Origin of the sequence: Brevibacterium spongiae, assembly GCF_026168515.1 — a bacterium.
Taxonomy (GTDB): domain Bacteria; phylum Actinomycetota; class Actinomycetes; order Actinomycetales; family Brevibacteriaceae; genus Brevibacterium; species Brevibacterium spongiae.
Genome location: NZ_CP093443.1, coordinates 3,677,686 through 3,735,356, shown reverse-complemented (window position 1 = coordinate 3,735,356; position 57,671 = coordinate 3,677,686). Strand labels below are relative to the sequence as shown.

Sequence of the window (57,671 nt, the reverse complement as noted above, 5' to 3'; positions counted from 1 at the left end):
AGAAGAAGGAGAAGCTCGACGACATCCTCGCCCGCACAACCTCCACCCTGGATGAGAAGAAGCGCACGGCGGATTTCACAGAAGCGGCGAAGATCCTCATCGACGAAGGCTACTCGATTCCGATCGTCGAACTCTCCGGAGTCATCGGCACGGGAAAGAACGTCCGCGACTTCACGTACGAAGCCTCGTCGCGCTTCCAGCTCTACGACACCTGGCTCGGCGGTGAGCAGTGATGAGCCCGCGCTACCTCGCCTCCCGGCTGGCCCAAGGGCTGCTCGTCCTGTGGATCGCGTTCACCTTGAGCTTCTTCCTCCTCTACTGGCTGCCCGGCGATCCGGTCATCACGATGCTCGGCGCCGGGGGAGAGCTGCAGAGCTTCGACCCCGCCGAGGTGGCCAGGCTCCGTGCCGAGTTCAACCTCGACCAGCCGTTGCCCATCCAGTACCTGCTCGCCCTCTTCGCCGTCGTCCGTCTCGACTTCGGCACCTCGATCCAGGCCGGCACCCCCGTAACCGAGGCGATCGCCGCCGCCCTGCCGTCGACGCTCGCTCTCGCCGCGCTGGCCCTGGGCCTCGCCCTGGCAGTCGGAACCGTCATCGCCGTGGCCGCGACCCTGACCCGCCGCCCGTGGCTGCGCGACACCCTCGCCGCCCTGCCGGGACTCGGGGTCGCACTGCCGACCTTCTGGGTCGGGCTCATGCTGCTGCAGGTCTTCTCCTTCCGCCTCCCGCTCTTCCCCGCGGTGGGCACCGGAACCCCGGCCGCCATCGTGCTGCCGGCCGTGACCCTGGCGATCCCGCTGTCGGCGATCATCGCCCAGGTCCTGTTCCGGGCGCTGCAGAACGCGTGGATCGAACCCTTCGTCACGACCTTCCATGCGTCGGGCTACACCCGTCTGCGGCTGCTGCTGCGCCAGGCTCTGCCCGTTGCGCTGCTGCCGACGCTGACGATGGGCGGGGTGCTGTTCGGCCAGGCGCTCGCCGGGTCCGTCGTGGTCGAGAACGTGTTCTCCCGGCAGGGCCTCGGCCGGCTCGCCCAGACCGCCGTGACCGGGCAGGACATCCCGCTCGTCCAGGGCATCGTCCTCTTCGCCGCGGCAGTGTTCGTCCTCGTCAACCTCGTGACCGACCTCAGCTACCCGCTGCTCGATCCGCGGCTGCGCGCCGCACGTCGGAAGGTCGAATCGAAGGACGGGCACACCCTCGCCGAGGTGGCCGTCCGTGACGACGCAACCGCCGATGCGAGCCCGGCTGGCTCGACGGCAGAGCCCGCATCGACCGAGTCCGAATCGACGGAAACCGAAGGAGCGCGCGCATGAGCCTGGCTACCGAACTGCAGAAGAACAATCAGAGCGAGGTCGTCGAGGCAGGCACCCTGCGTCGCCTCACCTCGGGGGTGAGCACCTCCCGGATCGGGACCGTCGAGGTCATCGCGATCATCGTCCTCGGTCTCGCGGCGGTCGCCGCTCTGTGGCCCGGCCTGCTCACCGGTGTCGATCCGCTCACCGGTGACCCGGCCGACCGCCTCCTGCCGCCCGGTGCCGAACATCTCTTCGGCACCGACCAGCTCGGCCGTGACGTCTTCGCCCGCACCGTCCACGGTTCGGCGCAGACCCTGGCGGCCAGCCTCGCCGCCGTGCTCATCGGCGTCGGCGCGGGTGTCCTCATCGGTCTGCTCTCCGGATTCTTCACCGGTGTACTCGATGCGATCTTCATGCGCACTGTCGACGTCCTCCAGGCTGTGCCCGGTCTGCTGCTGTCGATGGCCGTGATCACGGCGCTCGGCTTCGGCACCCTCAATGTCGCCGTGGCTGTCGGTGTCGCGGCCGTGCCGTCGTTCGCTCGTCTCACTCGCGCAGAGGTGATCCGGTGGCGGTCGACCGAGTTCGTCCGCGCCGCCCGCGCCGACGGTCTCTCCGCCGCATCGGTCCTCGCCCGTCACATCCTGCCGCAAGTCAGAGGCCCGATCGGGGCGCTGCTCGCGCTCGAGTTCGGGTCCGCGGTGCTCGCCGTGTCGGCCTTGAGCTTCCTCGGATTCGGTGCCCCGCCGCCGCAGCCCGAATGGGGGCTGCTCGTCTCCGAAGGCCGCGACTTCCTCGCCGCCGCCTGGTGGATGACGACGTTCCCCGGACTCGTCGTCGCAGCGGTGGTGCTGGCCGCCAACCGTCTGTCCCACACCGTCAACTCCGAGAAGGAATTCCGATGATCCACACCGATCTCCTCGCCTGGCCCTCGGCCGGGGCCGGCACCGAACTCCTCGACGATGCCAGCACGCAGACCCACGAACCCGCAACTGCCGACCCCATATCGCCCGAGACCTCGGCCGATAAAACGAAAGTCCCCGTCACCGAGGCGGCCCTCGGCTCATCGTCGACCTCGACCGAGTCGCCGTCAACGGCAACCCCGACCCCCTCACTCCAGGCTGCACCGGTCCTCGAGGTCGCGGGGCTGAGCGTCACCTACCCCGGTGCGATCGCCCCGGCGATCACTGACATCGACTTCAGCCTGGCGCCCGGTGACACGCTTGCGATCGTCGGCGAATCCGGGTCGGGGAAGTCGACGACGGCCGCGGCCCTGACCGGACTCCTTCCGGCTGGGACGAGGGTCGACGCGGACACGCAGAGCCACCTCGGCGAGGATCTCACCTCGGCGAAGCCGCGCACCTGGCAGCGCATCCTCGGCACGGGCATCGCCTATGTGCCGCAGGATGCGGGTGCCGGGCTCAACCCGGTGCGCACGGTGTCCTCGGCGCTTCACGAGACGCTGATGGTCAACGGATATGCGAAACCGCAGATCAGAGCCCGCATTGCCGAGGTGCTCGACGCCGTGGGGCTCGACCCGCAGACCCACGGGCGGCGGTACCCACACGAACTCTCCGGCGGTCAGCGGCAGCGCGTGCTCATCGCCAATGCGATCGCCGCCCGGCCGGCGCTCATCATCGCCGACGAACCCACCTCGGCCCTCGACGCCACGGTCGCCAAGCAGGTCCTCGATGTGCTCAGCGGCCTCGTCGCCGGGTCGCAGACTGCGCTCGTGCTCATCACCCACGACCTCGGGGTCGCGAAGGAACGCGCCGCGAAGCTGCTGGTCATGCAGGCCGGGCACATCGTCGAGACCGGACCCACCGACCGCGTCCTCGCCGACCCCCAGCATGCGTACACGCGGTCGCTGCTCGCCGTGGCCCCGCACCTCGGGTGGGGTCGGCTGCGCCCGAGCATCGACGCCGTCGTCCCGTCGCACCGTCCTCCGACGTCGGTCGCGAACACCGGCGTGAACCCTGCCGGCGCCACCATGACGGATACAGTCCACACCGGCACCGAGGCGGTCCTGTCCGGCCGTGCGATCGTGCGGGACTTCGGCGGGGACCGTCCCGCCGTCGACGGTCTCGACATCACGCTGCGGGCGGGGACGACGGTGGGAATCGTCGGGGAATCCGGGTCGGGGAAGACCACCTCGGCGAGGATCCTGCTCGGCGCCGAACGGACGGACTCCGGCGAGATCACCCTCCACGGAAAGCCCGTCACCGATTACGGGCGGAAGGACCTCGGCCGGCGCATCCGCTACGTCCACCAGGACTCGAGCGCCGCGCTCGACCCGCACTACACGGTCGAGCGGATCCTCACCGAACCGCTGCGCGGACACCGCATCGGCACCCGGAGCGACCGGCCGGCACGGGTGCGGGAGCTGCTCGACTCCGTCGCCCTCGACCACAGCCTGCTCGGGCGCACGCCGCGCGAACTCTCGGGAGGACAGAGACAGCGGCTCGCGATCGCCCGGGCGCTGGCCGTCGATCCCGAGGTGATCATCCTCGACGAACCCGTCTCCGCACTCGACGTCGGTGTGCAGGCGCAGATCCTCCAGCTGCTCGTCGATCTGCAGGCCCGCCTCGGCGTCGCCTACCTCTTCATCTCCCACGACCTCGCCGTCATCGAGCAGATCGCCGACGAGGTGATCGTGATGAAGGACGGTCGCGTCGTCGAATCCGGGCCGACCGCCCGCGTCCTCCACGAGAGTGCGGACGCTTACACGCGGGCACTCATCAACGCGGTGCCGTGCTTCGACGACTCGGCCGTGCGCACGACCGCACCCGGCAGCCCCGACACCGACTCGGCGGTGCGCACGACCCCCACCGACTCCGGCGACGACTCACTCGCCCCGAACCCCACCGAACCGACAGGAGCACACCATGCCTGACTTCGACAGCACCATCCCCGGCGAACCGCGCCAGGTCCACCTCGCCGCCCACTTCCCGGGGGTGAACAATACGACCGTGTGGTCCGACCCCGCTTCGGGCAGCCACATCGAATTCGACTCCTTCGCCCACCTCGCACAGACCGCCGAGGCCGGACTCTTCGACTTCTTCTTCCTCGCCGAAGGCCTGCGGCTGCGCGAACACCAAGGGAAGATCTTCGACCTCGACGTCGTCGGCCGGCCGAACACCACCGCCGTCCTCTCCGCGCTCGCCGCCGTCACTCAGCACATCGGGCTGGCCGGGACACTGAGCGCGACGTTCAACGAACCCTTCGACATCGCCCGCCGGCTCGCGACCATCGACCACCTCTCGAACGGTCGCGCCGCCTGGAACGTCGTGACGACCTCCAACGCCTTCACGGGCGAGAACTTCCGCCGCGGCGGCTACCTCGACTACGCCGACCGCTACCGCCGAGCCGAAGACTTCATCGACGTGGCGCGGAAACTCTGGGACACGGCCGCCGGAGACACAGCCGCCGGCGACGGCACCGCTGCCGGCGTCGACTCCACCACCGCCGCTGACGGCACCTTCACCCACAACAGCGACTTCTTCGACATCGCCGGACGCTTCCCCACCGGCGCCCTGCCCGGAGGGCACCCCGTCGTCTTCCAGGCCGGGGACTCGGACTCCGGCCGCGACTTCGCCGTCGGCTCGGCCGATGTCATCTTCACCCGCCACTCCGACCCCGAATCCGGGCGGAAGTTCTACGCGGACGTGAAGTCCCGCCTTCCCCGCTACGGGCGGACCGAAGACTCCCTGAAGATCTACCCGGGAATCTCCGTCATCCTCGGCGACACCCCCGACGAGGCGGCCGAACGCTCCCGTGAAGTCGCCTCCCAGCAGGTCAGCGAGGCCGGCGCCATCGCATTCCTCGAACGCGTCTGGGACCGCGACCTCTCCGCCTTCGACCCGAACGGGCCCCTGCCCGACGTCCCTCCAGCAGCTGAGTCGATCTCCCAAGGCCGGGTCAAACACATCAAGGACGCGGAGGCGACGATCGCGTCCTGGCGGCAGATTGCCGAGGCCGAGAACCTCACCGCCCGCGAACTCGTCATCCGCGTCTCGACCCGCCACTCCTACGTCGGCACCCCGCACCAGGTCGCGACAGACCTCGCCGAGGCGGTCCGCACGAAAGCCGCCGACGGCTTCATCCTCGTCCCCCACCTCACCCCGGGCGGACTCGACGAGGTGGTGGCGAAGGTCGTGCCCGAACTCCAGGAACTCGGGGTCTACCGCACCGAATACCCGGAGGGGTCCCTCCGGCAGAACATCGGACTGCCCGCGGCCCGTACGGCCGCCGACTGGGCCGATGCCCGCCGCGAAGCCCGCGGTACCGGAACAGCCGAAACCGGCGCAACCGAAACCGGAGCACCCGAAGCAACTACCGCTGGCACCGACGCCCCGGCTCGCGAACTCAAGGAGGTGAGCTGACATGTCACGTGTCGTCCTGCTCTCGGCCAGCCCCTCGGAGGGATCGAAGACCGAGGCGCTGCTCGAATTCATCGCCCGCAGACTCGGCCAATACGGCCACCGCACGGAGTTCATCAAACTCCGCCACCTGCCCGCCGGACCCCTGCTGACCGGCGATGCGAGCGATGACCTCATCGCCTCGGCGCGGGCCACGGTCTCAGCCGCCGATGCTGTGGTCGTCGGATCCCCGGTCTTCAAGGCCACGTACACCGGTCTGCTCAAGGTCTTCATCGACCTGCTGCCGATGGACGCCCTGCACGGCAAACCCGTGCTGCCCGTCCTCACCGGCGGATCCCCCGCCCACGTCCTCGCCCTTGACTACGGCCTCAAACCGCTGCTGGCCACGCTCGGGGCGAGCTCGATCGGCCGCGGCCGCTTCGTCGCATCGAGCAACATCCTCCCGGCCACGGACACGACCCCGCCGAGCATCGACGAATCCGTCGAACGCGACGTCGTCGACGCCATCGACCAGTTCGACTCGGAACTGACCGTCCGTGCCCGGTCCTGCACCCACGCCGAGGCGGCCGCCGCCGAATCCCTCATCACCACTCCGATCACGACCGAGAGGAACCCCTCATGAGCGTCATCATCGCCACCACGCTGACCCCCGATCCGACCACCGGCCCGGCGACCGCGAAGACGCTTGACGGACATGCGGACTTCGCCCTCGTCCCCGACGACTTCACCGGTCTCGACGCGATCGAGTTCGCGTCCTGGCTCGGCCCGCTGACCAGCCGCCTCGGGATCATCCCGGAGGCCCGCGTCACCCACCTCGAACCCTTCCACCTGGCCACCGCCTCGGCGACCCTCGACTACACGGCCCGGGCCCGTTCCGGACTGGCCGTGGGCATCTCCTCCACCCCCACCGAGGCGGCCCTCTTCGGTCGCCGCGACCCCGCCCCTGCCTCCGGTGCCTGGGCCGAGGCCGCCTCCGTCATCGACGTCATCCGCCGCCTCTGGGACTCCTGGGGCGACGACGCGATCATCCGCGACCAGGCCACCGACCGCTACATCGACCGCGACCGGCTCCACTACATCCACGCGACGCTGCAGGACTCGACGGGAGCCGACTACTCCGTGCTCGGCCCCTCGATCACACCCCGCCCGCCGCAGGGCCACCCGCCGATCCTCGTCCGCGCCGAAGACGGCAACGAGGCGGCCCGCGGCGCCGCCGACGTCGTCCTGTTCGACGAAGCGGCCGGCACATTCTCGCTCGAGGATCTGCGCACCGAGCTCGACCCCGCAGTCCCGGTGCTCGCCGTCCTGCCGGCACCGACGACCAGCGCCGAGGTGGCCGAACTCGTCGATTCCGTGCGCATCCTCACCAGACGCGGCGCCTCGGGGGTGCTGCTGAGCGCGTCCGCTGAGAACCAGCTCGAATTCAGCGTCCGCCTCGTCTCCGAGATCCTCCCGGCCCTGCACGCGGCAGGACTGCGCGAGACCCCGGAGGCCGCCGCGGCACTGGGCGGCGGCACCGAGGCGAGCGATCTGCGCACCCTCCTCGGACTCGCCCCGGCAGTGAGCCTCTATGCCGATGCGTAAGACCCCGGAGTCGGCCGATCTCACGACCGGCGCTGATACGTCGACGACACCCGCCGGCGATGCGTTCGCGTCAACGGCGCCCGGCTCGGGCAGGCACCGCGCCGACCTCACGTTCATCGGGGCCGGTCCGAAGACCCTGGGCATCCTGCTCGCGATTGCAGCGAGACCGAACGCCGGGGCGGGTCTGCGCATTCACCTCATCGACCCGTTCCCGGCAGGTGCCGGGCGGATCTGGCGGACCGCGCAGTCGCCGCACCTGTGGATGAACTCGCGCACCGAGGACATCACGATCTTCCCCGATGAGAGCTGCCGCCTCGAGAATCCCGGGATCATGGGACCGACCCTGCACGAGTGGATCCACGGTCCCGGCCGGACCCGACTGATCGAGGCCGGCCTCGGTAACGAGGCGGCTGCGCTTGACTCCCAGTCCTTCGCCAGCCGTCGGGTCCAGGGCCACTACCTGTCCGCGGCCTTCGAGACCGCCCTCGACCGTCTCGAAGCCGAGGTGCACATCCACCGCACCCGCGCCGAGGCGGTGCGCCGTGCCGATGATGACCGCGGTTACGTTGTCGCGACCGCAGACGGTACACAGATCGCCACCGGCGTCCTTGTCTCGGCGCAGGGGCACCTCGATATGCACACCGCAGAGGAGGATGCGGTGCTGGCCGACCGCGCGGCCGCCTCGGCGGGTGAGGCGGGTGATGGTCTGTACTATCAGGGGCCCGGGTACACCGCCGATCTCGACTTCAGCAGCATTCCCGCCGGCGCCGAGGTGCTCACCCGCGGTTTCGGGCTCGCGTTCCTCGACTTCATGGTCATGGTCACCGAAGGTCGCGGCGGTGAATTCGTCGAGGACGGACGCCGGCTGCACTACCATCCCTCGGGGGCCGAACCAGTGCTGTGGGTCGGATCCTCCCGCGGAGTCTCCTATAGTCCGAAACTCGGCTACAGCCGAGCCGACGTCCCCGGCGCCCCACCCGTCGAACTGCGCTATCTGAACCGCCTCGGCGCCGGCACTCAGACCATCGACTTCGCGACGGTGCTCGCACCGTTGTTCGAACTCGAACTCACCCACGCCCACTACGCACATCTGCTGTGGAAACGCGGAATCGACGCCCCCGAACTGCTGGAGAGGATCGATGCAGCTGCCGATCGTGTGCTCGCAGTCTCCGCTGAACACGCGCTCGCAGGCTCCGCTGAACACGTGCTCGCAGGCTCCGCCGAACGTGTCGGAGCTGACAGCGCAGGCGAGGTCCCCCGCGCGGCGATCGGGACGAACCAGCACCGTGCGAACGTCGAAGCAATCGCCGCCGCGGCGCGAACGGTCATCGATGATCCGGACGACCTCTTCGACCTTGCCGGACTCGACCGGCCGCTGGATCACCTGCGCTGCGATGACGCCAAGACCGCCGAAGCCGGGGTGCGCAAGCACATCGAAGACCGCCTGGCCCGCAGCGCCGATGTGCACCACTCGGCCGATCTCGCGGTATTCGAGGCCTTGGTCAAGTCCTATGTGGCGGTGAGGATGCTGGTGCGCGACGGACGAGTCAGCCACAGCGATCGCACGGAGTTCATCGAAGGCAGATTCCATTCTCTGTTCTCGTTCATCGGCAGCGGACCGCCGCCGGTGCGGGTCAAGCAGATCCTCGCCCTCCACGAGGCGGGACTCGTCCGGTTCCTCGGCCCCGGACTGAGCATCGAGGCCGACAACTCCGGGTTCACCGCCCGCTCCACGGCCCATCCCGAGGCGAAGACCTTCACTCATCTCGTCGATGCCCGCCTGGCCCGGCAGTCCGCGGAGAAGGCCGCCGATCCGGTCCTCGCATCGTTGCGCGCGGATGGCCGACTGCTGCTCGAAACCACGGCGCATGCGAAGCTGCGCACCGATGGGGCCGGCCGCGCCCTCGACGCGCACGGTCGGGTGCAGAAGGATCTGTTCCTTCTCGGTCCTGCGGTCTCCGGGTCGACGGCCGAGGCCTTCAGCCGCCCGCACACGGGAGCCCCGGTATTCGCCGACAATGAGCGCATCGCCGCGACGATCCTCGACGCCGTCTCGTTGGGGGCCGATCATCGGGAGCTCTTGGCCGGGTGAACGGCCATGTGGCTGAGGGAACGACCGGTCGTGACGGACGGCCGCCTCGGCGGGGATGGCCGACGATCACGTCGCGTGTGCACGGATCGGAGGGCCGCCTCGGCGAGGGAACGATCGGTCGTGAGGGAGGGCCGCCTCGGCGAGGGATGATGACCTTCCGCGTCGAAAAATGACGACGATCAACGACATATGACATGCAGTGACTTTGCGCGTCACCGGGCGCGCACGCACGGTTGTCGCCGGATCACACTGATGGTCACCGCGGAAGCAGCGGTGACCATCAGTGAAGGAAGGATCCGCCGTGAGTTCACACATCTTCGAACCCACCTCACCCGCCGGAATCTCGACTCGATCGGTGCACTCGGGAGCTATGCCCGAGGCGCACACCGGTTCGGTCGTGGCCCCGATCTTCCAGACTTCGACCTTCATGATGGACACCCCGGGAACGACCCGCGCCGGATTCGACTACGCGCGCACAGGCACCCCGAACCGCAGCGATCTCGAACAGGCCCTGTGCGAGTTGGAGAATGCCTCCTTCGCCGCGGCCCTGAATTCGGGAACCTCCGCCGGGGCCGCTGTCTTCTCCGCACTGCTGCGTCCCGGCGACGAGGTCATCCTGCCGCGCGATGTCTACGGCGGAACCTTCCGCCTGCTGCAGAACGAATACGTGCGGTGGGGCGTGGTCATCCGCACCGTCGACCTCACCGACACATCTGCCTTGGCCGCGGCGATCAATGAGAACACCGCGATCGTCTGGGCGGAGTCCCCGAGCAACCCCGGACTCGACATCATCGACATCGCCGAGGCGGCCCGCCTCGCTCACGCGGCGAATGCGCTGCTGGTCGTCGACTCGACGTTCGCGACCCCGATCTTGCAGCGCCCTTTGGAGCTGGGCGCCGATGTCGTCGTGCACTCGACGACGAAGTTCATCAACGGTCATTCCGACGTCATCGGCGGTGCAGTGCTCGCCGGCGACGGAACCAGCTGTCCCCGTGCCGCCGAGGTGGTTGACCGCTTGGAGAGCCACCTCGCCTCCGTCGGTCTGGGAATCTCTCCGTTCGATGCGTGGCTGACCAGGCGCGGGATCAAGACCCTGCCGGTGCGGATGAAGGCCCACTGCGAAAACGCGCAGGCCGTGGCCGAATGGCTCGAAACCCGCGACGAAGTCACCGAGGTGGTCTACCCGGGACTGCCCTCGCATCCGGGCCATGAGGTGGCGAAGCGGCAGATGAGCGGGTTCGGGGGAGTGGTCTCCCTGCGCACCGACACCGAAGAGCGAGCGCTGGCGCTGGTGGCGAACACTCGGCTGATCACGTTGGCTGAATCGCTTGGGGGAGTCGAGTCGCTCATCGACCACCCGGCGACGATGACGCATCTGGCCGTCGCCGACTGCGAGCTGAGCATCGACGGCGCGTTCATCCGACTGTCGGTCGGCATCGAGGACATCGACGACATCCTCGCCGACCTCGCCCAGGCCTTCGACGCGACGGTCGGCGCTGCCGGTGAGTCCGGGAACGCGGCGGCCAACGACGCAGCAGGCAACGACGCGACAGCAGGTAACGGTACAGCCGGCAACGCAGTGGCCGGCGCTCCGGTCGCCGTGACGGTGCCGGCCTAGCCTCCACCGCGAGCATCCGCCACCGGTAGCGACTCTGCCTCCCGTGAGCGGCTTGTCCTCCCGGTGCTTGGGTACCCGTCACCGTTCGCGCGATAACCACCCGTTGCACCGGGGTGATATCGAGCGAACGGTGACGGATGCTCGCGCTGCGGCGTCGACCGCGCTGGGTTGCGGTGCCGGATGCTCGCGCTGCGGCGCCGGAAGTGGCTGGGAACGGCCGCTCGAGGGCACGGCAGTGGGGGCGGTCACGGTTTGTGGGGAAAACCCGACGCGGGGTCGGAGGTCTTCGTGCTGTCCGCGCGACTTCGACTCCCGTAGCGTATTTGCTATGAGTGAGAAGACCCCCGAGAACCCCGAGGATCAGGAGCCACAGGGCACCGATCCGATGGAGACTCAGACCCCCGAGGCTGATACGTCGTCAGGCGAACCAGCCGAAGCGTCCCCTATCGAAGCATCCCCTGTCGACGAATCCCCGGAGGATTCGGCTCCCGATTCGTCCCCCACCGAATCAGTTCGCGAAGAGTCCATCAGCGCCGAGGCGATCGTCAACGCGCCGCCGACCGCTGAGGTTGAGGCGGCGACTGCCAGCCAGGCCGGAGAGTTCCGGACCAAGCCGCTCGATCTCGAGGTGCCTTTCGCAACCGGATCGACCCGGCAGCACCCGCGGACACCGGAACAGTCCCCGGAGTCATCCGGCTCTGCACCTGGTCAGCCGCCCCGGCAGCATCCGCAGGCCCCGACCCGGCAGTACGCACAGGCTCCGACCCGCGCCTACGATCAGGCCCCGCGCCCCACGCGGGCGCCGAAGGCAACCGCCGGCCCCGCATCCCCGAACAATGCCGCACCTCGCACCTACCCGGCACCCGCTGGCACCTACGGTCCCGCAGGTCAGGCACTCTACGGACCGACCGGTCAGCCGAACCCGCAGCCCCGCTACCCTCAGCACCCGGGCCAAGCCCACCATCCCCAGCCGGGAATGGCGATGCCGCACACTGGTCCCAACCCCGGACCCAACGGCGCCCCGCACCCCAACGCCGGCCCGCACCCCAACGCCGCCCCGTACCCCAACCCCAACCGCGTCCCCAACGCGGGCCCGATCCCGGGCCCACGGCCGCCTCGGCGAAGGAAGCCGCGACCCGAACCGGTCTCCTATGCACCGGTCACCGGATCCCTGCCGCTGGACCGGGACGACGTCACGGAGATCCCCGCCGACGGCCCCATCACCTGGCCCAAGCGACCCACTGGCTTCATCGGCGTCGCGAACCTCGTGCTCTCCGCTGTCCTCGCCGTGATCTGGGCCTGGGTGCCGCTCGGACTGCTGTTCACCGGCATCGGCGGCATCTTCGCGCTCGGCCTCGGCGTGCTCGCCCTCCTCGCCTGGATCCTCGTCCAGCAAGGTGCGAACATCGCCGAACGCTACCGTGCCGAACTCGTCTACGGTGACAAGATCCCGGTCCCGAAGATCGAAAGCAGCACCCGCGAACCCGGCTTCGGCCGCTTCCTCCACAACCGCTGGCTGCAGGTGAAATCCGGCGCCTTCTGGCGCTCGACCGCCCATCATTACATCAAGATGCTGCTCGGAGCGATCATCGTCGGCGGCACCCTCGCCGGCATCTGCGGATCCCTCTACGGCCTCTTCGCCGCCATCAACCCCTACGGCGTCAACGCCTTCTTCGTCAGCTCCACCATCGAAGGATCGGCCCGCCTCGGCGTCGCCATCGGCTCGGTCATCGTGCTCGCCAGCTCCCTGGCCATCCTCTGGTTCGCGCCCTACCTCGACCGTGCCCTCGACCGGGCGCTGCTGGCCCCGGCCCGCACGGTGGCGCTGCAAGCCGAGGTCACCGAACTCGACCGGGCACGCATGGCCGGCATCGAGGCGGCCGCCGCCGAACGGCTGCGCATCGAACGCGACCTCCACGACGGAGCCCAGCCCCGCCTCGTCGCACTGACCATGACCCTGGGAATGGCGAAGACGAAGATCGACTCCGACCCCGAACGTGCCAAGGAGCTCGTCGCCGAAGCCCACACCGAAGCCAAGGGCATCGTCAACGAACTGCGCCAGCTCGCCCGCGGCATCCACCCCGCAGTGCTCACCGACCGCGGACTCGACGCGGCTGTGTCGGCCCTGGCCGGCCGGTCGGCGATCCCCGTCGACGTCGACGTCCGACTCGAAGGCAGGATCGGACGAGAAGCCGAAGCAGTGTCCTACTTCGTTGTCGCCGAATGCCTGACGAACATCGCCAAACACTCCGGAGCCACTCACGCCGGCGTGTTCATCGCCCCGACCGAGGCCGGCGTGCAGATCGTCGTCACCGACAACGGCCACGGCGGAGCACGCGTCGACCGGTCCGGACGGCATACCGGCATCGCCGGTCTCATCGACCGCGTCGAAGCCGCCCGTGGCACACTGAACCTGACCAGCCCCGCAGGTGGGCCAACGACTGTAGTTGTGGAGGTGCCATGCGCATCGTAATCGCTGAAGACTCTGCCGTCCTGCGGGCCGGACTCGAACGACTCCTCGCCGACGCCGGACATGAGGTGATCGCCGCCGTCCCCGACGCGAACGAACTCCTCGCCGTCGTCCACAACGATCCGCCGGACCTCGCCGTCATCGACGTGCGCATGCCCCCGACGTTCACCGACGAAGGCATCCGCGCCGCAGTCCTCATCCGCAAGCAGAACCCGGACGTCAAGGTCCTCGTGTTCAGCCAATACGTCGAAGAGCAGTACGCGTCCGAACTCATCGCCGAGAACACCGGCGGATTCGGCTACCTCCTCAAGGATCGCGTGGCCGATGTCGAAGACTTCCTCGCAGCCGTCGACGAGGTCGCGTCGGGAGGCACCGTCCTCGACCCCGAGGTCGTCTCCCAGATCCTCGTGCGCACCCGGAAGAAAGACGGCCTGTCGACCCTGAGTCCCCGCGAACTCGAAGTCCTCCAGCTCATGGCCGAAGGCAAATCGAATGCCGCGATCGCCCGGACGCTCTACCTCAGCGCCGGCGCCGTCGAGAAGCACATCTCCTCGGTGTTCACGAAGTTCGGCCTCACCGCCGACACCTCGGACAACCGCCGAGTCCTCGCCGTCCTCACATTCCTCGGAGCCTAGAATGCCTGCCACAGTTCGCATCAGCGAATCCGCTCGACTCGGTCTGCGGGTGACCCTGATCATCCTCGCCGCCGTCGTCCTCCTCATCCCCGTCATCGTCACCACCGCGCACGGCGCCTCCCGCCTCAACTACGGCAAGATCGAGGCGAACGAAACCCTGCCCGGCGCGATGCAGGAACTCAAGATCAAGCTCGGCACGGGCGCCTCCGTCGACATCAAGACCGCCAACATCGCCGAGCCCACCGTCGAACTCACCGCCACCGGCCCCCGTGACAGTTCCGCGGACCTCAAGGTCAAGAACAGAGATTCCGTCGCCGAGGTGGTCCTGGCCAACCGTCAGAAGCTCGAAAACGCACGGATGACGGTCACCGTCCCCACCGACATCGCCGGTGACCTCAAGCTCGACCTCGACGGCAACTACGGTCAGTTCGACGTCAACGGCCGCTACTCGGAGATCTTCGCCGACACCGACGGCGGGGCGCTGTCGATCTCCGGCCAAGCCGACCGGCTGCACACCTCGACCGACTGGGGTGCGACATCCCTCGAGGGCACCTTCAAGACCGTGGAGGCGAAGACCGGGGTCGGCGCCATCGACGGCGAGGACCTCACCGTCACCGATCGCCTCGAGGCAGTCACCTCGACGGGAACCATCGACCTCGACTTCGCCGACGAGACGGTGCCGGCAGGGGGCATCACGACGAAGACCGATGAAGGATCGATCGAACTCCTCCTGCCGAACCTCAAGCTGGCCAATGAGCGATCGGACGAGGACTTCCTCTACCGGATCAACGCGAAGTCGAACGACGGTTCGGTGGAGCTGGCCTCGGATCTGAAGAAATTCGATGTCAGCAAGGACCCGAAGGACGCCGAGGGCAAGACCCTCGTGCCGATCTCGGCCACAGCCGACACTGGTATGGTCACGGTCAACCAGAACTGAGACACGACCGGCGCACGGGCGGGCTCGATGAGGGTCCGCCCGTGTGGCGTCTGAGAGGTCGGAACACCATGCAGATCACCGTCTATGGAGCCACCGGAACGTTCGGAACCCGCCTCGTCGAACAGCTGCGCTCACGCGACCACCCGGTCATCTCCGCCCACCGCGGAACGGGAGTCGACACGTACACCGGTCACGGCGTCGCCGAGGCGGCCGAGGGCAGCGATGTCCTCGTCGACTGCGTCAACCGGATGACGATGAACGCGCGCCAGGCCGTCGACTTCTTCTCCCACAGCTCCCGATCGATCGCCCTCGCCGCAGCCGAGAGACCCGAGACGTCCGTGGCGTGCCTGTCGATCGCCTTCCGTCCTGAGGTCGGCGAATCGAAGCTGCTCGGCTACTACCAGGGCAAGGCGGTGCAGGAGCGCATCTATCGCCGGCTCGTCCCAGCCGACAGGCTGCTGATGTTCCGCTCCGCCCAATGGTTCGAACTCGTCGACGCCATGACGACGAGCATCGGGCCGCTGCGATTCGTGCCGAAGATGCGCGTGCAGGCCTTGGCAGCCGCGGAGGCCGCCCGAATGATGGCCGAGGCCATCGATGCCCGCGAACACGACACCGTCGAGGTCGCCGGTCCCGAGATCAGCGACTTCGCCGCGATCGCCCGCCGCCTCGCCGAGGCGCGTGCCCGGTCGACGGGACGAGCAGAGGAACACAGCGAGTCCGCAGGAGAACGGGGTGCGTCCGCGGGAACTGCGAAGCCCCGGAAGGTCATCGGGATTCCCCTGCCCGGCCCGACCGCCGGTGACGGACTCATCCCACCGGCACCGAGGCTGTCCGACGTGAGCCTCGACAATTGGCTGCGTACGGTGTGAGCTCATACCGAAGCGCCGAGTCGCGGTGCGAGCGGTGACCTCGGCTTCGGATTGTGGATCAGCCGAATACTGAGGCGCTCAGCCCAGGCCGAGCACCTTCGCCCCATTGGTCCACAACACCGAGCGCATCCAGTCGTCGCCGAGTCCCAGCCCCGCCAGCCCCGAGATCTGATCGACGTACGGGTACGGGATGTTCGGGAAATCCGAGCCGAGGATGATCTTGCCCTCCAGCGCGGCCAGGCGTTCACGGTAGGCGGGGGCCACCTCGGCGGGGGAGGAGAAGTACCCGGAGGCGAACATCGTCGTGTCGAGGTACACGTTGTCGTACGTCTCGGCCAGGGTCGCGAACTCGTCGTATTCGGGCATGCCCATATGGGCGATGACGAATGTCAGCTGCGGGAAGCGTTCGAGGACGTTCGCCACTGCCTGCGGCCCGGTGTACTTGCCCGGCAGCGGCGCGGATCCGGCGTGGATGACGATGGGTGCCTGCGCCTTCTCCAGTGCGTCCCATGCGGGGTCGAGGACCGGATCGTCGGGGGAGAAGACGCCGACCTGGACGTGCATCTTGAACAGCCTCGCCCCAGCCGCCAGCGCGGCGGGCACATAGTCGGCGGACTCGGGTTCGGCATAGAGGGTGCCGCAGTGGATGACGTCATCATGGGCGGCCGCGAACTCCGCGTTCCATTCGTTGAGCCACGCGGCCATGCCGGGTTTGTGCGGGTAGGTCAGGGCCGGGATCGCGCGAATGCCGAGCTCGCGGACGATGCTCAGCCGGGTGTCGGTGTTGAAGCGGTAGGCGATCGGCCAGTCGCGGCCGTAGTTGTCCGCGGCGTTGTCGAAGTAGTCCCACACCTTGTCGAGCACGTTCTGCGGGAGGAAATGGACGTGGATGTCCGCGAGGCCCGGCAGGCCGAGGGCACGGACGTAGTCGGGGACCTCGGCATCCGTGCGCGGGGGAGGCGTCATCGACTCGGGCACCTCGACGGTGCGGCCGATCGTCGTCGAGAGCGTCTGAGTAGCTGCGTCATCGGAGTCGTTCATGCTCCCACTCTAGGACTTCACCGGGCCGCGGTCGGAGCGTGGGTTCGTCTTCAGCGGCCGTCCATGACCGCGACATAGACTGCCTGCATGAGCCTGATCGACCCGTACCCGATCATCACTCCGCCTGGGCTGCGTCCCGTCGGCCAGGGGCCATTCTGGACGCCCGGGGACACCGTGACCTGGACGTTTCGTCGGTTCGACTTCGACCGTGACCTCGCCGAGGTGGCCCGACCGATGCGTGTCATCGCCGATGGACCCGAGGGTGCCGTCCTGTGGTTGGCCGGCGGGACTCCGACCGGGGAGACCCGGATCGTCGGGTGGGAGGAGGCGAACCCGCACGACGTTCCGTTGACGGCACGATTCCGTCCCCTCGCCGAGGCGCCCACCCGAATCAAGGTCGAGGGAACCTGGCGCGGCCGTGGGGTGCTCAAGATCGTTCCGCCGCAGGTTCCGTTCTCCGTGTGGGTGCTGCTCAAGGACGCTGACGGCGCCGATGATGCAGACGGGACCGATGGTGCGGAGGCCGGCGATATGCGTGTCGAGTGGTACGTCAACCTCGAAGCCACGCACCGGCGCAGCGATGATGCGCTATTCACCAGCGATCACATCCTCGACATCACGTTCCCCGTTCCGTCGTTGCCGCTCCACGCCGAGGACGGACGTCTCGATGCGACCGGTGCCGTATTCAAGGACGTCGACGAACTCGCCGCGGCCGCGAACTACGGGGCATGGCCGGTCGAATGGTCGCAGCGGATCCGGGACAACGGCAGTCACCTGCTCGACCACCTCGGCGATTATTCTTGGGCCTTCGACTCCGCATGGGAAGAGGTGGCCCGCGATCTGGCCGACGAAGCGGGCGATGCCCACGATCTGGCCCGTGAAGTGAGCGATGCGGATGCCCCGACCGGGAGCGGTGTCACGTCGAAAGCGAAACTGGGGGCCGCCTCGGTGTTAGAAAAATCGTTCGATCAGGAACATGCGGAGCGTCCAAATGGTTGTTATGACCGACACCATCGGTGATTGCCGCGGATGGGCCTGTCACCTCAATGAAGCACACATGATCTGCTGCTGAAAGGAACCGTCTCCATGACGACCAACCATCGGATTCGCCTGAACTCGCGCCCCGTGGGCGCCCCCACTGCGGAGAACTACCTGCTCGATGAGGTGCCCGTGCCCACCCCGGGTGAGGGCCAGGTGCTGCTGCGCACCCTCTACCTCTCGCTCGACCCGTACATGCGCGGGCGCATGTCGGACGCGAAGTCCTATGCCAAGCCCGTCGAGGTCGGCGATGTCATGGTCGGTGCCACCGTGTCCGAAGTGGTCGAATCGAATGCTGATGACTTCGCCGTCGGCGACATCGTCCTCGGCTACGGCGGTTGGCAGGAATACTCGGTGGAGTCGACCGGGCACCTGCGCAGGATCGACCCGGAGCTCGCACCGATCTCCACCCACCTCGGAGTGCTCGGCATGCCCGGATTCACCGCGTATGCGGGACTGCTCGAGATCGGTCAGCCGAAGGAAGGCGAAACCGTGGCCGTGGCCGCTGCGACCGGTCCGGTCGGGTCCGTCGTCGGTCAGATCGCGAAGATCAAGGGAGCGACCGCGGTCGGCATCGCCGGTGGTCCTGACAAGGTTGCTCACCTGGAGGAACTCGGCTTCGACGTGGCGCTCGACCACCGCACTGGCAATCTGCGGCAGGAGCTGAAAGAGGCGGTCCCGCAGGGCATCGACGTCTACTACGAAAACGTCGGCGGGGAGGTCTTCGACGCCGTGCTGCCGCGGCTCAATACGTTCGCGCGCGTGCCCGTGTGCGGACTCGTCGCCAACTACAACCTCACCTCGCTGCCTGAAGGCCCAGACCGTTCGGGCGCGCTCATGGGGAACATCCTGACGAAGTCGCTGCTCGTGCGCGGCTTCATTCAGACCGAGTTCGCCGAGCGCCTGACCCCGCAGTTCCTTGAGGACATGAGCGGCTGGCTCAAGGAGGGCAAGGTCCGTTACCGGGAGGACATCCGTCCCGGTCTCGAGAAGGCTCCCGAGTACTTCAACGACCTGCTCACCGGCGGCAACTTCGGCAAGATGGTTGTGGCAGTGGGTGCGGAGAGCTGAATCGGTCGGCACAAGCCCGACCGGACAGGGAAAGGCGGTGTTGATCGGGATCGGTCGACGCCGCCTTTCTCACGCGAAGTGGGCGAACACCTCGGCGGGGTCGAAGCCGAAGCTCAGCGCCAGGGTGAGTACGATGCGGGCCTTGCGGGCATCGAGGATTCCTGCGGGGATGAGCCCGGTCTCGAGCAGACCGATCTCACCGCCGGGGTAGCCGTAGGTCCGGCGCAGGCTCGCACCCGAGCCGGTGCGTGAGGCGAGCACCACCGGCATCGTCTCCGCCAGGCGGGTCACCGCAGGAACAAGCTCCTCGGGGACATGCCCGCCGCCGGCGCCCGCGATCACGGCACCTGTGAATCCGGAACCGGCGAGGAGATCAAGGGTCTCCGGCGGCTCGCCCAGCCCCACCTCGGCGAGGGCGACCTTGCTCAGCTGAGACGGACGGGGCAGACCCCGGAACGGTGACGTCGGTGACTGGGGTGCATGCGGAAGGTGGAGGTCATCCTCGCTCAGCCAGCCGACCGCCCCGAGGACGGGACCGGAGGAGAACGCCGCCGTCGAGGTGGCGTGTGCCTTCGTGGCGAACCTCGGATCGTGAACTTCATCATTGAACACCAGAGACGAGGGCAGATGGCTGACCTGCGCTGACAATGCTGTGAGTGCGGCGGCACGGACGTTGGCCGGGCCATCGGCTCCGGGCAGGGTCGGGTTGCGCATGGCCCCGGTGACGGCGATGTGGATGCCCGAATCATTGAGCAGCCAGAGTCCGAACGCGGACTCCTCGAGGGTGTCGGTGCCCTGGGTGAGCACGATTCCGTCGGCCGCGGAGGTGCGGGCGAGTTCGACGACGTCGAAGAGCATCTCAAGGGTGACATTGGCACTCGAGACCTGAGCGACCTGCGTGAAATCGGCCTGCAGATTCGGCCAGACCTGGTCGAGCCCGGCGGCCGCGGCGATCTCCGCTCCGCTGAGAGCTGGGGCAACTCCCCCTGTGGCATTGGCGGTCGACGCGATGGTCCCGCCGAGAGCGGCCAAGAGCAGGTGAGGGGCAGCAGGCGATGAGGTCTCAGGCATAATTCGAGTCTAACGTCAGTCCTCACCTCAGAGTCGTCGCCGGTTCCTGAGTCAGTGCCGTTTGCTAATCTCCACGCATGGATCCCGACACAGTGCTCCGACTGGCCCACGAGCAGGCCATGCAGTACCCCTCCGTCGAGATCGACCACCCGTTCGGCCCGGACAACACCGTGTACAAGGTGCGCGGGAAGATGTTCATGATGGCCTTTCAGCTGCGCGGAATCCCGAGCATCAACCTCAAGATCGACCCGCTTGACGGTGAAGTGCTGCGTGACGCCTATGCCGAGATCTCACCGGGCTACCACATGAACAAGAAGCACTGGATCACCGTAGCCGGGGCGGAGGTCGAAGCCGACCGTGACGGGACCGGAGACGGGGATGACGATGACGGAGACGGTGACGGAGACGTGGGAGGGGACCATCTGGATGCCGACCTCCTCCACGACCTCGTCCTCGAGTCCTACTGCCTCGTCGTGTCGAAGATGCCGAAGAAAGACCGACCGGTCGACCCAGTGACCTTCGGCGGGAGAAGCGATGACGGCTGACCGGCCGCCCCTGCGCCGCCATCAGGGAGAGGCTCTGACCGCCCTGCGTGAGGGAACCGCCGCTGATGAGCGTCGGTCGTGGATCGTCCTGCCTCCGGGAGCTGGCAAGACGCGCGTCGGCATCGAGTACGCGACCCATCTGCTCGACCGGAATCTGGTCGAACGCATCGTGGTCTTCGGACCGAACACGGCAATCCAGGGGCAGTGGGCGCGCGAATGGAACCGGTGCGGTGGGGACCTGGGGCCGGCGGGAACCCGTCGAGATCTCAGCCAGGTATTCACCGCCCTCACCTACCAGTCCTTGGCCGTCTTCGACACGGATCGGGAGACGGTCGACAGCGATGACGCACACGATGCGGGCCGGAACGTTGCTTCCGACGACCGTGTGACCGAAACCGGAGAGTCTGCGCAGGCCGGCAGTCTGCTCGACGCTCTCGCACCCGGCGGACGCGAGCTCGTCGACACCCTGGTCGCCGGCGGTCCGACGCTGCTCATCCTCGACGAATGTCATCACCTGCTCGAAGTCTGGGGTCGGCTTCTGGCCGACCTGCTGACTCTGCTGCCCGATGTATGGGTGCTCGGACTGACGGCCACCCCACCGTCGACGATGTCGACCAGACAACGCGAACTCGTGTCCGACCTGTTCTCCGCCGTCCGCTATTCCGCCTCCATCCCGGCACTGGTCAAGGAGGGGGACCTCGTCCCGTTCGCCGACCTCGTCTGGGTGACCGAACCGACCCGGGAGGAAGTCGGCTGGCTGTCGGCACAGGCCGAACGCCACACCGAGTTCATCACCGGCATCCTCGACCCGAACCACGGCACGATCGGACTGCTCGAATGGGTGGACCGTCGCTTCCTCGGCGACCGTGCGGAAGCAGTGAGCTGGCAGACGATGAGCAGACAGCGGCCCGAACTCTGCGATGCCGCGCTGCGCCTCCACCACGCAGGTCTGCTGCGACTGCCGCCCGGAGCCCGCCTCGGTGAACAGCACCGCCGCGACCCCGACGTCGACGATTGGGCACGACTCATCGAAGACTGGATGCGCCACCACCTGCTCGTCTCCGAGGCCGCCTCCGATCACGACCTCGCCGAGGCGATCCGCCGACGGCTGCCCGCAATCGGCTGCCGCTGGACCCGCCACGGAATCGCGGCCGGCCGGTCGCCGATCGACCGCGTCCTCTCCCACTCGGCGTCGAAGCCGCGGGCCTGCGTCGACATCGTCTCCGCCGAGGCCGCCACTCTGGGGGACCACCTGCGGATGCTCGTCCTCTGCGACTTCGAATCCGCCACCGCAACCCTCTCAGCCGATGTCCGCACCGTCCTCGACGAACGATCCGGTTCGGCCCTGCTCGTCCTCGAAACCCTGCTCGCCGACGCCGGAACGGCGCCACTCAACCCGCTGCTCGTCTCCGGACGCACGGTTGCCGGACCCCCGTCCGTCCTCGCCGAGCTGTGGGAGCACATCGCGACCGAGGACGAGGAGCTGGCCGCTCGCCTGCACATCACCGATCCGGAATCCGGGGTCAGCCGCCTCGAGGGGAGTTGGACCAGCCGCGAATGGGTGCCGCACGTGACCGCCTTCTTCGCCTCCGGGACCGCGCAGGTGCTCATCGGCACCCGGGCGCTGCTCGGCGAAGGCTGGGACGCGCCTGCCGTGACCGGACTCATCGACCTCACGAGCGCGACCACTCCGACTGCGGTGACGCAGACCCGTGGTCGGGCGCTGCGGGAAGATCCGAACTGGGCGGACAAGGTGGCGGTGAACTGGACCGTCGTGTGCATCAGCGCAGGTCACCCGCGCGGAGCTCAGGATTGGGGTCGACTCGTGCGCAAACACGACGGTTTCTTCGGCACCGATGCTGACGGTGAGATCGTCGACGGCGTCGCCCATATCGATCCCGCGTTCTCCGCTTTCCAACCGCCCGCGGACGTCGCCGACGCCATCAATGCGCGGATGACCTTGCGGTCCCAATCCCGCGCCGAGGTGGCCCGCCGGTGGAATGTCGGCGCCGACTATCGCGACGAGGAGATCCGATCGGTGCGCATCGTCGCCGCCGATTCCGATCCTGCCGAGATCGACTCCGACCCTGCCGTTGCCGGCTCCGATCGTGCCGAGGTCGCCTCCTCTCGTGGAGGGGGAGACTCCGATTCCAACCGGGCAGGGGGCGCTGCCGACTCCGATGGCATCGTTCCGATGCCGCGTCACCGCGACGGCGACCCCGGCAGGATTCTGCCCTTCACCCTCCGGGCACCGGTCGTCATCGTCTGGGCGACGGTGGGTCTGCTCATGCTCGTGGTCGCCATGCTGAGCACGTCAGCCGCGGCCTGGATCTGCGGTCTCATCGCCGCCGGACTGCTGCTGGGCCTGCCGGTTCTCCTCAGTGTTGCGGGTCGACGGAGGCAGAGTGTCTACGGCACAACTCCGACCGTCGCGCAGATCGCCGGCGCCATTGCCGAGGCGCTGCACACCCTCGGGCTGAGCAGCGCCGGTGCCGACGCTGTGCGGATGACGATCGACGCACACGGGGACCTGCGATGCCACCTCGACGCGGATCCCGCCTCGGCGGAGGCCTTCGCCCTCGCTCTCGACGAAGCGGTGTCACCGATCGGCGACCCCAGATACCTGCTGCCATGCTGGCGACTGCTGACTCGCGCTGACGGACTGCGCGGATGGTGGACGCAGATGCGGTGGGGGATCGGTGCCGCCCAGGAAGCCGATCCGATCTGGGTGGGCGTGCCCACAGTGCTGGGGACGAAGAAGGAACGCGCAGTCGCCTTCGCCCGAGCATGGGACATCTGGATCGGCGGAGGTGACCCCGTCTACACTCGCAATCCCGACGGGGCAGGCATCCTCGCTGCGGTGCGCGGAGGCAACCCATGGCGGCTGACATCCGTGCTGCGGACGCGCTGGCGTTAGGCGACGAACCGGCCGCCGTCGGGCCGGCGAATTGGCGCGGGCCCGCCCCGGCGTTGAGAATAGTCCCTATGTCTGCCCTGTCATCTGCGCTCGCCTATCGGCGACTGCTCGAATCCGATGCCACCTTGCGCATGCTCCGGGCCGACAACCTCGCCGTCATGGCTGGAACCCTCGACGCTCACCTGGGCCGACCCGGCACCCGGATGAACACCGAGGACCTGCACGAGAGCATCGACGCCGACCTCGAGGAACTGCGCGACCACTTCGATCTCTCCCTGCGGACTGCGAAGGCGTACTGCGACGACTGGCGTCGCGCCGAGATCCTCGTCCGCCGGCCCGCCACCGGGGCAAGGGGCGAGACCTATGAACTCTCCGCCGCCGGCTTCGACGCCATCCGCATGCTCGAACAGCTGCGCACCCCACCGCAGACCGCCACCGAGTCCCGACTCGTCAGCCTCGCCCAATCCGTGCGCCAGCTGGCCATCGACACCGACCCCGACAGCTCCCGCAGACTTGCCGCCCTGCGCGCCGAACGCGACCGCATCGACGCCGAGATCGCCCGGGTCCGCCGCGGCGACCCCCGCTCCGTCGTCCTCGACCGCAGGCGAGCGAACGAACGCGTGAGCGACATCCTCCAACAGGCCCAAGGGCTGCCCGCCGACTTCGCCCGTGTGCGCGCCCGCTTCGAAGAGCTCAACCAAGAGCTGCGAATCTCGATCCTCGCCGCCGAGGAGTCCCAGTCCCAGGTCCTCGACGAAGTCTTCCGCGGCGTCGACCTCATCGAATCCTCCGACGAAGGCCGCACCTTCTCGGCGTTCTCCGCCCTCGTCCGCGACCCCGAACAGTCCACGGCCTTCGACGATGACATCGCCGCCATCCTCGACCGTGACTTCTCCGCCACCCTCTCGCTTGTCACCCGCCGGTCCCTGCGCACCCTGATGCGACAGATGAAGGACGGCTCCCACGAGGTCTCGGACATCCTCACCGAATTCGCTCGCGGCCTGCGCCGCTACGTCCACTCCCACGAATTCCAACGCGACCGCGTGATGCGCACCCTCATCCAGGAGGGCCTGGCCGCAGCCGCGCCCGTGTCGCAGGAACTCAAGCCCTACGACGAGATCGGCATCGACCTCGAACTCTCAAGCGTGTCGCTCGGCAGCGTCGGCGAGGTCATCCTCCACGACCCCGAAGAGTTCAACGCCGGCGCGGAACTCGGCGAAGCCACGGACTCCGAGGTCGACTTCGCCGCGCTCATCGCTGTCGCCCGCGAATCCGAGATCGACTTCGCCGAACTCACTGAGAACATCAATTCCGTCGTCACCTCCACCCGCGAGGCCTCCGTCGCCGAGGTGCTCGACCGATTCCCCGCCACCCAGGGACTGGCCAGCGTCGTCGGCCTGCTGTCCCTGGCCAGCACGTACGGGCACGTCGATGACGACAACCGCGAAATCCTCACCTGGACCGGCGTCGACGGCACCTCCCGCACCGCCGCCATCCTCCGCCACTACTTCACCGAAGGCATCACCCTATGAGCCCCACCGACCACGACAACGACACAGCCCCCGCCGAGGTGGAGGCCGCCTCGGCGAGGGATGCGAACGAATCCGCGGACGGTTTCGAGCACAACCCCAGCGCGCTCTGGTCCGGGGACACCGGGACCCTGGGGGAGCGGACCCGGCGGGTGCTGCTCGAACTGCTCAAAGGCCCCTACGTCTCCGGGGTGCAGAGCCCGCAGCTGTGGGCGGCGCTCGTCGCCGACGAAAACCTCGTCCGCTCGCGCCTGCATGATCTGTTCCTCGACCTCGTTCTCGACCGGGTCGACGAATTCGCGTTCACCCGCAAGATCGTCACCGACGAGATCGACGCTCCCGCCGCAGTGCGCAGCGAACGACTGACCTTCCTCGACACGGCGATGCTCCTCGTCCTCCGCCAGCTGCTGCTCGCAGCCCCTGGGGAGAAACGTGTCATCGTCGACCGTGAAGAGGTCTACGAGCGGCTCGCGATCTACCGCACCGGCGACGAATCGACGTTCCAACGCAACCTCAACGGAGCCTGGTCGCGGATGAGCAACCGGCTGCGCGTGCTCCACAAGGCAGGCGAGGACCGGTTCGAGATCTCCCCGATGGTGAAATTCCTCATCGACGAGGACCGGGTGCGCGAACTCATCGCCGTCTACGAACGCATCGCCTCAGGCGAGACGGATGTCCCGGAGGATGGTGCCGTCCCCGAGGACGCCGCCGACACCGATTCCGCCACCGAGGCAGGGGCGGGCGAGGAACCCGACGCCGAGACGGGGGCGGGCGAGGAACCCGACGCCGATGCCGAATCCGACACCGATGCCGAATCCAACACCGACGCCGAGGAGGACGACGCGTGACCGAAGCACTCTTCCCTCTCGACGCGGCCTTCGTCGCCGATCAGGCGCGCGCCCGCGGAGCGAACCGTCCCGACGTCGGCAGCCAGTGGCGGCTGAGCGAGATCCAGATCGCGAACTGGGGGACCTTCGACGCCGACATCCACCGCATCCCCGTCTCCCACAAGGGCCACCTCATCACCGGCCCCTCCGGCTCGGGCAAGTCCTCGCTGCTCGACGGCATCGCCGCGGTGCTCACCCCGGACAAATGGCTGCGCTTCAACGTCGCCGCCCAGACCGCCGGTGCGCGCCTCGATCAGCGCAGCCTCGTCAGCTACGTCCGCGGTGCCTGGACTCGGACCGCCGACACCGAGGAGGACCGCGTCGTCAGCAAATACCTGCGACCGCGGGCCACCTGGAGCGGCATCATCCTCCGCTACGACAACGGCACCGATCGGCCGCTGTCCCTGGCCCGGCTCTTCTTCATCAAGGGCTCGGGCACGAAGACGACCGACCTCTCCGACGCCTGCATCCTTGAGCGCAGCGACCTCGACCTCGCCGAACTCCAGCACTATGCCCGTTCCGGCCTAGAGACCCGCAAGCTCAAAGCCGACCGTCCCGATGCCGTCATCACCTCGAACGGACACCACGGGAAGTTCTACGCACGCATGCGCAAGACCTTCGGCATGGCCGATGAGTCCGCCCTGCAGCTTCTGCACAAGACGCAATCGGCCAAGAGCCTTGACAGCCTCGACCGTCTCTTCCGCGACCACATGCTCGAGACCCCGGTGACCTTCGACCTCGCCGAGACCGCCGTCGCTCAGTTCGGTGACCTCAAGGATGCCCACGACCATGTCGTGCAGCTGCGCCGTCAGCGCGACCACCTGCTTCAGCTGCGCGAAGCCGCGGCACGGTTCGACTCGGCCAATGACGTCGCCGCGAAATCGATCGCGCTCAGCGAAGCCATGCTGCCGTACCAGAAGCGTCGCGAACTCGACATCCTCCGGACCGATCTGTCGGCTCTGACCCGCCAGATCGTCGAACTCGAGGTCACCGCCGACCGCGCGAAACGCGATTTCGATGCCGCCGTCGACGAATACGACCTGGCCAGGCGAGCCGCACTCGAACTCGGCGGCTCCGAGGCCGAGCACCTCCAACAGCGCATCGACACCGCCGAGACCGAACGCCGCGCCATCGCCGAACGCTGGTCCGGACTGGCCCGCCAGCTCGAACAGGCCGGCATCGCACACGCACCGACCACAGCCGCGGAATTCGCCGAACTCCAAGCCCAGATCGCCGCCAGCCTCGACGACGACACCCAAGTCGCCGGGCCCAGCCACGCCGACCATGACCGGTTCTCCCAGGCTCGCGCCCGAGTGCGTGACCTCGAAGGCGAGATCGAATCCCTGCGCCGCTCCGGCTCCACCGTGCCGAACAATCTGCTGGCGATTCGCTCCGAACTCGCCGCCGGCACCGGACTGAGTGAGAAGGCACTGCCTTTCGCAGCCGAACTCATCGAAGTCGACCCCACCGAGGCCCGGTGGACCGGTGCGATCGAACGTGTGCTCCGACCCATGGCGCTGACGGTCCTCGTCCGGTCGGAGAACCTCTCCGCCGTGCGCACCTGGGTCGATTCCCACCGCATCCGCGGGCGTCTCGTCTTCGAGGAGATCCCGCATTCGGTGCCCGGCCCGCGACCAGTCGGCAGTGAGAAGTCCCTGGTCAACAAGGTGCACGTGGCCGACACCGGCTTCGGTGACTGGGTGCGCTCCACCCTGTCCGAACGCTTCGACTTCGCCTGCGTCGACCAGCCGGACGAACTCGACGACCACCCGCGCGCCGTCACCGTGAAGGGCCAGATCAAGACCTCACGCACCCGGTATGAGAAAGACGACCGCCGCCGCATCGACGACCGCAGCCAGTGGGTGCTCGGTGATCGAGAGGCCAAACTCGAAGCGCTTATCGCATCACTCAAGGAAGCACAGTCCGAACTGGCCGCAGCCGAACAGGTCGTCGCCGCCGCCGATGCCGAAACCGCACAGGCCCACAGGCGTCGCGGCATCCTCGCCGGCATCCGCGAACAGTCCTGGCGCGATGTCGACCGCGACAGTGCCGCCGAAAAGGTCGCCACACTGGAACGCCAGCTCGCCGAACTCGAAGACGCCGACGGCGACCTGCAGCAGGCGATCGGTGCCGAACGCGAAGCGAAGACGGTCAAAGACGAGGCCGAGAAGGCGAAGTCCGAGGCCGACTATGCGCTGCGCCGGGCGAACGAGGAGTCAACGGGACTGCGCTCGAACATCACCCGGATCGAGGACGATGTCAACGCCGGTCGCATCGCGGAAGTCGAGGGCCACCTCGGCGAGCAATTGGATGACCGGTTCCGGAAGATCCAACGCGGCATCAGGCGGGAGAACCTCGCCGAGGTGGGGCAGCAGGTTTCGCAGATTCTGCAGGAAGAGAAGGACCGGGCGCAGGCGGTCGCGAGGGACGCCAGCAATGCCGTGACCCGTTTGGCCGCCGAGTTCAAGGCCGCATGGCCCTCGGTATCGTCCCAGCTCACGGCCGAGGTCGATGATCGGCGGGCGTATCTGTCGATGCTCGACGAGATCGAGGCGCATGGTCTGCCCGATCATGAGAATCGGTTCCGTGAGCTGCTGCAGCAGCGTTCCCGCGACCTCATCGGCGAACTTCTCAACGAGATCCATGCGGCTCCGCGCGAGATCGAGGACCGGGTCGCCCCGATCAACTCGTCTCTGCTGCGTTCGCAGTTCGACGAGGATCGGTACCTGCGCCTGAAGGTCAAGACCCGCCGGTCGGAGACCGTCAACGCATTCATCGCCGATCTGCGGCTCGTCGCGTCCGGCAGTTGGGGCGAGGACGATATGGAGACGGCGGAGAAGAAGTACGACACCCTCGCCGAGGTGATGCGCCGATTCGCTTCGAGTGAGCACGTTGACAAGGTGTGGAAGACCCAGTGCTTGGACACGCGCCTGCATGTGTCATTCCTCGCCGAGGAGATCGACGATCACGGGCGGGCGCATGCGACCTATGATTCGGGGGCCGCGATGTCCGGCGGTCAGCAGCAGAAGCTCGTGATCTTCTGCCTGGCCGCAGCGCTGCGCTACCAGTTGGCGGACCCGGACGAGGCGATCTCGAAGTACGGCACGATCATCCTCGACGAGGCCTTCGACAAGGCCGACACCCGGTACACGCGGATGGCGCTCGACATCTTCATCGAGTTCGGCTTCCACATGGTGCTCGCGACTCCGCAGAAGCTGCTGCAGACGATCGAACCGTACGTGGGTGCAGCGACGTCGATCGAGAACCCGAGCCGACAGAAGACCCTGACCTCGACGATGGTGTGGGACGAGACCGATGGGGCCAGCGCTGCGGCTGACGGGGCCGGTGACGCTGCGGGTGCTGGTGACGCTGCCGGGCTCGACGACGTCGAGTCAGGTGAGGCCGAAGCCGAGCGTGAGGCTGACGTCGTCGAATCGGATCGGCCGACGTGGGTTGCCGGGGAGGTCGAGCTCGAATTCGGGGATGAGCCGAGCGCCGAGGCGGACCGAGGACAGGCAGATCGTGGAGCGGCGGAGCAGGCCGGGGAGTCCGACGGCCGATGACCATGCTCTCCGTCGCCGAGGCCCGAGTGAAGGCGCGCAAGCGTCTCACTTCGTCCATGGCCGCGTGGGCGGCGGAGCCCGTGCACGAGGTGCGCGTCGAGATCGCACTCCACCCGCCGACGGAGAAGCAGGTGCTCACGGATCAGTCTGCCGCCGTCGACTGGGCCGGTGACTGGCGGGCCGTCGAGGACAAGGCGGGAGCCGCCTCGGGGCTGGAGATCGACTGGGAAGACCGCAGCTGGGCTCGGGTCGGTCGCCAGCGGGTGCCCATCCGACTGCGCCTGACCACCTCCGATGAGGTGGCCGCCTTCGTCGGCGGGGACACCGCACGTGACTGGCGGAAGCTGCGCGATCGGGCCCGCCAGATCCGCGATCGGCTCGGGCCCGTGGCGAGCGAATCGGCATCGACCGGCGACGTCGACGCGAACGGTTGCGACGGCGACTCTCTTGCTGCGGCGGTGCGATCCCAGGCGAAGCGGATCCTCTCCCTGACAGACGATGCTTTCGTTGTCGTCATCGCCGTCGTCGACTGGTTGCGCACGCACCCGGTCGGTTCGATGCGGCCACGGCAGCTGCCGATCCGCGGAGTCGACTCGAAATGGTTCGAAACTCACCGCAGTCTCGTCACCGCGCTTCTCGGCGGAATCGGGCACGCCGATGCCGTGAGTGTCCTCGACGCGGAACCCCGACTGCGCCTGCGCATCCTCGACCCGGCACTGATCTCCACGGCGAATTCCCGAACAGCTGGGGCTCCTGCTTTAAAAAGCGTTCCCGTCCTCGACGACATCACCGCACCGATCTCTCAGCTCAGCAGCCTGCCCCTGGCGCCGAGGATCGTCTTCGTCTTCGAAAACCTCGAATCCGTTCTCGCCATGCCTTCGTGGACCGGAGCTGTCGCCGTGCACGGATCCGGATACGCCGTCGACGGGGTGGCACGCCTGCAGTGGGTTCGGGATGCCCTCGTGATCTATTGGGGCGACCTCGACTCGCATGGTTTCGCGATCCTCAACCGACTGCGCAGTCACCTGCCGGAAGTCGAATCCGTGCTCATGGACGAAGCGACGCTGCTCGAGCACCGCGACCTCTGGGTCGACGAACCGAAACCGAGCACCGGTGCCTTCGCGCACCTCGCGGGCACTGAAATGCGCGCTCTCGACCGGATCCGCGCTGAAGGAAACGTCCGTCTCGAACAGGAGCGCATCCCCTGGGATGCGGCACTGAACCGGTTGCGCACCGCGGTCGGTGAAGCCACGGAGACCCGCCTCGGTGAAGGATCCGGCGCCGGGACTGCACGTTCCACGGAAGGACAGAGCCGCCTCGGCGAGGGGAACGATGACGACCGATAAACCGCGCGGAGGATTGGTCGCCCTGTGCGTCGCCGAACTCGTCTGCTGGGGATTGCTCTACTACTCGCTGCCGGTGGCTGTCACCCCGATCTCGGCGGACATGGGGTGGAGCCATACGACGGTGACGGCGGCGCTGACGGTCGGACTCATCGTCTCCGCGCTCATGGGGCCGAGCGTCGGGCGGATGCTCGACGTCCGCGGACCGAAGCTGATCATGGGCGCGGGCACAGCCATCGGGGTGGTCGCTCTTGGGTTGGTCGCGGTCGCCCCGAACCTCGTCGTGTTCTTCCTGGCATGGATCCTCGCCGGATTCGCTCAGGCCGCGACCCTCTACCCGCCGGCATTCGCCGTCGTCACCCGCTGGTACGGGGCCGAGCGGACGAAGCCGCTGACGACGATCACACTCGTCGGCGGGCTCGCCTCGACGGTGTTCGCCCCGATCATCGCCGGGCTCATCGACGAAGTCGGGTGGCGGGGGACCTACGGGGTGCTCGCCGGCCTGCTCGCGGTCCTGGCGCTGCCGATGCACCTGTTCTTCCTCAACCGGACATGGACCGACGAGGCGGCCGCGTCCACGGTGAAGCCGAGCCGGGCCGAGCTGCGCACAGTCACCCGCGACCCGCGCTTCATCACCTTGCAGATCGCGGTTGCGATCGCCACATTCACTCTCTTCGCGGTGACGATCAACATCATCCCGCTCATTATCGAACGCGGTGCCGCCTACAGTCTGGCCGCGGTCGCGCTCGGACTCGTCGGCTTCGGTCAGGTGGCCGGACGGTTCGGATATCCGTGGTTGGAACGGCACACCACGGCTCGGGCGCGCACCGTCATCCTCTTCGGCTCAGGAGCCGTCGGGCTGTGGCTGCTCGCGTTCGTGCCGGGCCCGATCTGGCTGCTCATCGGCATCGCCATGATCACCGGCGGCGTCCGTGGATGCATGACATTGTTCCAGGCCACGGCTGTCTCCGACCGGTGGGGGACGAAGAACTTCGGTGCGATCAACGGGGTCTTCGTCGCCCCGGTCACCGCCGGCACCGCCCTGGCACCAGTCGCCGGGCCCGCCCTGGCCGGGGTGCTCGGCGGATACCCGATGATGGCGGTGGCCATGGCCGGGCTGCTCAGCCTGGCGACCGTGCTGTCCGCGCGGACGTGAGGGAGCACAGGTATCGCGCCGCCTCGACGTGGGAGTCTGCACATTCGCGCATTCCCTCAGAGCCGCCTCGGCGAGGAAATCTCTGTCACAGAGGGTGAGGAATCGGACAGCCGCAGCGGGAGAGACCGGGGCTAGACTGAAAGCGCGGTCAAGGCCCCACCTGTGGGGCAGCCCTGCCGGGGTTCGCGACAGCGCCCCGGCGCCATGTTTCAACGGAAGGAACTCAATGCCCACCGTCGCCAGAAACATCGTCGATACCCTCGTAGCCAGCGGAGTCAAGCGCGTCTACGGCATCCCGGGTGACTCGCTCAACGGTTTCACCGATGCGCTGCGCGTCAACCCGCAGCTCGAATGGGTTCACGTCCGCCACGAGGAAGCCGCCTCCTTCGCCGCCAGCGGCGAGGCCGCCCTGACCGGTGAGCTCGCGGTCTGCGCGGGCAGCTGCGGACCCGGCAACCTCCACCTCATCAACGGGCTCTTCGATGCCCAGCGTTCGCGGGTTCCCGTGCTGGCCATCGCCGCACAGATCCCCAGCGACGAGATCGGCTCGAACTACTTCCAGGAGACCCATCCGACCGAGTTGTTCCGCGATTGCAGCGTCTACGTCGAGAACGTCTCCTCGGCCGAGCAGATGCCCCGCCTGCTGCGCATCGCCATGCGCGAAGCCATCGAGAAGCGCGGCGTGGCCGTCCTCGTCATTCCCGGCGACGTCGGCCTGGCCGACATCGATGCCGCCGCCGAGGAGGTCAGGTCCTACCCGTCGCACACGATTCCCGCCGCTTCCCAGATCGAAGCTGCTGCCAAGGCCCTCAACAAGGGCAAGAAGACGACGATCCTCGCCGGTGCCGGCACCGAAGGTGCGCACGACGAGCTGCTCGCCATCGCCGAGAAGCTTCAGGCTCCGATCGTCCATTCGCTGCGCGGCAAGGAGTTCGTCGAATACGACAACCCCTATGACGTGGGTATGACCGGTCTGCTCGGGTTCTCCTCCGGCTACGCGGCGCTGAAGGACTGCGATTCCCTGCTCATGCTCGGCACAGACCTTCCCTACCAGCAGTTCTACCCAGAAGACGCGACCGTCATCCAGGTCGATGTGCGCGGCTCCCAGATCGGGCGACGCACGAAGGTCGACATTCCGCTGGTCGGAACGGTCGCCGACACCATCGAGGCGCTGCTGCCGCACATCAAACCCAACCGCAGCAGCACGCATCTCAAGGCGCTGACCAAGCACTATCAGAAGACCCGCAAGGACCTCGACGAGCTTGCCACACCGTCGAAGCGGACGATCCACCCGCAGTACCTCACCCGGCTCATCGACGAGATGGCCGATGACGATGCGGTCTTCGTCCCCGACGTCGGCTCACCGGTGGTGTGGGCAGCCCGCTACCTGACGATGAACGGCAAGCGCCGCCTCATCGGCTCCTTCAGCCACGGGTCCATGGCCAATGCCCTGTCCCAGAGCGTCGGCGTGCAGGCGGCGTACGAGGACCGGCAGACCATCGCGCTCGCCGGCGACGGCGGACTGACCATGCTGCTGGGCGAGCTCATCACGCTCACCCAGAACAAGCTGCCGGTGAAGACGGTCGTGTACAACAACTCCTCGCTCAACTTCGTCGAACTCGAGATGAAGGCCGCCGGCTTCGTCACCTTCGGCACGGAGCTCGAGAATCCGAACTTCTCCACCATCGCCGAGGCGGTCGGAATCAAGGGCTTCCGCGTCGAGAAGTCCAAGGAGCTGCCGAAGGTCGTCAAGGAGTTCCTGGCCTACGACGGGCCCGCGGTTCTCGACGTCGTCACCGAACGCCAGGAGCTGTCGATGCCGCCGTCGATCACCGTCGAGCAGGCGAAGGGCTTCGCGCTCTACGCCATCCGCACGGTCCTCTCGGGCAAGGGCGACGAACTCATCGACCTCGCCAGGACGAACCTCCGCCAGCTGTTCTGAGGCTGGTTCCCAGGTCGGGAGCGCATCAGGATCCAAATAATGGTCGCTATCGGACATTTCCCCTCTGCTGTGAGTCGCAGCGGTAAATGGCATGGTTTTCACAGCGTTTAGTGACCGATGAGGAGAGCCTGCCGAGCTGCCTCGACAACCTCGGGCGTCAACTCGTTGAGGTCGTTCACGGTCTGCACGCGCTCGATCTGGGTGAGTAAACGGTCGACGAGGCGGAAGTTGCCTGCGGTGATCCGGACGATAGTCGCGATCGCGGTTGCGTGGGCGACGCCACCATCGGTTGCCTCGCCCTCAGCTGGAAGTCGTCTGGCCAGGACTGCGGTGAGTTCGTCCGCGCTCAACTGGCGGTACTCGTGAGCGAAGCCGATACGGCTGTAGAGCTGCGGGTAGCGGGCGAGGCGTTTCTCGATGCCCGGCATACCAATGAGGATGACGCCCATATGGTGATGGTCGAAGTAGTCACGGACTTGCTCAAAGCCGGTGGCCTTAAGACGGTCGGCTTCGTCAATGATGAGCAGCTCGGTGCGTCCGCTGGAACGGGACTCGGTATGGACGTAGGGGTCGACGATGCCGTGCTCGGCGAAATCGACGGCGTAGGAGATGCGTTGACATGCTCGGGGCAGGCCCTGGTCTATTTGTTTCGGGGTGGCCACGACCGTGGGAGTGAAAAACGCAGTGCGGGCCTCGAGAACACGTTCCGGCACAGGGCCGAGGGTGTCGGAGAAAAAGGATTCCCATTGTTCCCAGTCATCGACTCCGGAATAGTGCCGGGCGGAGAGTGTCTTGCCGACCCCGGTGGCCCCCAGCACAGGCCAATATAGCGATGAGTGCGCACCGCGTCAGCGAACTCTGCGAAGCGGCGATGCTCATGAGTCGTCTGGAACGGTGGCAAATCGGGCCGTGGCGGGGCGCTGGAATTGATCTCCCCGAAATCGCCGAAAAGAAATCGGCTTCCATCATCGTCCTTGCTGAGGAGACTGTGTTTCGGGTCAGTCGGTGGCATAGAGACGCAATCCGTGTCGTGGTGGGACTTCGTCGACGCCGACCGGTTCCGCTTCGGTTGGTTCAGGCGGGACATAACGGTTGTCAATCGGCAGCGCGTCGGCGAGGCTGCGGCGGTGGCGCAGCTGTCGCTTGAGGTCACGGCGACGTTGTGACCGGGCAACCTGCAGCTCTCGTAGCGAGACCGACTCGGCGGCGAGCTCGGGAGCGATCGCGCGGCAAAGGTAATCATCATTGAAATAGACGCGGATCTCGCCGACATCGCGCGGGTCGAACCGGAGAGTTACCTGTTCACCGACGTAGGCGGCCAGTACCGGGGACACATACCGGGTGGAGGAGAACTGAATCCCGTCGCGTTGGACCTTCCTTGTAGTCGCCGCAGTCAGCAGAAGTAGGTCCAAATCCTCCGGCCGTACTGGGGCTCGCGGGATGAAGCCGGAAGCTGCCCAGCGGTGGACGGGGGCTTGGTGGGTTTCGGAGTGAGGGCGCTGGTTGTATTCGGTGACAATGAATCTTTCCAGGATCGCGTCGAGTTGCTCAAGACTGAGCGCCGGGTCCGTGAGAGGTTCTCCGTTCGTTCCGTGCGGGATATACCCGGGTAGGTGCGGCAAGAGCTCGGTGGTGATGGAACCATAGAACCGCTCGATCTTCCCTCGCCCCTGCGGAGCGCCGATCCGTGAGTGGATGAGCTGTATCTGCGTGTCCAGGCAAACCCGTTCGAGGCGGACGGAGGTGAAGTCCGAGCCGTGATCGGAATAGAGCACACTTGGCAGGCCGCAGACCGGCCAGGCAGGATTCGTCTTCTGATTGACCGCTTGGTGTAGTGCCAGCGCAGCCTGTTCGGCTGATGGGGCACCCAGGAAAAGGGTGTAGCCGGCGACTGCGCGGGAGTAGTCATCCAGCACCACCGTCAACCACGGCCGAACCGGCACGCCAGCCTGGTCGAGTACTGCAACGTCTAAGAGCGTGTGGTCGGCTTGCCACTGTTCGTTCGGGGTCAATGTGGTGCGGCGGAAAACCAATTCGAACTGGTCCCGGTAGGCGGCATCGCCGTGCTGGGCGAGTGTGCGCAGGCCCGGGTCGATGGCACCAATGATCCCCCGGACGCTGGAGTAGCTCGGGACGGGCAATCCCCGATCGGCAGCTATGCCGCTGACTCGGCGATGAACAAACGCGACTGTGGGCTCGGGGCGGCGAAGCGCCAGAGCTTCGATCATCTCCACAATCTCGGGCAGTATTCGCCTCGTGCCGTAGTCAGCTCGCCGGAGGCGTTGCAGGCCATTGGACGTCGGGAAAGCACCATACTTCGCGGCCCAGCGTGACAACGTTCGCACTGGCACTCCTGATTCGGCCGCGATCCGTGTCCAAGGGACACCGTCATCGTGCTGGCGCAGCACAGCGAGCCTCACCTCTGGGGCCCTCTGCGCCATGACGATCACCAGTCCAGGATCAGGTCTCGGGACCGGGATCGGCGGCAGTCTCCGGCGCGACTGTCACCGCTTCGGGAGGACGCGGTGGCAGGTGCCGATACAGGCTGGTACGGGTAATCCCGGTTTTGGCCACGATCTCGGCGATAGTGTGTCCGGTCGTGCGCAGGTGCTCGGCGTAGGCCAGTTTGTCCGGATCCACCACTGATGGCCGTCCGATGCGTCGGCCCTTCGCGGTCGCTACCGCTCGAGCGTGGGCGGCACGCTCCAGGGTGTATGTGCGTTCCATCTGTCCGAACAACGCCAGTAGCACGACCGATAGCTGCGCCATCGGATCATCCGGGTTCGACGAGTCCACTCTGATCGGGTCGGCGAGGTTGCGCACACCGATGTTGCGTTCGGAGAGGTCATGAATCAGGTTCAGAGTATCGCGCACCGTTCGCCCAAGCCGATCGAGAGTGTGGACGACGATGACGTCACCGTCGCGGGCATATTCCATGACTGCACGCAGCCCGGGGCGGTCGACCGTGGACCCGGACTTTTTGTCCACATAGATCCGTTCGGCCGCGATTCCGGTCTGGGTCAGAGCATCGATCTGTCGATCCAAGTCTTGTTTGACCGTCGAAACCCGCGCGTACCCCAATTCCATGCGCCCAGCGTACCAATCTTCGTGTCTGTACGGAATGTATGGGACGTTGTTCTGGGCCTTACTTATGGGATGGAAAATCAGGTTCTGGCCCGATCGATGAGGTTGCTCGTCTTCGGTGTCCCACTACCAAGGAACTGGGACGACCGGAAAGTGGGCAAGGATTGACGGTGGTTCAGCCACCACTGTATAGTTCACTAAGTGCTGACTATTACTTCTCGCTTAGACGTGATGAACCGGTTGGGCCGGGCGATGGCCGACCCAACCAGGTCACGACTTATCCTGACGCTGCTAGATCGACCGGCCTACCCGGCAGAATTAGCCAGCGATCTGGAGCTGACCCGCTCGAACGTATCCAACCATTTGGCATGCTTGCGCGACTGCGGCATCGTGGTCGCCGAGCCCGAGGGGCGCAAGACGCGCTATAAGATCGCCGATCCGCACCTGGCGCGGGCGCTCACCGCACTGGTCGACGTCACTCTCGCGGTGGACGAGAACGCCCCGTGCATTGATCCCGCCTGCTCGGTTCCCGGATGCGGTATAGCAAAGGTGGGCACGTGATCCTGACCTCGGCCCTACAGGCGATCGGCCTGTTCATCGCCACGAATATTGACGACATCATCGTGCTCTCCCTGTTCTTCGCCCGCGGCGCCGGGCAGCGCGGAACCACCGCACGAATTCTTGCCGGCCAGTACCTGGGGTTCGTGGGCATCCTGGGTGCGGCCGTGCTCGTCTCCTTGGGGGCCGGAGTATTCCTGCCTCCAGCGGTCATCCCGTACTTCGGCCTCATCCCCCTGGGGCTGGGGCTGTGGGCTGCCTGGCAGGCCTGGTGCGGAGGCGATGACGATGACGCCGAGATCGAAGGCAAGAACGTCGCAGTCTGGACTGTGGCCGGGGTCACGTTCGCCAACGGCGGAGACAACATCGGCGTCTACGTCCCGGTCTTCCTCAACGTGGGCCCGGCCGGGGTGGTGGCCTACTGCATCGTGTTCCTCGCGCTGGTCGCGGTGCTGGTAATGCTGGCCAAGTTCGTCGCTACCCGCCCACCGATCGCCGAAGTCCTTGAACGCTGGGAACACATCCTGTTCCCCATTGTCCTCATCGGCCTCGGTATCTTCATCCTGATCAGCGGCGGAGCATTCGGACTCTGAGGGCCCCGTCACCCGCTCACACGGATGTAACTGGTTCGCCACTAAAGCGCAAACGACGTAGCCGACAATTACCGACGCGAGAACCACGCCACTTACCGCTGCGACTCACAGGACGGGCGGATCGCGCCGCCCGTCCCTGTGCCGAAATGTGTGTCCCGATTGACCTGTGCCGAATTCCCGTCTGCGGTCCCATTTTCGGGACATGAGGCGTAGAGTTGTGAGCTTCAGCGATGAATGGCGGTTGTTTTACAGACTGAGATGGCGGCTCAAGTCGAGAAGGATTAATAGGCGAGTCTCTTCCGGTCCATATCGTGGTCGTCGAGACTACCTAGAGCGGTGACGACTCATCGCGTTGAGGATCACACGAGAGTGGACCAGTAGTCCCAGAAGCGGTTGGCGATCAAAACGATGATGAGGAGGTACCAGCCGGTCAGGATCGCTCCCCGGTATTCGTTGAGCGCAGTGATCCATTTCGTTTCCTTGCTCAGTGATCTGAGGTTTCGGGTAGAGGCGTACCAAAAGATGGGGATCGTCACTGCCCACACTGCCATGCAGTAAGGACATAGAGCCCCGATGACGTAGAGGCTCTGATAGATCAACCAGTGCACGAATATGACCGCGAACGTTACACCGATCTGAATGGTGGCCCAGTACCAGGCTGTGTATCGCCCTCCAGCGAGAAGACCTACGCCGATAGCCGCGACGATGGCGAAGCCTGCGACGCCGATGATCGGGTTCGGAACACCAAATGCCGCGGCTTGCGGAGTCGCCATTACCGAGCCACAGGAGAGAACTGGGTTGACGTTGCAGCTGGGGATATAGTCCGGATTGGCTGCCAGTGTCATTTTCTCCACCAGCAACACCACAGCCGCTATCAACCCGATGAGCCCGCCTACGACGAACAACGCTGCCAGGCCATGGGGCGAGGTGACCGGGGCTTCTTGTGTCTCCGTCTCGTTGCCGGTCTCAGTCTTGGAGGGCAGCATCGAAGGCTTCCTCCAGGTCAGTGACGCTTTCGGGTTGGAGCTTCTCGCCGTCGAGGAAGAACGTTGGCGTGCCGGTGACACCGAGGGCCTGCCCGTCCTTCTGGCTCTGCTCAACGCGCTCGAGAGTGGCCGGATCATCATAGGATGCGGTGAACTGGTCCATGTCCAGGCCGAGTTCCTTAGCGTAACCAGAGAACTTCTCGCGTTGTGATGTCTCCTGGTGGCCCCATTCGTCTACCGTTTCGAACAAACGTTGATACATCGCCTCGAACTCGCCCTGTTCAGCAGCCGCCTCGGCGGCCAGGGCTGCGTTGACGGAGTTGTTATGTAAGGGCATATGTCGCACGACGAATGTGACACGGTCCCCGTATTCCTTTCGCAGGTCCTCGATGACCGGGTAAAGAGACAGGCAGCCTTCGCACTCGAAATCAAGGAACTCCACGAACACTGCTTCGCCACCCTTAGACAAGCGGGGGCTGTCATCGCGGACCAGTAAGTCGGCGGTGTCTGCACTGGTGGGAGCAGTTTCCGGTTCTGGTTCGTTGCTGTCGTCATTGAACACCAGCAGACCGGCGAGGACGAGGGCGGCGACGCCGATCATTGCTAGGGAGATTTTCACGCTGCGGCTCAACGGTCGCTCACTTTCACGTAGGTCTTCGAGGATGGCATCATGCTGGCATCACTCACATCGGATGGGTGGAAAAACTGCGGTTCGTGTAAACGGATCTGCGCTCAATGACAATGACAACCGCCCTTGCAATCTCATGCACCAGTCTGGAAGCCACAATATTGAGAACAGCGATGGAGAACGGAAGGCATCATGATGCTATCCAGAACCCAAAAGACATATCCAGTCACTACTGGTCGCCCAGTCTTGGCTGGATCCAGGCTTAGGGCATCGTTCTCACGATTGTGATTGTAAATTCGACCGCGGCTGACTTCACTGTAAATGCTGATCCGCCTGCCGGAACTCTCGATGCTCAGTTGCTCGCGTTGGTGCGCACGTACAGTGCTTCGGCGATCCTGCGGTCGAGCACCTCCCAGTACGAGCGGCCGTCGAGATACTGCAGCCTGATCTCGATTGGTCATCATTTCAATTCTGGTCGTCGCGGATCATGAAGAGCGTTCCTGCAACCGCTACTATGACGATCACGATGTCAGCGATGTTGCCGATGAACCAGTTGCCGTAGGCGAGGAAGTCCACGACGTGCCCCTGCGCGAATCCTGGTTGGCGGAAGAGTCTGTCTCCGGCGTGCGAGGCGGCGGCCCCGCCGAGCGCACCGATCCCCACCGCCCACCCGGGCCGTCGGACACGAAACGCGAAGACAAGCGCGGCAATGGCGACGGCCACGGCCACCAGAGCAAACACCCAGGTGAACCCCTCGCCGAAGGAGAACGCCGCGCCGGGATTGTAGGCGAGCTGCAAGCCCAGCAGGTCACCGACCAGCGGGATTCGCTCACCCTCGATGAGCGTGGCCTGGGCCCACGCTTTCGTTCCCTGATCGATTAGGACGACGACCAGGGCCAGCAGGAGCGACGCTGCGGTGAGCCGCCAGCGCCCCCTCTGCGGCGGCTCTACCGACGCCGGCTCAATGTCGGAGGTCGCGTCCGGGGTCATGCGAGGGCCTCGATGAGGCGGATGATGACGCCGGACTCGACCAGGATGAACAGGCCCAGTCCGATGAACACGACCGGGACGAGCCAGTGCTCGACGCGTTCGAGCGTTTCGGTGACGGCCTTGTGAGTTCCGATTAGGCGTCCGGCCGCGCACCACACGGCGACGAGTATCAGGAATACGACGATCATGATCGTGACGTCGCCGGGCGAGCTGGTGCGGAAAATGGGCGTGTAGAGCGAGATATTGTCGGCCCCGTTGGCGATCGTGATCCCGGCGACGCCCCACAGCCCGACCGCGGCGATCTTGTCATCGTCATCGCCGTTGCGGCGCAAGCCGCGCACGAGGGCCCAGATACCGATGCCGAGCGGGATCAAGCCGAGGAATCCCACCCACTCATCCGGGATGATCGTGAGACCGAGCGCAGCGACCACGCTGATCACGACGAGGGTGATGAACCCGAGGTACTGGCCCACGACGATCTGCCATGGACGAAGCTGGCCTCGGCGAGAGGCGAGGAACAGCACTGTGAGCACGACGATGTCGTCGATGTTGGTCGCAGCGAACAGTCCGATCGCTGATCCGATGGTCGTGAGCATCAGCTCTCCAATCGTGATCTGCGGGTGCGGGCAGCACGCAGACCGTTGAGGATCACGACGACCTCCGCGACCTCATGGACCAGGACGACAGTGGCGAGCCCCAGGACCCCAAACAGGGCCAGAGGGAGCAGTACGGCGATAATCAGCAGCGACAGAATGATGTTCTGATTAATGATCCGCCGACCACGGCGGGCGTGATCGAACGCACGCGGGATCAGGCGGAGGTCGTGGCCGGTGAAGGCGACGTCGGCGGACTCGATCGCTGCGTCGGAGCCGGTAGCTCCCATCGCGATGCCAATATCCGCGGCCGCGAGAGCCGGGGCGTCGTTGATGCCGTCTCCGATCATCGCGACTGACCCCACCTTCGACAGATCACCGATCGCAGCAGACTTGTCCTCGGGACGCAGCTCCGCGCGCACGTCATTGATGCCCGCCTGGCCAGCCAGCGCACCAGCGGTCCGGGCGTTGTCTCCGGTGAGCATCGTCATCCCAATGCCCTGATCCGCGAGCGTGCCGACGACCTCGGAGACTTCAGGGCGCAGCTCATCACGGACACCAACCGCCGCGGCCGGGAAGCCGTCGCGGTGGACGATCACGACGGTCATGCCTTGCTCTTCCAGGGTTGAGACCTGGCCACCGAGCTCGCCGGCGTCGAGCCAGCGGGGGCTGCCGACGGTGATACGAGCGCCGTCGACAATGCCTTCGACGCCGTATCCGGTCTGCTCGGTCACGTTCGCAGCTGCGGGCACACCGGGTGCAGATGCCGTGATCGCTGCCGCGAGGGGATGCGTGCTGTGCTGCTCCAGCGCCGCCGCCCAGGCCAGCGCCTGCGTCTCAGCAACGCCGTCCACGGTCAGGACGGCGGTGACCGCGGGCTCGTTGCGGGTCAGGGTGCCGGTCTTGTCGACGGCGACGTGCCGGATCGTGCCGAAGCGCTCGAAGACGGCACCGGACTTGATGATCACGCCGAACTTGCTCGCCGCACCGATCGCGGCGACGACCGTCAACGGCACCGAGATCGCCAACGCACATGGAGAGGCGGCGACCAGCACGACGAGCGCACGCGTGATCCACACATCCGGGTCACTCAACAGCGACCCAAGGATCGCGACCACCGCAGCGAGGATCAGAACGCCGGGCACCAGTGGACGGGCGATCCTGTCCGCGAGACGAGCACGCTCGCCCTTCTCCGTCTGTGCCTGCTCCACCAGCTCGACGATCGTGGTCAGCGAGTTATCGGTGCCCGCCGCAGTCGTCTCGACCTCCAGCGCGCCCGAGCTGTTGATCGCGCCCGCCGACACCTCATCACCCGGATCGACCTCGACCGGAATCGACTCCCCAGTGATCGCCGACGTATCCAGGCTGGAGCGCCCCGAGCGGACGATCCCATCGGTCGCGATCCGCTCGCCTGGGCGGACGAGCAAGATTTGCCCGGCAACCAGCTCCTTCGCGGGGACCTCGACGGAGACGCCGTCGCGCAACACGATCGCCGTCTCCGGCACGAGCTTCAGCAACGCCCGCAACCCGCCCCGGGCGCGGTCCATCGCCTTATCCTCCAGCGCCTCAGCGATCGAATACAGGAACGCCAGAGCCGCAGCCTCCTCGACATACCCGAGGATGACAGCGCCGATCGCACTGATCGACATCAACAGCCCGATACCGAGCTTGCCCTTGAAAAGCTTCCGGATCGCTCCCGGAGTGAACGTCGACGCGCCCAGCAACAGACCGATCCAGAACAGCACAAGCCCCAGGATCTCGAGGGCGGACCAATCGAAGATCAGCCCGGTCAGGAACGCAACGCCGGAGAACACCGGCACCATGATTCCGCGATCCTTCCACCAGGGCCTCTCTACTTCTTCGATTTCCTCTCCCGCCGTGGCAGCAGGCTCGTGCTCGCAGCCGCACGCCGCGCTCACGCGTCGGCCCCCGCTCCGCAGCACCCCGGCACTATGCACGCCGAATCCACGCACGGCGCGTGCTCATCCACGGCCAGCGTCACGTCCACCAGCGCGACGAGCGCAGCAGCGAGGTGCGGATCGGCGATCTCGTATCGCGTCTGTCGGCCCTCCGGCTCAGCGACCACGATCCCGCAATCGCGCAGGCAGGTCAGATGGTTCGACACGTTCGAACGCGTCAATTCCAACTCTCGAGAGAGCACAGCCGGGTAACTCGGAGCGTCGAGCAGCGTCATCAGAATCTTGGAGCGCGTCGGATCCGCCATAGCCCGGCCGAGCCGGTTCATGACGTCGAGGCGTGAAGCAATAGTCAGCATGTACTAAACTATACAGTGCCAGCTGACCTATGTGTAATCTAGAGTCGCATGCTTGATCACCGATACCGTGAAGCCGTTTTTGACCCACAGTGGTACACAAAGAGGCTCAACGGTAAGCGCTGCGGCGCGGAAGCGGATATGCCCAATAAGGAATGGCCATCACCCTCCTGCCTGCTCGGCGGTGAGCTTAGACAGCTGTGATCCATATCCCCGCTGGCAGGCCATGTGATTCGAGTCTGAATTCTACGAATTGTAGAATTATCTTAAGAATTCATACTGCCCAAGGAGCCAACGTGCAAAACACCTATGCGCAGCGATCGCGACTTCGATCCTTTTCCCGCCTGGCCTACGGGAGCGCTTTGCTCGCGGTCACGCTGGGTGCGATCACCGGATGCGCACCCTCCGACAAGAACGCTGGGGACTCTTCGGGATCAAATGATCAGGGGTACGTGGCAGGCACGGGAGTGATCACCCAGATTCCCGAATCGCAACGCTCAACACCCGTACAGCTGGCCGGAAAAACGACGAACGGGGACGCCTTCGACCTACAAGAATGGCAGGGCAGCCCAGTGGTATTGAACTTGTGGTACGCAGCGTGCCCACCGTGTCGAGAAGAGGCACCAGACCTTCAGGAAAGCTACGAATCGTTTAGCGAGGAGGGAGTGGCCTTCCTGGGAATCAATGTCCGAGATGAAGCTGCCGCGGCAAACGCATTTGCTCGACAATTCGGCATCACCTACCCCTCCATGCTCGACAAAGAAGGGCGGGCAGTGGCGGCCTTGAGCGGTCTTCTTCCACCGCAGGCCGTACCGTCGACGGTGATTCTCGATTCCAAGGGCCGTCCTGCTGCTCGCGTCGTCGGGATCGTCGATCGCTCGACTCTCGACGGCCTTATTTCCGATGTAATCACCAAGGACACGTGATCGCTGTGGCAACGATCGGTGAACAGTTCTCACAGATAGCAAGCTCGGGCCCGATGCTGCTGGCAATCCCGATTGCAGTGATCGCCGGGATCATCTCGTTCCTGTCGCCATGCGTGCTACCCCTGGTGCCTGGCTATCTTGGCTATGTCACTGGACTTGCCGGGAAGTCACTCGAAGATCAGAAGACACTCCGCGTGGTCATCGGTGTGTTCTTGTTCATGCTCGGCTTTTCGGCAGTCTTCGTCTCAATTGGACTCGTCTTTTCTCTCACAGGGATACTTCTCAGCGCCTGGGCGGACGTGATCAATCGCATCATGGGTGCGATCGTCATCGTGGCAGGGATCATCTTCATGGGCGGGTTGAGTCTCCTCCAGCGGGAGTGGCGTATCAAGAGCCGCCCTCAGGCGGGACTGTGGGGAGCACCGCTTCTCGGCGGAACGTTCGCGTTCAGCTGGGCCCCGTGCATGGGGCCGACATTAGCGGCAGTACTTGCCTTGACGACCAGTTTCGGGCCGACAGGATCCGGTGCCTTGCTCCGCGGGACCATATTGACCCTCAGCTATTGCCTGGGTCTTGGCATTCCCTTCCTGCTTGTCTCTTTGCTACTCATCAGAGGCGGCGGTCGCATGAGGTGGGTCAAAGATCACCACGTCGCGATTACCCGTGCTGGAGGGGCCGTTCTCATCGGAATCGGAATACTGCTGATCACTGGAGTCTGGACTCAATGGGTCAACGGACTGCAGGGACTTATTGGTGGATTTTCCACCGTGGTCTGAAACGACCATTCACGTCTGAAGGGAAATGAATAGGCAGCACAGATGCGTCTCGCTCAACCATCGGTTGTTCGCATTCATCGGCCGTGTCAGGCGGTACCGTGTGTGGCAACGACGGCGTTTGCCATGAGGGCCACACACTCGACTATTTCTTCAGGAAAGTACTTCCCTTTCGTCACCGTACACCGTTCCATCTAATCAGCGGGAGACATCGGGTAAGGACCGATTGGTGTCTGTCGCATCGCTGGAAGTTGGGCGGGATTTGTACGAAAGGAACGTGGCGAGCACTCCTGCCAGAGGGGCAACCCCGATCAGGAGAACTGACGTGCCTGCATTTTGCTGGTCGACGGCGATTGACGGCCCCCATGTTCGGTCGAGGCTGCTGAACCAGTCCACCTCGAGGACCGGACTCACACCGAATGCGAGCATATTGGCCCAGAGCAGGAGGATACCACCGACTCCAGCAATGGTAAGGATCTGCCGGCGACGAGTTCGCGACTTCGATTGAGTGCAGATGACCGTGGTCATGAACCAGAATCCGATGATCAGGAAGTACAGATTGGTTACTTGGTGGGCGATCCAGAAATCTAATGCCAGTCGCAACAACGGAGTGTAGTAAAACAATGCGAACGAAAGGATTAAGACTGTACCGCTGAGCAGCGGATCCCTGACCACGGTGCTGACTGTCGGGTTGCTTGCCTCGATCCATTCCCGCGGTCCTCGGCTGCCGTCGGTACGCCGGGGCACGCTCAGGCGCAACAAGTCCAGGGGTGCTCCGATCGCCAGGAGAAGTGGAATGAGGACTGCGATGGCCAGGAGCATGACGGTGTGGGCGCTGATGAGGACCATGCCGTAGATCGTCGGGGCACCACACGTGACATAAACAAGCAGGACAATGCCGGTGAACCAGCTGACGGTGCGTTTCCGTGGCCATTTGTCTCCAGTCATGCGAGCCTTGCGCACTCCGAGGAGATAGACGGCGGCAGCAGTGAGGATGAACGCTAACCAGAGCCAGTCCCACCGCCATTCGCTGAGCCACCGGTACCAGGTCAGGGCCGGTGGCATGGGATAGTCGGTGAGGACTTCGGCGGGGGTGATCGCTGGCTCGAGTTCAAGCGGGACAGGAGGGGCTGTTCGTCCCAGTGCCGCGGTGACGCCGATGACTGCGCCCATGATAAGGACTTCGGCAATGACCAATCGCCAGGCAAGTAGTGTGCCGGATCTGCTTCGGACTTGGGTCATGGCCCATTGGCGATGGGCGAATCCGATGGCTCCGAGCAGCAGGGTTGCCGAGAACTTGATGAGGATCAGCTGACCGTAGCGGCTCAGCAGCCCGTCCCATTCGCCGAGGCGGAGGGCAGCGTTGATCACACCGGAGCTAAGGACGAGGAAGAACGCCACGCCGGCCAGTGCAGAGAAGCGGGCGATCACCGATTTTGTCACGAGCGTGGTACTCGTTGAGGCCAGCACGGGGATGGTCACGGCAAGTGCTGCCACGCCACCCACCCAGACAAGGACTCCGAGCCAGTGCACAGCCAGTGCACCGACACCGGCGTAATGGTCGTCGCTGCCTGCAGCATGACCGATGAGTGAAATGGGGACGATGGCAGTCAGCGCGAGCAGGGCTGTGCATGCTAGGCCGGTTGTGGAGCGAAAGAAGAAGGCTAAGTTGCACACGAGGAAGGCAATGACGGTGATTGCACCCCAGGCTTGGCCGACGATGAGGTCAGTGAGGAAGTAGGTCAGCTGACTTAGGAATGAATCGCCCCGGGGATAATAGAGGCAGGGAGATTGGAAGAAGGAGATTCTCTCTTGCCAGTGAAATACACCGACGAACTCAAGGCTCGTGCCGTCGAGCTCGTCTTGCATGCCCAGGCCGACCCAGACACCGCGAACGGAGCGGTCACCCGCGTCGCGAACGAACTCGGCCTGAGCAAAGAGACCCTGCGAGTCTGGGTACGTAAGCACAAAGACTCCGGCAAAGCCACACCGACTGAGTCAGTCGATCTTGAGGCCGAAAACCGCCGACTGCGGGCTGAGTTGGCTGAAGCGAAGCGGGCCAACGAGATTCTGAAGAGGGCATCGGCTTTCTTCGCGGCGGAGCTCGACCGCCCATCGAAGTGATCGTCGCCTTCATCGACGACAATCGCGACGAGTTCGGAGTCGAGCCAATCGTGCGCGCCCTGAAAGGGACTGCCGCGCGGATTGCTGTGAGCTCGTATTACGCCTACAAGAAGCGTCAACCATCAGCCCGGGCCCGCCGGGACCAGGCACTGATGGTGGTCATCCAGGATGTGTATGAGGCGAACTACTCCTGCTACGGGGTGCGGAAGATGTGGAAGGCGATCAACCGCGACTACGCTGACCAGTTCGGTCCGGTGGCCCGCTGCACGGTGGAACGGTTGATGCGCCAGCTAGGCATCGACGGAATCCGGCGGAAGCGGAAACGGCCGAAGACGGACTCAGCCCGTGCCGAGGAGTGTCCGGATGATCTCGTTGAACGTCAGTTCGCAGCACCGGCCCCGAATTGTTTGTGGGTCGCGGATATTACGTATGTTCCGACGTCTGCTGGATGGGTGTACACGACGTTCATCCTTGATGTCTTCCACCGCGAGATCGTCGGCTGGCAGGTGACGAACCATATGCGGGAGTCACTGGCCAGGGACGCACTGACAATGGCTCTCGCTGCGAAATACCGGGCCGGCGAAGACGTCTCGGGGCTCGTCCACCACAGCGACCGCGGCGTGCAATTCCGATCGATTCGCTATGGCGAAACCCTGGCGGAGTCAGAGGTCGTGGCATCTGTGGGATCGCGTGGGGACTCATACGATAACGCTATGGCCGAGGCGCTGAACTCGGTCTACAAGGCAGAACTTATCGACCGGAAAGTGTGGTCGGGGTTGATCGAGGTGATGGCGGAGACGTCGAAGTGGGTGGCCTGGTACAACCAGGAACGACTGCATTCAGCGATTGACTACCGCCCGCCGCTCGAGGTCCGTTCCGAATGGATCAACCAGTCCGCGACAGAGTCTGCGGCTGCTTAGGAAACCAAGAAAAGGAGCCTCTACGAAACCCGGGGCTTGACAGCTGGCTCTGCTGCGCCAGCACGATGACGGTGTCCCTTGGACACGGATCGCGGCCGAATCAGGAGTACCGGTGCGAACGTTGTCACGCTGGGCCGCGAAGTATGGTGCTTTCCCGACGTCCAATGGCCTGCAGCGCCTCCGGCGAGCTGACAACGGCACGAGGCGAATACTGCCCGAGATTGTGGAGATGATCGAAGCTCTGGCGCTTCGTTGCCCCGAGCCCTCAGTCGCGTTTGTTCATCGCCGAGTCAGCGGCATAGCTGCCGATCGGGGACTGCCCGCGCCAAGCTACTCCAGCGTCCGGGGGATCATTGGTGCCATCGACCCGGGCCTGCGCACACTCGCCCAGCACGGCGATGCCGCCTACCGGGACCAGTTCGAATTGGTTTTCCGCCGCACCACATTGAACCCGAACGAACAGTGGCAAGCCGACCACACGCTCTTAGACGTTGCAGTACTCGACCAAGCTGGCGTGCCGGTTCGGCCGTGGTTGACGGTGCTGCTGGATGACTACTCCCGCGCAGTCGCCGGCTACACCCTCTTCCTGGGTGCCCCATCAGCCGAACAGACTGCGCTGGCACTACACCAAGCGGTCAATCAGAAGACGAATCCTGCCTGGCCGGTCTGCGGCCTGCCAGATGTGCTCTATTCCGATCACGGCTCGGACTTCACCTCCGTCCGCCTCGAACGGGTTTGCCTGGACACGCAGATACAGCTCATCCACTCACGCATCGGCGTTCCGCAGGGGCGAGGGAAGATCGAGCGGTTCTATGGCTCCATCACCACCGAGCTCTTGCCGCACCTACCCGGGTATATCCCGCACGGAACGAACGGAGAACCTCTCACGGACCCGGCGCTCAGTCTTGAGCAACTCGACGCGATCCTGGAAAGATTCATTGTCACCGAATACAACCAGCGCCCACACTCCGAAACCCACCAAGCCCCCGTCCACCGCTGGGCAGCTTCCGGCTTCATACCGCGAGCCCCAGTACGGCCGGAGGATTTGGACCTACTTCTGCTGACTGCGGCGACTACAAGGAAGGTCCAACGCGACGGGATTCAGTTCTCCTCCACCCGGTATGTGTCCCCGGTGCTGGCCGCCTACGTCGGTGAACAGGTAACTATCCGGTTCGACCCGCGCGATGTCGGCGAGATCCGCGTCTATTTCAATGATGATTACCTTTGCCGCGCGATCGCTCCCGAGCTCGCCGCCGAGTCCGTCTCGCTACGAGAGCTGCAGGCTGCCCGGTCGCAACGTCGCCGTGACCTCAAGCGACAGCTGCGCCACCGCCGCAGCCTCGCCGACGCGCTGCCGATTGACAGCCGTTATGTCGCGCCTGAACCACCCGAAGCGGAACCGGTCGGCGTCGACGAAGTCCCGCCACGACACGGATTGCGTCTCTATGCCACCGACTGACCCGAAACACAGTCTCCTCAGCAAGGACGATGATGGAAGCCGATTTCTTTTCGGCGATTTCGGGGAGATCAATTCCAGCGCCCCGCCACGGCCCGATTTGCCACCGTTCCAGACGACTCATGAGCATCGCCGCTTCGCAGAGTTCGCTGACGCGGTGCGCACTCATCGCTATATTGGCCTGTGCTGGGGGCCACCGGGGTCGGCAAGACACTCTCCGCCCGGCACTATTCCGGAGTCGATGACTGGGAACAATGGGAATCCTTTTTCTCCGACACCCTCGGCCCTGTGCCGGAACGTGTTCTCGAGGCCCGCACTGCGTTTTTCACTCCCACGGTCGTGGCCACCCCGAAACAAATAGACCAGGGCCTGCCCCGAGCATGTCAACGCATCTCCTACGCCGTCGATTTCGCCGAGCACGGCATCGTCGACCCCTACGTCCATACCGAGTCCCGTTCCAGCGGACGCACCGAGCTGCTCATCATTGACGAAGCCGACCGTCTTAAGGCCACCGGCTTTGAGCAAGTCCGTGACTACTTCGACCATCACCATATGGGCGTCATCCTCATTGGTATGCCGGGCATCGAGAAACGCCTCGCCCGCTACCCGCAGCTCTACAGCCGTATCGGCTTCGCTCACGAGTACCGCCAGTTGAGCGCGGACGAACTCACCGCAGTCCTGGCCAGACGACTTCCAGCTGAGGGCGAGGCAACCGATGGTGGCGTCGCCCACGCAACCGCGATCGCGACTATCGTCCGGATCACCGCAGGCAACTTCCGCCTCGTCGACCGTTTACTCACCCAGATCGAGCGCGTGCAGACCGTGAACGACCTCAACGAGTTGACGCCCGAGGTTGTCGAGGCAGCTCGGCAGGCTCTCCTCATCGGTCACTAAACGCTGTGAAAACCATGCCATTTACCGCTGCGACTCACACCCCTCTGCCGCGCAGAAGTGTCCGATAGCGACCTATGTTTTGGTGCAAATGTCCGTTTGCGACCATCTTTTTCCGAGGAGCGCGTGGTCAGCGTGGTTTTCAGACGCGCATTGCGATAACTGGGTTGAGATTGTCACTTTGGTCGCTCAAAATGACAATCTGAACCCACTTATCTCTGGGGAGGCGGGGGCCGGCAGAGGCTGGCCGGTCGGCCCGACCTCTCAGCCGGCCAGACCGCTCAGCCCGCCGGCCCGCCGGACCGATCGGCCCGAGGAGGCTGGGCCCTCAGCCCAGGGAGTACGGCGCCAGAGCCTGGGTGGTGACGAGGGCTGCGGTCATCGCCTCGTGTCCCTTGTCCTCCTGCGAGCCCTCGAGTCCGGCGCGGTCAAGCCCCTGCTGTTCGGTGTCACAGGTGAGCACGCCGAAGCCCACAGGTTTGCCGGAGTCGATGGCCACGCGGTTCAGGCCGTCGGTGGCGGCCTGGCAGACATAGTCGAAGTGCGGTGTGCCGCCGCGGATGACCACGCCGAGAGCGACGACCGCATCGAAATGCGGGGCCAGTCGGGCCGCGGCGACGGGCAGTTCGAAGCTGCCGGGCACGCGGATGAGCGTGGCCTCGGCACCGGCCTCGGTCGCGGCGCGTTGGGCCCCGTCGACGAGTCCGTCCATGATCTGGGTGTGCCACGAGGCAGCGACGATCGCCACGCGCAGCTCGGCGGCGTCGACGGTGAGTTCAGGTGCTCCGGAATGAGCCATGGGTATGTCCTTTGGTCAGGGCTCCGAAGAGCCGAAACGAATTCTGGTGCGAATGCTGTGGTGGGGTGCTAGGGCTAGGGCCCGGAGTCGCCGGTTCAGCTGGCGACTGCCCCGGTGGAACCGGCTCCGTCATGAGCGGTTCCGGTGACCTCGGGCAGCGTGAGCGCATGGTGCATCCGCTGCCGCTTCGTGGCCAGGTAGTGGGTGTTCTCCGGACGCGCGGCGATCTCGAGCGGCACGACGGACTCGACCGTGACGCCCAGTTCCTCCAGCGCTGCGGTCTTCGCCGGGTTGTTCGTCAGCAGCCGGATGCGGGTGAGCCCGAGCGAGCGCAGAATCAGCGCCGCGGCACGATAGTCGCGTGCGTCATCGGTGAATCCGAGCTCCCGGTTCGCATCCACGGTGTCCCACCCCTGATCCTGCAGCGCGTACGCGCGAAGCTTGTTGCTCAGCCCGATCCCGCGCCCTTCGTGCCCGGTCAGGTAGAGCACCGCCCCGCCCTGTTCGCCGATGAGGTCGAGTGCCCGATCGAGCTGCTCCCCGCAGTCACACCGATGCGAGCCGAAGACATCCCCGGTCAGGCACTCGGAATGCACCCGCACGAGCGGAGCCGGACCCTCGCCGGCAGCGTCGATCGACCCCGCGAACACGCCGAGGTGGTCGTGCCCGTCGATGGTGAATGCGCGGGCCCGCAGGCTCCCGTGCTCCGACGGCAGCGGTACCTCCGCGGTCGACTGCACGGACGATTCGCCCACATCCCGTTCATCGAGGTAGGCGATGAGCTGTTCGATCGAGACCATGACGAGGTCATGGGCGTCCGCGAAGTCACGGACCGCGTCGAAACGCATCATCGATCCGTCGTCATGGACCACCTCGGCGATCATCGCCACCGGCTGCGCCCCGGCCAGCTGCGCGAATTCTACGCCCGCCTCGGTGTGGCCCGGGCGCTCGCGGACTCCGCCGCCCTTCGCAATCAGCGGGAAGACGTGGCCGGGTCGCGAGATCGCCGCTGGGTTGGGGTCGGCGGCGGCGAGGACTCGTCCGGTCTCAGCACGTTCGGCGGCACTGATTCCCGTGGTCACCCCCACGGCATCGCAGCTGATCGTGTAGGCGGTGCCCTTCGGGTCTTCGTTGTCAGTGACCATCGGCGGCAGCTGGAGGGCCGCGGCACGCTCGGCGGTCATCGGCGCGCAGATCACGCCCGAGGTGTGTCGGACGAAGAAGCCCATCGTCGCGGCATCAGCGTATTCGGCTGCCATGATGAGGTCGCCTTCGTTCTCCCGGTCCTCGTCGTCGACGACGAGGACCGGGCGGCCGGCGGCGACAGCGGCGATGGCGTCCGCGATCGAATCGAGGCGGCTTTCGTGAGCGACTGATTCAGTCATGATCGACTCCTTGCTGAGTGCTGTTGTGCGTCTGAGATGGTGAGAAGGACAGGAGGCGGGCGGTGTACTTCGCGAGCACGTCGACCTCGATGTTCACCGCCGCGCCGACCTCGAGTTCGCCGAAGGTCGTGTGCGAGAGGGTGGCCGGGATGAGTCCGACCTCGACCCAGGAGGCAGGATCGGTCGGCTCCGAGACGGCGGTCAGCGTCAGCGACACCCCGTTGAGCGCGATGGACCCCTTCACCGCGGTCAGCGGAGCGAGGTCGGCGGGAATCGCGATGCGCAGGGTCGACCAGTCTGGCCTGTCGGTGCGGTCGATGAGTTCGCCGCGGCCGTCGACGTGACCTTGCACGACGTGGCCGTCGAAACGCCCCGAGGCGGGAGTGCAGCGTTCCAGGTTGACCCGGTCGCCGGTGCCCAGGGTGCCGAGACCTGTCAGGCGCAGAGTCTCGCCCATCACCTCGGCGGTGAAGAGTCCCGGCGCCTGCTCGGCAGAACGCCTCGTCGACGTCAGGCAGACTCCGTTGACGGCCAGAGAGCCGCCGAGATCGAGATCGGCGACGAGTGCCCCGGCGTCGATGGTGATCGTGGCCGAATCGTTCGTGTAGTCGATGGTCTCGACGGTGCCGAGTGCTTCGATGATTCCGGTGAACATGTGCCTCCAAAGTGCTGATTCGCTGGTGCTGAGTCGGTGATGGCTGAGTGTGTGGGTTTGAGCGATGCCCCCGAGGTGGGCGAACGTGCGGTGCGCGCTCGGCTAGGTCGCGGTGACGAAGTGGAGCAGGACGTCGGGGCCCAGCCGGGAGACGGCAGGCACCTCGGTGTCGTCGAGGCTCAGGTGCAGTGCGTCGGTCAAGGTGCCGATGTCGAGTCCGTCCACGCTGTCCCGGCCCTGCCCGAGGAGCAGCGGAGCCTGATAGCAGAAGACCTCGTCGACGATCCCGGCGGTGAAGAAGGCGGCGAGGATCCGTGGGCCACCCTCGACGAGGAGGTGGCGGACCCCCTCGGTGTACAGTCGGTCCACGGCCTCGCCGACGTCATGGGTGCGCAGCTGCAGGGTGTCGGGATTGAGCGCGAGGAACGATTCGGCCGGCAACTCTGTGGTGCCGAGCACGACGGGGCGCGGCTGGTGCTCAAGCTCCATCCCATCAGACCCGCGGGCGTTGAGCCGCGGATCGTCGGACAGTGCCGTGCCGGTGCCGACGAGGATGGCGTCGACGCGGGAGCGGATCTCATGCGCGTGCGACCGTGACTCCTGCGAGGTGATCCATTGGCTGGTCCCATCGGCGGCGGCGACGGCTCCATCGAGGCTCTGCGCGATCTTCACTGTGACGAAGGGGCGGGCATCGTTCATCGCGCGCAACCACCGGGCGTTCAATGCGCGGGAGTCCTCCAAATGCAGTCCCGAGCGCACGGTGAGACCCGCCTCGGCGAGGATCTCACCCCCACCGGAGGCCAGCGGATTCGGATCCGGGGAGGCGAAGATGACGGACGGGATACCGGCGGCGCGGATCGCTTCGGTGCACGGTCCGGTCCTTCCCTGGTGGGAGCAGGGTTCGAGGGTGACCAGCAGGGTCGCGGTGCTCAGGTCGATGCCGAGATCATGGGCGGTGGTGATGACGTCGACCTCGGCGTGGGGCGTGCCGGCACCGCCGTGATGACCGGTGACGATCGTGCCGTCGTCGGTCAGGATCGCGGCGCCCACCAGCGGATTCGCTCCGCGGAACCCTTCGCGGGCAGCGTTGAGGGCGGCGGTCATCGCCGCGGATTCGAGTTCGGTGAACTCCGCTGGGTCCGTGAGCTGCGCGCCCATGAAAAAACCTCCCGAGCCATAGCCGGGAGGGAGGATATTGCGGGTGCAACCATCAGGGCGGTCGGATGCCGATCTCGGTGTACGCGGGTACACCATGACACAGCGGCCGAGGCCACCATGCTCCTCCCATCCAGACTCTGACTGTCGGTTTCGGAATTTCACCGAATCAACCGCCTGCACGAATGCGAGCGGGTCGCGGACTGTAACCGCCGGTACGGAATTTCACCGTCCCCGGAACATGTGAGGCCAGGTTAGCATGACCCTCGCCGAGGCGGGAGTGGCGTCCGTCACGGAGCGACCCATTCCGGGTGGGGCGGGGGAGTAGGGACAGGGGCCGGTTTGTCGATATGCATAACCTGGGTATATAAATAAGTTATGGATGATGTGGATTCAGGTGAGCTCGTATCGCGTCTTGTCGTCGTTTCGTCGCGACTGACCAGGGCCTTCCGGCGAGTGATCGGCAACGAGAACTCATTGGCGGCCCTGCGCGCGCTTGCGGTCGTCGAACAGTATCAGCCTGTGCGGGTCGGACATTTCGCGCAAGGGTATCTGAGTTCGCAGCCTGCCGCGACGAAGCTCCTCGCCAAACTCGAAGAGGCCGGACTCGTCGTCCGTGAGGCGAGCCCCACTGATGGGCGCGCCTCGCAGTTCTCGCTCACCGATGCCGGACGGGCGCGCCTGGCCGAGAACCGTTCGATCATGATCGACCAGATGCAGCCGTACTTCGAATCACTGTCGCCGGAAGAGCGGCTGAGCGTCGATCGTGCGCTCGGTCTGGTCTCGGACTTCCTCAAGGACCGGCATCCCGTCGACTGTGTCGACGAGCCTGCGGACGAGTCGGTCGAGGCGCCCGCGGATGGGCCTCCCGCCGAGTCCGAGGGGCCGGATGCGGCCTCTGGCACGCCTGCGAGCTAGCCGGCGAACTCACCGCGGTCTTCACCTGCGTCGTCAGCAGGTGTCGGACCAGAACAGATTTCAAAACAGAACGCACCACACGAAGAACGCACCACACGAAAGGGGACGCGACCAGCAGATGCGAGCGTCAGCAGACAACGAAAACACAGGGGACGAAACACCCGGCGACACCGGGGCGGGAGCGTCCATTCTCCATCAGCCGCGAGCCGTCTGGGCAGTCGCCTTCGCCGCCGTCATCGCCTTTATGGGCATCGGCCTTGTCGACCCGATCCTGCCGGCGATCTCGGCTGAACTCGACGCCACTCCCGCCCAGTCGATGCTGCTGTTCACCAGCTACCTGTTCATCACCGGCGGCATGATGTTCTTCACGAGCTTCCTGTCCTCGCGCATCGGCGCGAAGACCACGCTGCTCATCGGCCTCGTCCTCATCGTCGCGTTCGCCGCTCTTGCCGGAATCTCCGGTTCCGTCGACCAGATCATCGGTTTCCGTGCCGGTTGGGGGCTCGGCAACGCGCTCTTCATCTCGACCGCATTGTCGACGATCGTCGGTGCTGCTTCCGGCGGCGCGGAGAAGGCGATCATCCTCTACGAGGCGGCTCTGGGCGTCGGCATCGCCACCGGGCCTCTGCTCGGCGGACTGCTCGGCGGCATTTTGTGGCGCGGGCCGTTCTTCGGCACCGCCGTGCTCATGGCGATCGGTTTCATCGCCATCATCGTTCTGCTGCCCGGGAAGAACTCCGGCAGCGGACTGCATACTTCGCCTGAGCCGATCAGGCTCAGCGCAACCTTCCGCGCGCTCGCGCGCCCCGGCGTCCTCGTCCTCGGCGTGGCCGCCCTGCTGTACAACTTCGGATTCTTCATCCTGCTGGCCTACAGCCCGTTCCCGGTCGAAGCCGCCGCAGCGAAGATGGGCATCGAGGACTTCGGAGCGATGGGACTCGGCTGGGTCTTCTTCGGCTGGGGACTCTGCGTCGCCATCACCTCGGTCTTCGTCGCCCCGCTGCTGACGAAGCGCCTGGGACGCCGCCGCAGCCTCGTCGTCACTCTCATCGCGTTGGCCGTTCTGCTGTTCGTGATGGCCTTCCTCGTCGAATCCTTCGTCGGAATCATCGTCTGCATCGTCGTGGCCGGAATGCTCCTCGGCGTGCTCAACACCGTCTTCACCGAATCGGCCATGGAGGTCAGCGATCTGCCTCGCCCCGTCGCCTCGGGCACGTACTCGGGTGTCCGTTTCATCGGCGGAGCCGTTGCTCCGATCGTCGCCGGATCTGTCTCCGAATCGATCAGCGCGGGTGCGCCCTACTTCTTCGGTGCGGGTGTCGTCGTCCTGGCCGTCATCGTCATCGCGATCGGCTGGAAGGCCATTCGTCGGGTCGACGGACACATCGACGAGTCACCGGTAGACGAGGCCTACGCGCTCACCGGAGGCGATGCCTGACCAGGGGAGATGCTTGACCGGGAGAGACGCCTGACCAGGGACGGGATGCCTGACCTGCGAAGACGGCTGACCGGAGCGGTGTCGGATCGGTGCCTGAGGAACCATTTCTCGGGCGCCGTTTCTGTTCCCCGCGGTGCCTGACCGGGGAGCCGAGGAGTCCAGGAGCCTATGGCGATTCGCACCTCGTGATTCGTGTCGGATCGATGACGGAGAGGTGAATGATGGGGGTGTGTTGCAGATCTGGAACCGCGAGAATACGGGACATGGGCGGATTCTGGTGCACAATTGTTCTTGCGAATCCTGTTAGTCAGATGAGAAATCACTGACGAGCAGTGAGCATTCTGTACCACTCCCTTTCACGAAGGCCATCATGTCCTACGACGCGAACGCAGCATACAACTCAGGTTCCGGGGCTCCCGGCCAAGGAGCACCGGGTGCCGGAATGCCCGGTGGTCAGGGCTACGGCGGGCAGGGCTTCGGTGGCGCACCTCGCGGTGCCGCCACCCCCGATGACCTCTCGCTCCCGCTCTACGGTGC

General features: G+C 65.7%; 50 protein-coding genes, 1 riboswitch and 1 other annotated feature (2 of these 52 only partly in view). Of the genes, 34 read left to right on the top strand and 16 right to left on the bottom strand.

Annotated elements, in window-relative coordinates; genetic code table 11:
* The 13 genes from L1F31_RS16800 to L1F31_RS16740 all read left to right on the top strand — a co-directional run.
* On the top strand, positions 1–233 hold the final stretch of the coding sequence (locus tag L1F31_RS16800) for an ABC transporter substrate-binding protein (protein WP_265418363.1). 1,468 nt of this gene lie to the left of the window's left edge; the window shows 233 of its 1,701 coding nt (coding positions 1,469–1,701); its start codon lies off the left edge, out of view; the stop codon is at positions 231–233.
* Positions 233–1,318, top strand: coding sequence for an ABC transporter permease (locus tag L1F31_RS16795; protein WP_265418362.1), 1,086 nt, complete (start codon positions 233–235; stop codon positions 1,316–1,318). The genes L1F31_RS16800 and L1F31_RS16795 overlap by 1 nt, the downstream gene beginning before the upstream one ends.
* Positions 1,315–2,205, top strand: a complete 891-nt coding sequence (locus tag L1F31_RS16790; protein ID WP_265418361.1) for an ABC transporter permease — start codon at positions 1,315–1,317, stop codon at positions 2,203–2,205. The genes L1F31_RS16795 and L1F31_RS16790 overlap by 4 nt, the downstream gene beginning before the upstream one ends.
* A complete protein-coding gene (locus L1F31_RS16785) occupies positions 2,202–4,193 on the top strand; it encodes a dipeptide ABC transporter ATP-binding protein (protein ID WP_265418360.1) in 1,992 nt (663 codons plus the stop codon). The genes L1F31_RS16790 and L1F31_RS16785 overlap by 4 nt, the downstream gene beginning before the upstream one ends.
* Complete coding sequence (locus L1F31_RS16780) at positions 4,186–5,682, top strand: NtaA/DmoA family FMN-dependent monooxygenase (RefSeq protein WP_265418359.1); 1,497 nt, start codon at positions 4,186–4,188, stop codon at positions 5,680–5,682. Before L1F31_RS16785 ends, L1F31_RS16780 begins: the two co-directional genes overlap by 8 nt.
* Before the next feature lies 1 nt (position 5,683).
* A complete protein-coding gene (gene ssuE / locus L1F31_RS16775) occupies positions 5,684–6,301 on the top strand; it encodes an NADPH-dependent FMN reductase (protein ID WP_265418358.1) in 618 nt (205 codons plus the stop codon).
* Complete coding sequence (locus L1F31_RS16770; RefSeq protein ID WP_265418357.1) at positions 6,298–7,263, top strand: LLM class flavin-dependent oxidoreductase; 966 nt, start codon at positions 6,298–6,300, stop codon at positions 7,261–7,263. Before ssuE ends, L1F31_RS16770 begins: the two co-directional genes overlap by 4 nt.
* On the top strand, positions 7,256–9,355 hold the full coding sequence (locus L1F31_RS16765) for an FAD/NAD(P)-binding protein (protein ID WP_265418356.1): 2,100 nt from the start codon (positions 7,256–7,258) through the stop codon (positions 9,353–9,355). Before L1F31_RS16770 ends, L1F31_RS16765 begins: the two co-directional genes overlap by 8 nt.
* A gap of 301 nt (positions 9,356–9,656) precedes the next feature.
* Positions 9,657–10,973: a trans-sulfuration enzyme family protein gene (locus L1F31_RS16760; RefSeq protein ID WP_265418355.1), complete on the top strand. Its 1,317-nt coding sequence runs from the start codon at positions 9,657–9,659 to the stop codon at positions 10,971–10,973.
* A gap of 328 nt (positions 10,974–11,301) precedes the next feature.
* The gene (locus tag L1F31_RS16755; protein WP_265418354.1) at positions 11,302–13,446 is read left to right on the top strand and encodes a histidine kinase; all 2,145 of its coding nucleotides are present in this window, start codon (positions 11,302–11,304) and stop codon (positions 13,444–13,446) included.
* Entirely contained in the window at positions 13,434–14,078 is a 645-nt protein-coding gene (locus L1F31_RS16750) for a response regulator transcription factor (protein WP_265418353.1), read from the top strand. The genes L1F31_RS16755 and L1F31_RS16750 overlap by 13 nt, the downstream gene beginning before the upstream one ends.
* A 1-nt stretch (position 14,079) precedes the next feature.
* The gene (locus tag L1F31_RS16745) at positions 14,080–15,015 is read left to right on the top strand and encodes a DUF4097 family beta strand repeat-containing protein (RefSeq protein ID WP_265418352.1); all 936 of its coding nucleotides are present in this window, start codon (positions 14,080–14,082) and stop codon (positions 15,013–15,015) included.
* A gap of 68 nt (positions 15,016–15,083) precedes the next feature.
* Positions 15,084–15,887 (top strand): SDR family oxidoreductase, encoded by an 804-nt coding sequence (locus L1F31_RS16740; RefSeq protein WP_265418351.1) that lies wholly within the window; start codon positions 15,084–15,086, stop codon positions 15,885–15,887.
* Between the two features lie 78 nt (positions 15,888–15,965).
* Here the strand turns inward: L1F31_RS16740 and L1F31_RS16735 are convergent, their stop codons facing one another.
* Complete coding sequence (locus L1F31_RS16735; protein WP_346732469.1) at positions 15,966–16,928, bottom strand: amidohydrolase family protein; 963 nt, start codon at positions 16,926–16,928, stop codon at positions 15,966–15,968.
* A gap of 87 nt (positions 16,929–17,015) precedes the next feature.
* Here L1F31_RS16735 and L1F31_RS16730 point away from each other — a divergent pair, with 87 nt between their 5' ends.
* Together L1F31_RS16730 and L1F31_RS16725 are read left to right on the top strand one after the other, a co-directional pair.
* A complete protein-coding gene (locus tag L1F31_RS16730) occupies positions 17,016–17,948 on the top strand; it encodes a DUF402 domain-containing protein (RefSeq protein WP_265418350.1) in 933 nt (310 codons plus the stop codon).
* Positions 17,949–18,014: 66 nt separating this feature from the next.
* Positions 18,015–19,037, top strand: a complete 1,023-nt coding sequence (locus L1F31_RS16725) for an NADP-dependent oxidoreductase (protein ID WP_265418349.1) — start codon at positions 18,015–18,017, stop codon at positions 19,035–19,037.
* 69 nt (positions 19,038–19,106) lie between these two features.
* On the opposite strand, the gene L1F31_RS16720 is transcribed toward L1F31_RS16725, so the two are convergent.
* Positions 19,107–20,108, bottom strand: a complete 1,002-nt coding sequence (locus L1F31_RS16720; RefSeq protein ID WP_265418348.1) for an asparaginase domain-containing protein — start codon at positions 20,106–20,108, stop codon at positions 19,107–19,109.
* 77 nt (positions 20,109–20,185) lie between these two features.
* Between L1F31_RS16720 and L1F31_RS16715 the strand changes: the two genes are divergently transcribed.
* The 8 genes from L1F31_RS16715 to poxB all read left to right on the top strand — a co-directional run bounded on the left by L1F31_RS16715 (position 20,186) and on the right by poxB (position 33,990).
* Positions 20,186–20,653 carry an MmcQ/YjbR family DNA-binding protein gene (locus L1F31_RS16715; RefSeq protein WP_265418347.1) on the top strand — a complete coding sequence of 156 codons (468 nt, stop codon included), beginning with the start codon at positions 20,186–20,188 and terminating at the stop codon, positions 20,651–20,653.
* Entirely contained in the window at positions 20,643–23,570 is a 2,928-nt protein-coding gene (locus L1F31_RS16710; protein WP_265418346.1) for a DEAD/DEAH box helicase family protein, read from the top strand. The genes L1F31_RS16715 and L1F31_RS16710 overlap by 11 nt, the downstream gene beginning before the upstream one ends.
* Before the next feature lie 68 nt (positions 23,571–23,638).
* Positions 23,639–25,102, top strand: coding sequence for a DUF3375 domain-containing protein (locus tag L1F31_RS16705; protein ID WP_265418345.1), 1,464 nt, complete (start codon positions 23,639–23,641; stop codon positions 25,100–25,102).
* Positions 25,099–25,947, top strand: coding sequence for a DUF4194 domain-containing protein (locus L1F31_RS16700; RefSeq protein ID WP_265418344.1), 849 nt, complete (start codon positions 25,099–25,101; stop codon positions 25,945–25,947). The genes L1F31_RS16705 and L1F31_RS16700 overlap by 4 nt, the downstream gene beginning before the upstream one ends.
* Entirely contained in the window at positions 25,944–29,549 is a 3,606-nt protein-coding gene (locus L1F31_RS16695) for an ATP-binding protein (protein ID WP_265418343.1), read from the top strand. Before L1F31_RS16700 ends, L1F31_RS16695 begins: the two co-directional genes overlap by 4 nt.
* Entirely contained in the window at positions 29,546–30,895 is a 1,350-nt protein-coding gene (locus tag L1F31_RS16690) for a Wadjet anti-phage system protein JetD domain-containing protein (protein WP_265418342.1), read from the top strand. Before L1F31_RS16695 ends, L1F31_RS16690 begins: the two co-directional genes overlap by 4 nt.
* Positions 30,882–32,048: an MFS transporter gene (locus L1F31_RS16685; protein ID WP_265418341.1), complete on the top strand. Its 1,167-nt coding sequence runs from the start codon at positions 30,882–30,884 to the stop codon at positions 32,046–32,048. Before L1F31_RS16690 ends, L1F31_RS16685 begins: the two co-directional genes overlap by 14 nt.
* Before the next feature lie 226 nt (positions 32,049–32,274).
* Positions 32,275–33,990, top strand: coding sequence for a ubiquinone-dependent pyruvate dehydrogenase (poxB, locus tag L1F31_RS16680; protein WP_265418340.1), 1,716 nt, complete (start codon positions 32,275–32,277; stop codon positions 33,988–33,990).
* Positions 33,991–34,097: 107 nt separating this feature from the next.
* Here the strand turns inward: poxB and L1F31_RS16675 are convergent, their stop codons facing one another.
* From L1F31_RS16675 to L1F31_RS16665, 3 genes are all read right to left on the bottom strand, one after another.
* Positions 34,098–34,808: an AAA family ATPase gene (locus tag L1F31_RS16675; RefSeq protein WP_265418335.1), complete on the bottom strand. Its 711-nt coding sequence runs from the start codon at positions 34,806–34,808 to the stop codon at positions 34,098–34,100.
* A gap of 180 nt (positions 34,809–34,988) precedes the next feature.
* Positions 34,989–36,431 carry a Mu transposase C-terminal domain-containing protein gene (locus tag L1F31_RS16670; RefSeq protein ID WP_265420459.1) on the bottom strand — a complete coding sequence of 481 codons (1,443 nt, stop codon included), beginning with the start codon at positions 36,429–36,431 and terminating at the stop codon, positions 34,989–34,991.
* A 19-nt stretch (positions 36,432–36,450) separates the two neighbouring features.
* Positions 36,451–37,077, bottom strand: coding sequence for a recombinase family protein (locus L1F31_RS16665; protein WP_009883804.1), 627 nt, complete (start codon positions 37,075–37,077; stop codon positions 36,451–36,453).
* A gap of 198 nt (positions 37,078–37,275) precedes the next feature.
* On the opposite strand from L1F31_RS16665, the gene cmtR (L1F31_RS16660) reads away from it, so the two are divergent.
* Together cmtR (L1F31_RS16660) and L1F31_RS16655 are read left to right on the top strand one after the other, a co-directional pair.
* Positions 37,276–37,635, top strand: a complete 360-nt coding sequence (gene cmtR, locus L1F31_RS16660; RefSeq protein ID WP_062862470.1) for a Cd(II)/Pb(II)-sensing metalloregulatory transcriptional regulator CmtR — start codon at positions 37,276–37,278, stop codon at positions 37,633–37,635.
* Positions 37,632–38,225: a cadmium resistance transporter gene (locus L1F31_RS16655; RefSeq protein WP_062862469.1), complete on the top strand. Its 594-nt coding sequence runs from the start codon at positions 37,632–37,634 to the stop codon at positions 38,223–38,225. The genes cmtR (L1F31_RS16660) and L1F31_RS16655 overlap by 4 nt, the downstream gene beginning before the upstream one ends.
* A gap of 359 nt (positions 38,226–38,584) precedes the next feature.
* Here the strand turns inward: L1F31_RS16655 and L1F31_RS16650 are convergent, their stop codons facing one another.
* From L1F31_RS16650 to cmtR (L1F31_RS16625), 6 genes are all read right to left on the bottom strand, one after another.
* Positions 38,585–39,211 (bottom strand): vitamin K epoxide reductase family protein, encoded by a 627-nt coding sequence (locus L1F31_RS16650; RefSeq protein ID WP_062862468.1) that lies wholly within the window; start codon positions 39,209–39,211, stop codon positions 38,585–38,587.
* Positions 39,192–39,812, bottom strand: a complete 621-nt coding sequence (locus L1F31_RS16645; protein WP_009885363.1) for a DsbA family protein — start codon at positions 39,810–39,812, stop codon at positions 39,192–39,194. Before L1F31_RS16645 ends, L1F31_RS16650 begins: the two co-directional genes overlap by 20 nt.
* Before the next feature lie 492 nt (positions 39,813–40,304).
* Positions 40,305–40,829: a signal peptidase II gene (locus tag L1F31_RS16640; RefSeq protein WP_009885364.1), complete on the bottom strand. Its 525-nt coding sequence runs from the start codon at positions 40,827–40,829 to the stop codon at positions 40,305–40,307.
* Complete coding sequence (locus L1F31_RS16635; protein ID WP_009885365.1) at positions 40,826–41,425, bottom strand: cadmium resistance transporter; 600 nt, start codon at positions 41,423–41,425, stop codon at positions 40,826–40,828. Before L1F31_RS16635 ends, L1F31_RS16640 begins: the two co-directional genes overlap by 4 nt.
* Complete coding sequence (locus tag L1F31_RS16630) at positions 41,425–43,341, bottom strand: heavy metal translocating P-type ATPase (protein WP_062862466.1); 1,917 nt, start codon at positions 43,339–43,341, stop codon at positions 41,425–41,427. Before L1F31_RS16630 ends, L1F31_RS16635 begins: the two co-directional genes overlap by 1 nt.
* Positions 43,338–43,697, bottom strand: coding sequence for a Cd(II)/Pb(II)-sensing metalloregulatory transcriptional regulator CmtR (cmtR, locus tag L1F31_RS16625; RefSeq protein ID WP_009885367.1), 360 nt, complete (start codon positions 43,695–43,697; stop codon positions 43,338–43,340). Before cmtR (L1F31_RS16625) ends, L1F31_RS16630 begins: the two co-directional genes overlap by 4 nt.
* A gap of 293 nt (positions 43,698–43,990) precedes the next feature.
* Here cmtR (L1F31_RS16625) and L1F31_RS16620 point away from each other — a divergent pair, with 293 nt between their 5' ends.
* Both L1F31_RS16620 and L1F31_RS16615 read left to right on the top strand, forming a co-directional pair.
* A complete protein-coding gene (locus L1F31_RS16620; protein WP_082819470.1) occupies positions 43,991–44,620 on the top strand; it encodes a TlpA family protein disulfide reductase in 630 nt (209 codons plus the stop codon).
* Positions 44,617–45,396 (top strand): cytochrome c biogenesis CcdA family protein, encoded by a 780-nt coding sequence (locus L1F31_RS16615; RefSeq protein ID WP_062862465.1) that lies wholly within the window; start codon positions 44,617–44,619, stop codon positions 45,394–45,396. The genes L1F31_RS16620 and L1F31_RS16615 overlap by 4 nt, the downstream gene beginning before the upstream one ends.
* Positions 45,397–45,591: 195 nt before the next feature.
* Here L1F31_RS16615 and L1F31_RS16610 read toward each other — a convergent pair whose 3' ends face one another.
* A complete protein-coding gene (locus L1F31_RS16610; RefSeq protein ID WP_265418339.1) occupies positions 45,592–47,262 on the bottom strand; it encodes a bifunctional copper resistance protein CopD/cytochrome c oxidase assembly protein in 1,671 nt (556 codons plus the stop codon).
* On the opposite strand from L1F31_RS16610, the gene L1F31_RS16605 reads away from it, so the two are divergent.
* From L1F31_RS16605 to L1F31_RS16590, 4 genes are all read left to right on the top strand, one after another.
* Positions 47,212–47,517, top strand: coding sequence for a transposase (locus L1F31_RS16605; protein WP_265418338.1), 306 nt, complete (start codon positions 47,212–47,214; stop codon positions 47,515–47,517). The genes L1F31_RS16610 and L1F31_RS16605 overlap by 51 nt on opposite strands.
* Positions 47,478–47,606, top strand: a sequence feature (AL1L pseudoknot). Its footprint overlaps the gene before it by 40 nt.
* Positions 47,514–48,437: an IS3 family transposase gene (locus tag L1F31_RS16600; protein WP_346732468.1), complete on the top strand. Its 924-nt coding sequence runs from the start codon at positions 47,514–47,516 to the stop codon at positions 48,435–48,437. (Overlaps the previous feature by 93 nt.) Before L1F31_RS16605 ends, L1F31_RS16600 begins: the two co-directional genes overlap by 4 nt.
* Before the next feature lie 229 nt (positions 48,438–48,666).
* The gene (locus L1F31_RS16595) at positions 48,667–49,896 is read left to right on the top strand and encodes a Mu transposase C-terminal domain-containing protein (RefSeq protein WP_265418336.1); all 1,230 of its coding nucleotides are present in this window, start codon (positions 48,667–48,669) and stop codon (positions 49,894–49,896) included.
* 180 nt (positions 49,897–50,076) lie between these two features.
* Positions 50,077–50,787 carry an AAA family ATPase gene (locus L1F31_RS16590; protein ID WP_265418335.1) on the top strand — a complete coding sequence of 237 codons (711 nt, stop codon included), beginning with the start codon at positions 50,077–50,079 and terminating at the stop codon, positions 50,785–50,787.
* A 325-nt stretch (positions 50,788–51,112) separates the two neighbouring features.
* On the opposite strand, the gene ribH is transcribed toward L1F31_RS16590, so the two are convergent.
* The 4 genes from ribH to ribD all read right to left on the bottom strand — a co-directional run bounded on the left by ribH (position 51,113) and on the right by ribD (position 54,781).
* Complete coding sequence (ribH, locus tag L1F31_RS16585) at positions 51,113–51,583, bottom strand: 6,7-dimethyl-8-ribityllumazine synthase (protein ID WP_265418334.1); 471 nt, start codon at positions 51,581–51,583, stop codon at positions 51,113–51,115.
* Between the two features lie 95 nt (positions 51,584–51,678).
* A complete protein-coding gene (ribA, locus tag L1F31_RS16580) occupies positions 51,679–52,968 on the bottom strand; it encodes a GTP cyclohydrolase II (RefSeq protein WP_265418333.1) in 1,290 nt (429 codons plus the stop codon).
* Positions 52,961–53,623, bottom strand: a complete 663-nt coding sequence (locus L1F31_RS16575) for a riboflavin synthase (RefSeq protein ID WP_265418332.1) — start codon at positions 53,621–53,623, stop codon at positions 52,961–52,963. Before L1F31_RS16575 ends, ribA begins: the two co-directional genes overlap by 8 nt.
* A 102-nt stretch (positions 53,624–53,725) precedes the next feature.
* Complete coding sequence (gene ribD / locus L1F31_RS16570) at positions 53,726–54,781, bottom strand: bifunctional diaminohydroxyphosphoribosylaminopyrimidine deaminase/5-amino-6-(5-phosphoribosylamino)uracil reductase RibD (RefSeq protein WP_265418331.1); 1,056 nt, start codon at positions 54,779–54,781, stop codon at positions 53,726–53,728.
* Positions 54,782–54,895: 114 nt separating this feature from the next.
* Positions 54,896–55,024: riboswitch (FMN riboswitch) on the bottom strand.
* Positions 55,025–55,156: 132 nt separating this feature from the next.
* Between ribD and L1F31_RS16565 the strand changes: the two genes are divergently transcribed.
* The 3 genes from L1F31_RS16565 to L1F31_RS16555 form a co-directional block, all read left to right on the top strand.
* Positions 55,157–55,696 carry a MarR family winged helix-turn-helix transcriptional regulator gene (locus L1F31_RS16565; protein ID WP_265418330.1) on the top strand — a complete coding sequence of 180 codons (540 nt, stop codon included), beginning with the start codon at positions 55,157–55,159 and terminating at the stop codon, positions 55,694–55,696.
* Between the two features lie 118 nt (positions 55,697–55,814).
* Complete coding sequence (locus L1F31_RS16560; protein ID WP_265418329.1) at positions 55,815–57,134, top strand: MFS transporter; 1,320 nt, start codon at positions 55,815–55,817, stop codon at positions 57,132–57,134.
* Positions 57,135–57,504: 370 nt separating this feature from the next.
* Positions 57,505–57,671: the start of a DUF805 domain-containing protein gene (locus L1F31_RS16555; protein ID WP_265418328.1), read on the top strand. The gene runs 415 nt beyond the window's last position; the window shows 167 of its 582 coding nt (coding positions 1–167); it begins with the start codon at positions 57,505–57,507; its stop codon lies beyond the right edge, outside the window.

What these genes read in the sequence shown, in the direction of transcription:
- L1F31_RS16740 (WP_265418351.1), top strand. Translation starts at nt 15,084, where the DNA reads ATGCAGATCACCGTCTATGGAGCCACCGGAACGTTCGGAACCCGCCTC.
- L1F31_RS16595 (WP_265418336.1), top strand. Translation starts at nt 48,667, where the DNA reads ATGATCGAAGCTCTGGCGCTTCGTTGCCCCGAGCCCTCAGTCGCGTTT.
- L1F31_RS16710 (WP_265418346.1), top strand. Translation starts at nt 20,643, where the DNA reads ATGACGGCTGACCGGCCGCCCCTGCGCCGCCATCAGGGAGAGGCTCTG.
- L1F31_RS16780 (WP_265418359.1), top strand. Translation starts at nt 4,186, where the DNA reads ATGCCTGACTTCGACAGCACCATCCCCGGCGAACCGCGCCAGGTCCAC.
- ribH (WP_265418334.1), bottom strand. Translation starts at nt 51,583, where the DNA reads ATGGCTCATTCCGGAGCACCTGAACTCACCGTCGACGCCGCCGAGCTG.
- ssuE (WP_265418358.1), top strand. Translation starts at nt 5,684, where the DNA reads ATGTCACGTGTCGTCCTGCTCTCGGCCAGCCCCTCGGAGGGATCGAAG.
- L1F31_RS16640 (WP_009885364.1), bottom strand. Translation starts at nt 40,829, where the DNA reads ATGACCCCGGACGCGACCTCCGACATTGAGCCGGCGTCGGTAGAGCCG.
- L1F31_RS16725 (WP_265418349.1), top strand. Translation starts at nt 18,015, where the DNA reads ATGACGACCAACCATCGGATTCGCCTGAACTCGCGCCCCGTGGGCGCC.
- L1F31_RS16565 (WP_265418330.1), top strand. Translation starts at nt 55,157, where the DNA reads ATGGATGATGTGGATTCAGGTGAGCTCGTATCGCGTCTTGTCGTCGTT.
- L1F31_RS16790 (WP_265418361.1), top strand. Translation starts at nt 1,315, where the DNA reads ATGAGCCTGGCTACCGAACTGCAGAAGAACAATCAGAGCGAGGTCGTC.
- L1F31_RS16745 (WP_265418352.1), top strand. Translation starts at nt 14,080, where the DNA reads ATGCCTGCCACAGTTCGCATCAGCGAATCCGCTCGACTCGGTCTGCGG.
- ribA (WP_265418333.1), bottom strand. Translation starts at nt 52,968, where the DNA reads ATGACTGAATCAGTCGCTCACGAAAGCCGCCTCGATTCGATCGCGGAC.
- L1F31_RS16610 (WP_265418339.1), bottom strand. Translation starts at nt 47,262, where the DNA reads ATGCAAGACGAGCTCGACGGCACGAGCCTTGAGTTCGTCGGTGTATTT.
- L1F31_RS16735 (WP_346732469.1), bottom strand. Translation starts at nt 16,928, where the DNA reads ATGAACGACTCCGATGACGCAGCTACTCAGACGCTCTCGACGACGATC.
- L1F31_RS16560 (WP_265418329.1), top strand. Translation starts at nt 55,815, where the DNA reads ATGCGAGCGTCAGCAGACAACGAAAACACAGGGGACGAAACACCCGGC.
- L1F31_RS16685 (WP_265418341.1), top strand. Translation starts at nt 30,882, where the DNA reads ATGACGACCGATAAACCGCGCGGAGGATTGGTCGCCCTGTGCGTCGCC.
- L1F31_RS16575 (WP_265418332.1), bottom strand. Translation starts at nt 53,623, where the DNA reads ATGTTCACCGGAATCATCGAAGCACTCGGCACCGTCGAGACCATCGAC.
- L1F31_RS16795 (WP_265418362.1), top strand. Translation starts at nt 233, where the DNA reads ATGAGCCCGCGCTACCTCGCCTCCCGGCTGGCCCAAGGGCTGCTCGTC.
- L1F31_RS16650 (WP_062862468.1), bottom strand. Translation starts at nt 39,211, where the DNA reads ATGCTGCCCTCCAAGACTGAGACCGGCAACGAGACGGAGACACAAGAA.
- poxB (WP_265418340.1), top strand. Translation starts at nt 32,275, where the DNA reads ATGCCCACCGTCGCCAGAAACATCGTCGATACCCTCGTAGCCAGCGGA.
- cmtR (WP_009885367.1), bottom strand. Translation starts at nt 43,697, where the DNA reads ATGCTGACTATTGCTTCACGCCTCGACGTCATGAACCGGCTCGGCCGG.
- L1F31_RS16730 (WP_265418350.1), top strand. Translation starts at nt 17,016, where the DNA reads ATGAGCCTGATCGACCCGTACCCGATCATCACTCCGCCTGGGCTGCGT.
- L1F31_RS16750 (WP_265418353.1), top strand. Translation starts at nt 13,434, where the DNA reads ATGCGCATCGTAATCGCTGAAGACTCTGCCGTCCTGCGGGCCGGACTC.
- L1F31_RS16690 (WP_265418342.1), top strand. Translation starts at nt 29,546, where the DNA reads ATGACCATGCTCTCCGTCGCCGAGGCCCGAGTGAAGGCGCGCAAGCGT.
- L1F31_RS16765 (WP_265418356.1), top strand. Translation starts at nt 7,256, where the DNA reads ATGCGTAAGACCCCGGAGTCGGCCGATCTCACGACCGGCGCTGATACG.
- ribD (WP_265418331.1), bottom strand. Translation starts at nt 54,781, where the DNA reads ATGGGCGCGCAGCTCACGGACCCAGCGGAGTTCACCGAACTCGAATCC.
- L1F31_RS16785 (WP_265418360.1), top strand. Translation starts at nt 2,202, where the DNA reads ATGATCCACACCGATCTCCTCGCCTGGCCCTCGGCCGGGGCCGGCACC.
- L1F31_RS16755 (WP_265418354.1), top strand. Translation starts at nt 11,302, where the DNA reads ATGAGTGAGAAGACCCCCGAGAACCCCGAGGATCAGGAGCCACAGGGC.
- L1F31_RS16770 (WP_265418357.1), top strand. Translation starts at nt 6,298, where the DNA reads ATGAGCGTCATCATCGCCACCACGCTGACCCCCGATCCGACCACCGGC.
- L1F31_RS16715 (WP_265418347.1), top strand. Translation starts at nt 20,186, where the DNA reads ATGGATCCCGACACAGTGCTCCGACTGGCCCACGAGCAGGCCATGCAG.
- L1F31_RS16670 (WP_265420459.1), bottom strand. Translation starts at nt 36,431, where the DNA reads ATGGCGCAGAGGGCCCCAGAGGTGAGGCTCGCTGTGCTGCGCCAGCAC.
- L1F31_RS16720 (WP_265418348.1), bottom strand. Translation starts at nt 20,108, where the DNA reads ATGCCTGAGACCTCATCGCCTGCTGCCCCTCACCTGCTCTTGGCCGCT.
- L1F31_RS16635 (WP_009885365.1), bottom strand. Translation starts at nt 41,425, where the DNA reads ATGCTCACGACCATCGGATCAGCGATCGGACTGTTCGCTGCGACCAAC.
- L1F31_RS16645 (WP_009885363.1), bottom strand. Translation starts at nt 39,812, where the DNA reads ATGATCGGCGTCGCCGCCCTCGTCCTCGCCGGTCTGCTGGTGTTCAAT.
- L1F31_RS16705 (WP_265418345.1), top strand. Translation starts at nt 23,639, where the DNA reads ATGTCTGCCCTGTCATCTGCGCTCGCCTATCGGCGACTGCTCGAATCC.
- L1F31_RS16700 (WP_265418344.1), top strand. Translation starts at nt 25,099, where the DNA reads ATGAGCCCCACCGACCACGACAACGACACAGCCCCCGCCGAGGTGGAG.
- L1F31_RS16665 (WP_009883804.1), bottom strand. Translation starts at nt 37,077, where the DNA reads ATGGAATTGGGGTACGCGCGGGTTTCGACGGTCAAACAAGACTTGGAT.